At 55.4% G+C, this 56,017-nt stretch carries 58 protein-coding genes and 1 other RNA gene (2 of these 59 running past the window's edge); 28 read left to right on the top strand and 31 right to left on the bottom strand.

Going from position 1 to position 56,017, the window contains the following annotated elements:
* From infB to mtr, 9 genes are all read left to right on the top strand, one after another.
* Window positions 1-2,664, top strand: partial view of a translation initiation factor IF-2 gene (gene infB / locus FNY10_RS22020; RefSeq protein ID WP_100685546.1) — the 3' portion only. Its footprint begins 21 nt before the window's first position; the window shows 2,664 of its 2,685 coding nt (coding positions 22-2,685); the start codon falls outside the window, past its left edge; its stop codon occupies window positions 2,662-2,664.
* 154 nt (window positions 2,665-2,818) lie between these two features.
* The gene (gene rbfA, locus FNY10_RS22015) at window positions 2,819-3,220 is read left to right on the top strand and encodes a 30S ribosome-binding factor RbfA (RefSeq protein ID WP_004106092.1); all 402 of its coding nucleotides are present in this window, start codon (window positions 2,819-2,821) and stop codon (window positions 3,218-3,220) included.
* Window positions 3,220-4,164, top strand: coding sequence for a tRNA pseudouridine(55) synthase TruB (gene truB, locus FNY10_RS22010; protein WP_160704372.1), 945 nt, complete (start codon window positions 3,220-3,222; stop codon window positions 4,162-4,164). The genes rbfA and truB overlap by 1 nt, the downstream gene beginning before the upstream one ends.
* A 147-nt stretch (window positions 4,165-4,311) precedes the next feature.
* The gene (gene rpsO / locus FNY10_RS22005; RefSeq protein WP_004868066.1) at window positions 4,312-4,581 is read left to right on the top strand and encodes a 30S ribosomal protein S15; all 270 of its coding nucleotides are present in this window, start codon (window positions 4,312-4,314) and stop codon (window positions 4,579-4,581) included.
* Between the two features lie 242 nt (window positions 4,582-4,823).
* Window positions 4,824-6,959 (top strand): polyribonucleotide nucleotidyltransferase, encoded by a 2,136-nt coding sequence (gene pnp / locus FNY10_RS22000; protein WP_141963308.1) that lies wholly within the window; start codon window positions 4,824-4,826, stop codon window positions 6,957-6,959.
* 108 nt (window positions 6,960-7,067) lie between these two features.
* Window positions 7,068-7,952: a lipoprotein NlpI gene (nlpI, locus tag FNY10_RS21995; RefSeq protein WP_100685543.1), complete on the top strand. Its 885-nt coding sequence runs from the start codon at window positions 7,068-7,070 to the stop codon at window positions 7,950-7,952.
* A gap of 101 nt (window positions 7,953-8,053) precedes the next feature.
* Window positions 8,054-8,134, top strand: coding sequence for a protein YrbN (gene yrbN / locus FNY10_RS21990; protein ID WP_099001532.1), 81 nt, complete (start codon window positions 8,054-8,056; stop codon window positions 8,132-8,134).
* Complete coding sequence (locus tag FNY10_RS21985) at window positions 8,127-10,088, top strand: DEAD/DEAH family ATP-dependent RNA helicase (RefSeq protein ID WP_131048474.1); 1,962 nt, start codon at window positions 8,127-8,129, stop codon at window positions 10,086-10,088. Before yrbN ends, FNY10_RS21985 begins: the two co-directional genes overlap by 8 nt.
* Window positions 10,089-10,230: 142 nt before the next feature.
* Window positions 10,231-11,475, top strand: a complete 1,245-nt coding sequence (mtr, locus tag FNY10_RS21980) for a tryptophan permease (RefSeq protein WP_141963312.1) — start codon at window positions 10,231-10,233, stop codon at window positions 11,473-11,475.
* Between the two features lie 186 nt (window positions 11,476-11,661).
* Here mtr and FNY10_RS21975 read toward each other — a convergent pair whose 3' ends face one another.
* The 3 genes from FNY10_RS21975 to ubiU all read right to left on the bottom strand — a co-directional run bounded on the left by FNY10_RS21975 (window position 11,662) and on the right by ubiU (window position 14,694).
* Entirely contained in the window at window positions 11,662-12,669 is a 1,008-nt protein-coding gene (locus tag FNY10_RS21975) for a luciferase-like monooxygenase (protein WP_141963314.1), read from the bottom strand.
* 142 nt (window positions 12,670-12,811) lie between these two features.
* Window positions 12,812-13,690, bottom strand: coding sequence for a U32 family peptidase (locus FNY10_RS21970; protein WP_160704374.1), 879 nt, complete (start codon window positions 13,688-13,690; stop codon window positions 12,812-12,814).
* An 8-nt stretch (window positions 13,691-13,698) separates the two neighbouring features.
* Window positions 13,699-14,694 (bottom strand): ubiquinone anaerobic biosynthesis protein UbiU, encoded by a 996-nt coding sequence (gene ubiU, locus FNY10_RS21965; RefSeq protein WP_131048478.1) that lies wholly within the window; start codon window positions 14,692-14,694, stop codon window positions 13,699-13,701.
* A gap of 221 nt (window positions 14,695-14,915) precedes the next feature.
* Here ubiU and ubiT point away from each other — a divergent pair, with 221 nt between their 5' ends.
* Window positions 14,916-15,440: a ubiquinone anaerobic biosynthesis accessory factor UbiT gene (gene ubiT / locus FNY10_RS21960; protein ID WP_160704376.1), complete on the top strand. Its 525-nt coding sequence runs from the start codon at window positions 14,916-14,918 to the stop codon at window positions 15,438-15,440.
* A complete protein-coding gene (locus FNY10_RS21955) occupies window positions 15,434-15,937 on the top strand; it encodes a GNAT family N-acetyltransferase (RefSeq protein ID WP_100685536.1) in 504 nt (167 codons plus the stop codon). Before ubiT ends, FNY10_RS21955 begins: the two co-directional genes overlap by 7 nt.
* Here the strand turns inward: FNY10_RS21955 and FNY10_RS21950 are convergent.
* Window positions 15,924-16,208, bottom strand: a complete 285-nt coding sequence (locus FNY10_RS21950; protein ID WP_004868040.1) for a GIY-YIG nuclease family protein — start codon at window positions 16,206-16,208, stop codon at window positions 15,924-15,926. The two genes, FNY10_RS21955 and FNY10_RS21950, sit on opposite strands and share 14 nt — an antisense overlap.
* A gap of 55 nt (window positions 16,209-16,263) precedes the next feature.
* Between FNY10_RS21950 and FNY10_RS21945 the strand changes: the two genes are divergently transcribed.
* The 3 genes from FNY10_RS21945 to FNY10_RS21935 all read left to right on the top strand — a co-directional run bounded on the left by FNY10_RS21945 (window position 16,264) and on the right by FNY10_RS21935 (window position 18,517).
* Complete coding sequence (locus FNY10_RS21945) at window positions 16,264-16,701, top strand: YhbP family protein (protein ID WP_141963316.1); 438 nt, start codon at window positions 16,264-16,266, stop codon at window positions 16,699-16,701.
* A 91-nt stretch (window positions 16,702-16,792) separates the two neighbouring features.
* Window positions 16,793-17,437, top strand: a complete 645-nt coding sequence (locus tag FNY10_RS21940; RefSeq protein ID WP_141963318.1) for an NAD(P)H-binding protein — start codon at window positions 16,793-16,795, stop codon at window positions 17,435-17,437.
* Between the two features lie 42 nt (window positions 17,438-17,479).
* Window positions 17,480-18,517: a permease gene (locus tag FNY10_RS21935; protein WP_131048481.1), complete on the top strand. Its 1,038-nt coding sequence runs from the start codon at window positions 17,480-17,482 to the stop codon at window positions 18,515-18,517.
* Window positions 18,518-19,051: 534 nt separating this feature from the next.
* Here the strand turns inward: FNY10_RS21935 and dolP are convergent.
* From dolP to FNY10_RS21915, 4 genes are read right to left on the bottom strand one after another with little or no spacing between them, the layout of a single operon-like run.
* Window positions 19,052-19,627: a division/outer membrane stress-associated lipid-binding lipoprotein gene (dolP, locus tag FNY10_RS21930; RefSeq protein ID WP_100685532.1), complete on the bottom strand. Its 576-nt coding sequence runs from the start codon at window positions 19,625-19,627 to the stop codon at window positions 19,052-19,054.
* A 9-nt stretch (window positions 19,628-19,636) separates the two neighbouring features.
* Window positions 19,637-20,227, bottom strand: coding sequence for a DnaA initiator-associating protein DiaA (diaA, locus tag FNY10_RS21925; protein ID WP_004868024.1), 591 nt, complete (start codon window positions 20,225-20,227; stop codon window positions 19,637-19,639).
* Window positions 20,228-20,249: 22 nt separating this feature from the next.
* The gene (locus FNY10_RS21920; RefSeq protein ID WP_100685531.1) at window positions 20,250-20,636 is read right to left on the bottom strand and encodes a YraN family protein; all 387 of its coding nucleotides are present in this window, start codon (window positions 20,634-20,636) and stop codon (window positions 20,250-20,252) included.
* Complete coding sequence (locus FNY10_RS21915; protein WP_141963320.1) at window positions 20,594-22,702, bottom strand: penicillin-binding protein activator; 2,109 nt, start codon at window positions 22,700-22,702, stop codon at window positions 20,594-20,596. The genes FNY10_RS21920 and FNY10_RS21915 overlap by 43 nt, the downstream gene beginning before the upstream one ends.
* A 63-nt stretch (window positions 22,703-22,765) precedes the next feature.
* On the opposite strand from FNY10_RS21915, the gene rsmI reads away from it, so the two are divergent.
* Window positions 22,766-23,626, top strand: a complete 861-nt coding sequence (gene rsmI / locus FNY10_RS21910; RefSeq protein WP_131048483.1) for a 16S rRNA (cytidine(1402)-2'-O)-methyltransferase — start codon at window positions 22,766-22,768, stop codon at window positions 23,624-23,626.
* A 32-nt stretch (window positions 23,627-23,658) separates the two neighbouring features.
* Here rsmI and FNY10_RS21905 read toward each other — a convergent pair whose 3' ends face one another.
* The 9 genes from FNY10_RS21905 to kbaZ form a co-directional block, all read right to left on the bottom strand.
* Window positions 23,659-25,548 carry an enterotoxin gene (locus FNY10_RS21905; protein WP_131048484.1) on the bottom strand — a complete coding sequence of 630 codons (1,890 nt, stop codon included), beginning with the start codon at window positions 25,546-25,548 and terminating at the stop codon, window positions 23,659-23,661.
* A gap of 94 nt (window positions 25,549-25,642) precedes the next feature.
* Window positions 25,643-26,515, bottom strand: coding sequence for a tagatose-bisphosphate aldolase subunit KbaY (kbaY, locus tag FNY10_RS21900; RefSeq protein ID WP_100685527.1), 873 nt, complete (start codon window positions 26,513-26,515; stop codon window positions 25,643-25,645).
* Between the two features lie 12 nt (window positions 26,516-26,527).
* A complete protein-coding gene (locus FNY10_RS21895) occupies window positions 26,528-27,685 on the bottom strand; it encodes an SIS domain-containing protein (RefSeq protein WP_160704378.1) in 1,158 nt (385 codons plus the stop codon).
* A gap of 299 nt (window positions 27,686-27,984) precedes the next feature.
* Window positions 27,985-29,118 (bottom strand): N-acetylglucosamine-6-phosphate deacetylase, encoded by a 1,134-nt coding sequence (gene nagA / locus FNY10_RS21890; RefSeq protein ID WP_160704380.1) that lies wholly within the window; start codon window positions 29,116-29,118, stop codon window positions 27,985-27,987.
* On the bottom strand, window positions 29,115-29,549 hold the full coding sequence (gene agaF, locus FNY10_RS21885) for a PTS galactosamine/N-acetylgalactosamine transporter subunit IIA (RefSeq protein WP_160704382.1): 435 nt from the start codon (window positions 29,547-29,549) through the stop codon (window positions 29,115-29,117). Before agaF ends, nagA begins: the two co-directional genes overlap by 4 nt.
* A gap of 17 nt (window positions 29,550-29,566) precedes the next feature.
* Window positions 29,567-30,445: a PTS N-acetylgalactosamine transporter subunit IID gene (agaE, locus tag FNY10_RS21880; RefSeq protein ID WP_015585675.1), complete on the bottom strand. Its 879-nt coding sequence runs from the start codon at window positions 30,443-30,445 to the stop codon at window positions 29,567-29,569.
* Window positions 30,435-31,214: a PTS N-acetylgalactosamine transporter subunit IIC gene (gene agaW / locus FNY10_RS21875; protein WP_100685523.1), complete on the bottom strand. Its 780-nt coding sequence runs from the start codon at window positions 31,212-31,214 to the stop codon at window positions 30,435-30,437. Before agaW ends, agaE begins: the two co-directional genes overlap by 11 nt.
* 10 nt (window positions 31,215-31,224) lie before the next feature.
* The gene (agaV, locus tag FNY10_RS21870) at window positions 31,225-31,698 is read right to left on the bottom strand and encodes a PTS N-acetylgalactosamine transporter subunit IIB (RefSeq protein WP_160704384.1); all 474 of its coding nucleotides are present in this window, start codon (window positions 31,696-31,698) and stop codon (window positions 31,225-31,227) included.
* A 19-nt stretch (window positions 31,699-31,717) separates the two neighbouring features.
* Window positions 31,718-33,025 (bottom strand): tagatose-bisphosphate aldolase subunit KbaZ, encoded by a 1,308-nt coding sequence (gene kbaZ / locus FNY10_RS21865; RefSeq protein ID WP_160704386.1) that lies wholly within the window; start codon window positions 33,023-33,025, stop codon window positions 31,718-31,720.
* Between the two features lie 238 nt (window positions 33,026-33,263).
* Between kbaZ and FNY10_RS21860 the strand changes: the two genes are divergently transcribed.
* Window positions 33,264-34,085, top strand: coding sequence for a DeoR family transcriptional regulator (locus tag FNY10_RS21860; RefSeq protein ID WP_160704479.1), 822 nt, complete (start codon window positions 33,264-33,266; stop codon window positions 34,083-34,085).
* Window positions 34,086-34,149: 64 nt separating this feature from the next.
* Here the strand turns inward: FNY10_RS21860 and garD are convergent, their stop codons facing one another.
* Entirely contained in the window at window positions 34,150-35,721 is a 1,572-nt protein-coding gene (gene garD, locus FNY10_RS21855) for a galactarate dehydratase (protein WP_141963337.1), read from the bottom strand.
* Window positions 35,722-36,228: 507 nt separating this feature from the next.
* On the opposite strand from garD, the gene garL reads away from it, so the two are divergent.
* From garL to FNY10_RS21810, 9 genes are all read left to right on the top strand, one after another.
* Window positions 36,229-36,999, top strand: a complete 771-nt coding sequence (gene garL, locus FNY10_RS21850; protein ID WP_100685519.1) for a 2-dehydro-3-deoxyglucarate aldolase — start codon at window positions 36,229-36,231, stop codon at window positions 36,997-36,999.
* A 26-nt stretch (window positions 37,000-37,025) separates the two neighbouring features.
* Window positions 37,026-37,916 carry a 2-hydroxy-3-oxopropionate reductase gene (gene garR, locus FNY10_RS21845; RefSeq protein ID WP_160704388.1) on the top strand — a complete coding sequence of 297 codons (891 nt, stop codon included), beginning with the start codon at window positions 37,026-37,028 and terminating at the stop codon, window positions 37,914-37,916.
* 61 nt (window positions 37,917-37,977) lie between these two features.
* Window positions 37,978-39,123: a glycerate 2-kinase gene (gene garK, locus FNY10_RS21840; RefSeq protein WP_131048492.1), complete on the top strand. Its 1,146-nt coding sequence runs from the start codon at window positions 37,978-37,980 to the stop codon at window positions 39,121-39,123.
* A gap of 32 nt (window positions 39,124-39,155) precedes the next feature.
* Window positions 39,156-39,532, top strand: an RNA gene (rnpB, locus tag FNY10_RS21835) — RNase P RNA component class A.
* 391 nt (window positions 39,533-39,923) lie between these two features.
* Window positions 39,924-40,385 (top strand): hypothetical protein, encoded by a 462-nt coding sequence (locus FNY10_RS21830; RefSeq protein WP_227521314.1) that lies wholly within the window; start codon window positions 39,924-39,926, stop codon window positions 40,383-40,385.
* 10 nt (window positions 40,386-40,395) lie between these two features.
* Window positions 40,396-41,934 (top strand): colicin E3/pyocin S6 family cytotoxin, encoded by a 1,539-nt coding sequence (locus FNY10_RS21825; protein ID WP_160704390.1) that lies wholly within the window; start codon window positions 40,396-40,398, stop codon window positions 41,932-41,934.
* Window positions 41,934-42,185: a hypothetical protein gene (locus FNY10_RS21820; protein WP_160704392.1), complete on the top strand. Its 252-nt coding sequence runs from the start codon at window positions 41,934-41,936 to the stop codon at window positions 42,183-42,185. The genes FNY10_RS21825 and FNY10_RS21820 overlap by 1 nt, the downstream gene beginning before the upstream one ends.
* 88 nt (window positions 42,186-42,273) lie before the next feature.
* Window positions 42,274-42,771 carry a hypothetical protein gene (locus tag FNY10_RS21815; RefSeq protein ID WP_227699460.1) on the top strand — a complete coding sequence of 166 codons (498 nt, stop codon included), beginning with the start codon at window positions 42,274-42,276 and terminating at the stop codon, window positions 42,769-42,771.
* Window positions 42,761-43,177: a hypothetical protein gene (locus tag FNY10_RS21810; RefSeq protein WP_160704394.1), complete on the top strand. Its 417-nt coding sequence runs from the start codon at window positions 42,761-42,763 to the stop codon at window positions 43,175-43,177. Before FNY10_RS21815 ends, FNY10_RS21810 begins: the two co-directional genes overlap by 11 nt.
* Window positions 43,178-43,371: 194 nt before the next feature.
* Here FNY10_RS21810 and FNY10_RS26670 read toward each other — a convergent pair whose 3' ends face one another.
* Window positions 43,372-43,545, bottom strand: coding sequence for a hypothetical protein (locus tag FNY10_RS26670; RefSeq protein WP_227699467.1), 174 nt, complete (start codon window positions 43,543-43,545; stop codon window positions 43,372-43,374).
* Between the two features lie 18 nt (window positions 43,546-43,563).
* The gene (locus FNY10_RS21805) at window positions 43,564-44,265 is read right to left on the bottom strand and encodes a pirin family protein (protein ID WP_131048493.1); all 702 of its coding nucleotides are present in this window, start codon (window positions 44,263-44,265) and stop codon (window positions 43,564-43,566) included.
* A 104-nt stretch (window positions 44,266-44,369) separates the two neighbouring features.
* Here FNY10_RS21805 and FNY10_RS21800 point away from each other — a divergent pair, with 104 nt between their 5' ends.
* On the top strand, window positions 44,370-45,266 hold the full coding sequence (locus FNY10_RS21800; protein ID WP_131048494.1) for a LysR family transcriptional regulator: 897 nt from the start codon (window positions 44,370-44,372) through the stop codon (window positions 45,264-45,266).
* A 38-nt stretch (window positions 45,267-45,304) separates the two neighbouring features.
* Here the strand turns inward: FNY10_RS21800 and FNY10_RS21795 are convergent, their stop codons facing one another.
* From FNY10_RS21795 to FNY10_RS21745, 11 genes are all read right to left on the bottom strand, one after another.
* On the bottom strand, window positions 45,305-45,673 hold the full coding sequence (locus FNY10_RS21795) for a DUF805 domain-containing protein (protein ID WP_100685511.1): 369 nt from the start codon (window positions 45,671-45,673) through the stop codon (window positions 45,305-45,307).
* Between the two features lie 127 nt (window positions 45,674-45,800).
* Window positions 45,801-46,787, bottom strand: a complete 987-nt coding sequence (locus tag FNY10_RS21790) for a glutathione S-transferase family protein (RefSeq protein ID WP_160704396.1) — start codon at window positions 46,785-46,787, stop codon at window positions 45,801-45,803.
* Between the two features lie 77 nt (window positions 46,788-46,864).
* Window positions 46,865-47,257 (bottom strand): DoxX family protein, encoded by a 393-nt coding sequence (locus FNY10_RS21785; protein ID WP_004867955.1) that lies wholly within the window; start codon window positions 47,255-47,257, stop codon window positions 46,865-46,867.
* 297 nt (window positions 47,258-47,554) lie between these two features.
* The gene (locus FNY10_RS21780) at window positions 47,555-47,851 is read right to left on the bottom strand and encodes a YqjK-like family protein (protein WP_100685509.1); all 297 of its coding nucleotides are present in this window, start codon (window positions 47,849-47,851) and stop codon (window positions 47,555-47,557) included.
* Window positions 47,848-48,246: a phage holin family protein gene (locus tag FNY10_RS21775; protein WP_131048496.1), complete on the bottom strand. Its 399-nt coding sequence runs from the start codon at window positions 48,244-48,246 to the stop codon at window positions 47,848-47,850. Before FNY10_RS21775 ends, FNY10_RS21780 begins: the two co-directional genes overlap by 4 nt.
* A 2-nt stretch (window positions 48,247-48,248) precedes the next feature.
* Entirely contained in the window at window positions 48,249-48,554 is a 306-nt protein-coding gene (locus FNY10_RS21770; RefSeq protein WP_004867946.1) for a DUF883 family protein, read from the bottom strand.
* Window positions 48,555-48,598: 44 nt separating this feature from the next.
* Window positions 48,599-48,967, bottom strand: a complete 369-nt coding sequence (locus FNY10_RS21765) for a DUF1090 domain-containing protein (protein WP_100685506.1) — start codon at window positions 48,965-48,967, stop codon at window positions 48,599-48,601.
* A 149-nt stretch (window positions 48,968-49,116) separates the two neighbouring features.
* The gene (gene mzrA, locus FNY10_RS21760) at window positions 49,117-49,500 is read right to left on the bottom strand and encodes an EnvZ/OmpR regulon moderator MzrA (RefSeq protein ID WP_160704481.1); all 384 of its coding nucleotides are present in this window, start codon (window positions 49,498-49,500) and stop codon (window positions 49,117-49,119) included.
* Between the two features lie 2 nt (window positions 49,501-49,502).
* Entirely contained in the window at window positions 49,503-50,165 is a 663-nt protein-coding gene (gene yqjA, locus FNY10_RS21755) for a DedA family general envelope maintenance protein YqjA (protein ID WP_100685504.1), read from the bottom strand.
* A gap of 336 nt (window positions 50,166-50,501) precedes the next feature.
* A complete protein-coding gene (exuR, locus tag FNY10_RS21750) occupies window positions 50,502-51,278 on the bottom strand; it encodes a transcriptional regulator ExuR (RefSeq protein ID WP_100685503.1) in 777 nt (258 codons plus the stop codon).
* Window positions 51,279-51,407: 129 nt separating this feature from the next.
* Window positions 51,408-52,709, bottom strand: coding sequence for an MFS transporter (locus FNY10_RS21745; RefSeq protein ID WP_100685502.1), 1,302 nt, complete (start codon window positions 52,707-52,709; stop codon window positions 51,408-51,410).
* Between the two features lie 481 nt (window positions 52,710-53,190).
* On the opposite strand from FNY10_RS21745, the gene uxaC reads away from it, so the two are divergent.
* Window positions 53,191-54,603: a glucuronate isomerase gene (gene uxaC / locus FNY10_RS21740; protein WP_160704398.1), complete on the top strand. Its 1,413-nt coding sequence runs from the start codon at window positions 53,191-53,193 to the stop codon at window positions 54,601-54,603.
* Between the two features lie 18 nt (window positions 54,604-54,621).
* Window positions 54,622-56,017 carry the 5' portion of a UxaA family hydrolase gene (locus FNY10_RS21735; RefSeq protein ID WP_141963349.1) on the top strand. The gene runs 92 nt beyond the window's last position, so only the first 1,396 of its 1,488 coding nucleotides appear in the window; its start codon is at window positions 54,622-54,624; the stop codon falls past the right edge of the window.

Below are 56,017 nucleotides of genomic sequence, written 5' to 3'. Positions count from 1 at the left end.
GCGCTGGCCTCAGAGATTCAGACCTCTGTGGATCGCCTGATACAGCAATTTGCTGATGCAGGGATTCGCAAATCGGCTGATGATTCTGTGACGGCGCAAGAGAAGCAGACCTTGTTGACGCACCTGAACCGCGAACACGGTTCGGCGCCCGACAAGCTGACGCTGCAGCGCAAAACGCGCAGCACGTTAAATATTCCAGGTACCGGTGGTAAAAGTAAATCGGTACAAATCGAAGTCCGCAAGAAGCGCACCTTTGTGAAACGCGACCCGCAAGAGGCAGAACGCCTTGCCGCGGAAGAGCAGGCGCAGCGTGAAGCGGAAGAGCAGGCCCACCGCGAGGCAGAAGAAGCTGCCAAGCGAGAGGCGCAATTAAAAGCTGAACGTGAGGCCGCAGAACAAGCTAAACGTGAAGTCGCTGAGAAAGCGAAACGTGAAGCTGCGGAAAAAGACAAAGTGAGCAATCAACAAACCGACGACATGACAAAAAGCGCCCAGGCTGAAAAGATCCGCCGTGAAAACGAAGCAGCAGAGCTGAAACGTAAAGCGGAAGAAGAAGCACGTCGCAAGCTTGAAGAAGAAGCGCGCCGCGTAGCGGACGAAGCACGCCGTATGGCTGCAGAAAACGAAAAGAACTGGACCGAAACGCCAGACGCTCCAGAAGAAACCAGCGATTATCACGTGACGACGTCTCAGCACGCTCGTCAGGCTGAAGATGATAACGATCGTGAAGTTGAAGGCGGTCGTGGTCGCGGTCGCAACAGCAAAGCTGCGCGTCCGAAGAAAGGCAACAAGCACGCCGAATCAAAAGCCGATCGTGAAGAAGCCCGTGCAGCCGTTCGTGGCGGCAAAGGCGGCAAGCGTAAAGGTTCTTCTCTGCAACAGGGCTTCCAGAAGCCTGTGCAGGCTGTAAACCGTGACGTTATCATCGGTGAAACCATCACCGTTGGCGAGCTGGCTAACAAGATGGCGGTCAAAGGCTCTCAGGTCATCAAAGCGATGATGAAGCTGGGCGCGATGGCGACCATCAACCAGGTCATCGACCAGGAAACCGCACAGCTGGTTGCCGAAGAGATGGGCCACAAAGTTATCCTGCGTCGTGAGAACGAACTGGAAGAAGCGGTAATGAGCGACCGTGATACCGGCGCCGCGGCAGAAGCCCGTGCACCGGTTGTGACCATCATGGGTCACGTTGACCACGGTAAAACGTCTCTGCTGGACTACATTCGTTCAACCAAAGTGGCATCCGGCGAAGCGGGTGGTATTACCCAGCACATCGGTGCCTATCACGTTGAAACTGAAAACGGGATGATCACCTTCCTGGATACCCCGGGCCACGCCGCGTTTACCTCAATGCGTGCTCGTGGTGCGCAGGCAACGGATATCGTTGTTCTGGTTGTCGCTGCCGACGATGGCGTGATGCCACAGACTATCGAAGCTATCCAGCACGCAAAAGCGGCTCAGGTGCCGGTAGTGGTTGCGGTCAACAAGATCGACAAACCTGAAGCGGACATGGATCGCGTTAAAAACGAACTGTCTCAGTACGGCGTAATGCCGGAAGAGTGGGGCGGCGAATCTCAGTTCATCCCTGTTTCTGCGAAAGCGGGTACCGGTATTGATGACCTGCTGAATGCTATCCTGCTGCAGGCTGAAGTTCTGGAGCTGAAAGCGGTACGTAACGGTATGGCCAGCGGCGCGGTTATCGAATCCTTCCTGGATAAAGGTCGTGGTCCGGTGGCAACCGTTCTGGTTCGCGAAGGGACTCTGCACAAGGGCGATATCGTACTGTGCGGCTTCGAATACGGTCGCGTTCGTGCGATGCGTAACGAACTGGGTCAGGAAGTTCTGGAAGCGGGTCCGTCCATTCCGGTGGAAATCCTCGGTCTGTCCGGTGTTCCGGCTGCGGGTGATGAAGTGACCGTCGTTCGTGACGAGAAGAAAGCGCGTGAAGTTGCGCTGTATCGTCAGGGCAAATTCCGTGAAGTTAAACTGGCGCGTCAGCAGAAATCTAAACTCGAGAACATGTTCGCTAACATGACTGAAGGCGAAGTTCACGAAGTGAACGTCGTACTGAAGGCGGACGTTCAGGGTTCTGTGGAAGCGATCTCCGACTCTTTACTGAAACTGTCTACCGACGAAGTCAAAGTGAAGATCATCGGTTCTGGCGTAGGTGGCATCACCGAAACCGACGCGACCCTGGCTGCGGCATCCAACGCCATCCTGGTGGGCTTCAACGTACGTGCCGATGCCTCTGCGCGTAAAGTGATTGAATCTGAAAGCCTGGATCTGCGCTACTACTCCGTCATCTATAACCTGATCGACGAAGTGAAAGCGGCGATGAGCGGTATGCTGTCTCCGGAACTGAAACAGCAGATCATTGGTCTGGCTGAAGTGCGCGATGTCTTTAAATCGCCGAAATTCGGTGCTATCGCGGGCTGTATGGTTACCGAAGGGACGATTAAACGTCATAACCCAATCCGCGTTCTGCGTGACAACGTGGTTATCTACGAAGGCGAGCTGGAGTCCCTGCGCCGCTTCAAAGATGACGTTAACGAAGTCCGTAACGGCATGGAATGTGGTATCGGCGTGAAGAACTACAACGACGTTCGCGTTGGCGATATGATCGAAGTGTTCGAAATCATCGAGATCCAGCGTACCATCGCGTAATCTTCGTTATGCCCGGTGGCACTGCGTTTACCGGGCCTACGTCCGGGTTGTAGGTCTGATAAGCGTAGCGCCATCAGGCTTCAAAGCGCCACCCGGCAATCATTCTAAAAAGGGGCTTATGGCCCCTTTTTTGTCTTTATCTGGAGAATTTATTATGGCGAAAGAATTTGGTCGCCCGCAGCGCGTGGCTCAGGAGATGCAAAAAGAGATTGCTATCATCCTGCAACGCGAAATTAAAGACCCGCGTCTGGGTATGATGACCACCGTTTCCGGCGTTGAAATGTCCCGCGATCTGGCTTATGCCAAAGTCTTCGTGACCTTTCTGAACGACAAAGACGAAGCCGCAGTTAAAGCCGGCATCAAAGCATTGCAGGAAGCATCCGGCTTTATCCGTTCCCTGCTGGGGAAAGCGATGCGGTTGCGTATCGTGCCGGAACTGACCTTCTTCTACGACAACTCACTGGTTGAAGGGATGCGTATGTCTAACCTGGTGACCAGCGTGGTGAAGCATGACGATGAGCGTCGTGTGAACCCGGACGACAGCAAGGAGGACTGATGAGTCGTCCTCGTCGTCGCGGTCGCGATGTGCATGGCGTGCTGTTGCTGGATAAACCTCAGGGCGCGTCCAGCAACGATGTACTGCAGAAAGTCAAACGTATCTATAACGCGAACCGCGCAGGGCATACCGGTGCGCTGGATCCGCTGGCAACCGGCATGCTGCCGATTTGTCTCGGGGAAGCCACCAAGTTTTCCCAGTATCTGCTGGATTCCGATAAGCGCTATCGGGTGATTGCGAAGCTCGGACAGCGTACCGACACCTCTGACGCCGACGGCCTGGTGGTGGAAGAACGTCCGCTGGCCTTCAGCGACGAACAGCTGGCGGCGGCGCTGGACAGTTTCCGTGGCGAAACCCAACAGGTACCGTCGATGTATTCGGCGCTGAAATACCAGGGGAAAAAGCTCTACGAATATGCCCGTCAGGGGATTGATGTCCCGCGTGAAGCCCGGCCGATTAACGTCTATGAGCTGCTGTTTATCCGCCAAGAAGGGGATGAGCTGGAGCTGGAAATTCACTGCTCCAAAGGCACCTATATTCGGACGATTATTGACGATCTGGGTGAGAAACTGGGCTGTGGCGCACACGTTATTTATCTACGCCGTCTGGCCGTCAGCAAATATCCGGTTGAGCGGATGGTGACGCTGGAGCAGCTGCAGGCGCTGGTTGAACAGGCGATGGCGCAGGATATTCCTGCCGCGCAGCTGCTCGATCCGCTGCTGATGGCTATGGACAGCCCGGCGTCGGACTATCCGCTGGTTAATATTCCCGAAACATCGGCTATTTACTTTAAGAATGGCAATCCGGTCCGTACAACGGGAGCCCCGCTACAGGGCCTGGTGCGGGTGACGGAAGGTGAAGACGGGAAGTTTCTCGGTATGGGTGAGATTGACGATGAAGGCCGTGTGGCGCCGCGTCGTCTGGTTGTCGAATACCCGGCTTGAGGGCTGTTCTTGCGATAACAGTCAGCTGCGGGTAGAATATCGCCGCTTAACGTCCGCAAAAGTGTTTTAACATTTTCGGGCGTTGCATCAGGGGTCGCTGAATTAGAGATCGGCACCCTTTCTTTCTTTTAAATCTGGAGTTCTAAAATGTCTCTAAGCGTTGAAGCTAAAGCAAAAATCGTTTCTGAGTTTGGTCGTGGCGAAAACGACAGCGGTTCTACCGAAGTTCAGGTTGCACTGCTGACTGCACAGATTAACCATCTGCAGGGTCACTTCTCCGAGCATAAAAAAGATCACCACAGCCGTCGTGGTCTGCTGCGCATGGTTTCCCAGCGTCGTAAACTGCTCGACTACCTGAAACGTAAAGATGTTGCACGTTACTCTTCGCTGATCGAGCGTCTGGGTCTGCGTCGCTAATTCTGCGAGTTTCAGAAAAAGGGGCCTCAGGGCCCCTTTTTTCGACCAGGCGGCAGCAATTCACTAAAAACTCATGTATTGTTGCTATTAATGATCTTCGTGCAGAGGTTCGCGCGGCTAATGAGAGGCTTGATCCGCAGGGGCGGGTAAAGGTTGTCATTAGTCGCGAGGATGCAGGAGATCGGGTCAACTGACGTTATGTCGTGGATATAGCGTCACCTATTGATATAAAGGATAGAATTTTGCTAAATCCGATCGTTCGTAAATTCCAGTACGGCCAACATACCGTAACACTGGAAACCGGCATGATGGCTCGTCAGGCCACTGCTGCTGTCATGGTTAGCATGGATGACACCGCGGTATTCGTTACCGTTGTGGGTCAGAAAAAAGCGAAACCAGGTCAGGACTTCTTCCCGCTGACTGTTAACTATCAAGAACGTACTTACGCAGCAGGTAAAATTCCTGGTGGTTTCTTCCGTCGCGAAGGCCGTCCAAGCGAAGGCGAAACCCTGATCGCGCGTCTGATTGACCGTCCGGTTCGTCCGCTGTTCCCGGAAGGCTTCGTTAACGAAGTGCAGGTTATCGCTACCGTTGTTTCCGTTAACCCGCAGGTTAACCCGGATATCGTGGCGATGATTGGTGCTTCCGCAGCGCTGTCCCTGTCCGGTATTCCGTTCAACGGTCCTATCGGTTCTGCCCGCGTGGGTTACATCAACGACCAGTACGTTCTGAACCCGACTCAGGACGAGCTGAAAGAAAGTAAGCTGGACCTGGTTGTTGCCGGTACCGAAGCGGCCGTGCTGATGGTTGAATCTGAGGCTGAACTGCTGAGCGAAGACCAGATGCTGGGCGCGGTGGTCTTTGGCCACGAGCAGCAGCAGATTGTCATTCAGAACATCAACGAGCTGGTTAAAGAAGCGGGTAAACCGCGCTGGGACTGGCAGCCGGAAGCCGTCAACGAAGCGCTGAATGCGCGCGTTGCTGCCCTGGCCGAAGCGCGTCTGAGCGATGCTTACCGTATCACTGATAAACAAGAGCGTTACGCTCAGATTGACGTGATCAAAGCAGAAACCATCGCGACCCTGATTGCTGAAGATGAAACCCTGGACGCTAACGAACTGGGTGAAATCCTGCATGCTATCGAGAAAAATGCCGTGCGTAGCCGCGTACTGGCAGGCGAGCCGCGTATCGATGGCCGTGAAAAAGATATGATCCGTGGTCTGGACGTTCGTACCGGCGTACTGCCGCGTACTCACGGTTCCGCACTGTTCACCCGTGGCGAAACTCAGGCGCTGGTGACTGCGACGCTGGGTACCGCACGTGATGCGCAGAACATCGACGAACTGATGGGCGAGCGTACTGACTCCTTCCTGTTCCACTACAACTTCCCTCCGTACTCCGTCGGCGAGACCGGGATGGTAGGTTCACCGAAGCGTCGTGAAATCGGTCACGGTCGTCTGGCTAAGCGCGGCGTACTGGCCGTTATGCCGACCACGGAAGAATTCCCGTACACCGTTCGCGTGGTGTCTGAAATCACCGAATCTAACGGTTCTTCCTCCATGGCTTCCGTGTGCGGTGCTTCTCTGGCGCTGATGGATGCTGGCGTGCCGGTGAAAGCCGCCGTTGCGGGTATCGCGATGGGTCTGGTGAAAGAAGGCGACAACTACGTCGTACTGTCTGACATTCTGGGTGACGAAGACCACCTGGGTGATATGGACTTCAAAGTAGCGGGTTCCCGCGACGGTATCTCTGCGCTGCAGATGGATATCAAAATTGAAGGCATCACCAAAGAGATCATGCAGGTTGCTCTGAACCAGGCGAAAGGTGCACGTCTGCACATCCTGGGCGTAATGGAGCAGGCGATTAACGCGCCGCGCGGCGATATCTCCGAATTCGCACCGCGTATCCACACCATCAAGATCAGCCCGGACAAGATCAAAGACGTGATCGGTAAAGGCGGTTCTGTGATTCGTGCGCTGACCGAAGAGACCGGCACCACCATCGAAATCGAAGATGACGGTACCGTGAAGATCGCAGCGACCGACGGCGACAAAGCGCAGCATGCTATCCGTCGTATCGAAGAGATCACTGCTGAGATCGAAGTTGGCCGTGTTTACACGGGTAAAGTGACCCGTATCGTTGACTTTGGCGCATTTGTTGCCATCGGCGGCGGTAAAGAAGGTCTGGTGCATATTTCTCAGATCGCCGATAAGCGCGTAGAGAAAGTGACCGATTACCTGCAGATGGGCCAGGAAGTGCCGGTTAAGGTTCTGGAAGTTGACCGTCAGGGCCGCGTTCGTCTGAGCATTAAAGAAGCAGCTGAACAGACTCAGCCTGCCGCTGCACCGGAAGCTCCGGTTGCTGAGCAGGGCGAGTAAGGTTGCCGTTTGCCCTCCGCGTTGGCGGAGGGCGTATTACGGGCAGGACGCCTTGTTTGCAGCCGGGGAACTGGACGTTCATCCAATCGTTGTCTTCGGGAGTGGGAAATGAAGCCTTTTTTGCGCTGGTGTTTCGTGGCGACAGCTCTCACGCTGGCAGGATGCAGCAACTCTGCCTGGCGTAAGGACGCAGTCCTCGCGGTGCCATTGCAACCGACTTTGCAGCAAGAAGTGATTCTGGCGCGCATGGAACAAATTCTTGCCAGTCGGGCTTTAACCGATGACGAACGCGCACAGCTTTTATATGAGCGCGGAGTGTTGTATGATAGTCTCGGTCTGAGGGCATTAGCGCGAAATGATTTTTCACAAGCGTTGGCAATCCGACCTGATATGCCCGAAGTATTCAATTACTTAGGCATTTATTTAACGCAGGCAGGCAATTTTGATGCTGCCTATGAAGCGTTTGATTCTGTACTTGAGCTTGATCCAACTTACAACTACGCGCACTTGAATCGCGGCATCGCCCTGTATTACGGCGGTCGCGCTAAGTTAGCGCAAGATGATCTGCTGGCGTTTTATCAAGACGATCCCAATGATCCTTTCCGTAGCCTGTGGCTTTACCTCGCTGAGCGTAAACTCGACGAGAAGCGGGCGCTTGAAGCACTGAAACAGCGCTTCGACAAATCGGATAAAGAACAATGGGGATGGAACATTGTCGAGTTCTACCTTAGCGACATCAACGAAAAAACGTTGATGGACCGTTTGAAGGCAGACGCAACGGATAACACCTCGCTCGCTGAGCATCTCAGTGAAACCAACTTCTATTTAGGTAAGTACTACCTAAGTCTGGGGGACAAGGACAGCGCTACGGCACTGTTCAAACTGGCGGTCGCAAACAACGTTCACAACTACGTTGAGCACCGATACGCATTGTTGGAATTATCGCTCCTGGGCCAGGAGCAAGATGACCTGGCAGAATCGGACCAGCAATAGCTGACGAACACATCAGCCCATTTTTTGTTTGCCATCACCTTCACGGGTGAGGGCGTTGTTGTTCGTTAATACACCTACTTTGAGCCGGTTCACACTTTTCAATGAAAATTACTCTAAATTTTCACGTTGAGTTATGTAGACTGGCCGCCATTAATTTTGAGGCACACGTACTACATGGCTGAATTCGAAACCACTTTTGCAGATCTGGGCCTGAAGGCTCCCATCCTTGAAGCGCTTAACGATCTGGGTTACGAAAAACCATCTCCGATCCAGGCTGAGTGCATTCCGCATCTGCTGGGCGGCCGCGACGTTCTGGGTATGGCCCAGACGGGTAGCGGTAAAACCGCAGCGTTCTCTTTACCGCTGCTGAACAACCTTGATCCTGAGCTGAAAGCACCGCAAATTCTGGTGCTGGCGCCGACCCGCGAACTGGCGGTTCAGGTCGCTGAAGCAATGACGGACTTCTCTAAACATATGCGCGGTGTAAACGTGGTAGCCCTTTACGGCGGCCAGCGTTATGACGTGCAGCTGCGTGCTTTGCGCCAGGGACCACAAATCGTTGTGGGGACCCCAGGTCGTCTGCTGGACCACCTGAAGCGCGGTACTCTTGATCTCTCTAAACTGAGCGGTCTGGTACTGGATGAAGCTGACGAAATGTTGCGTATGGGCTTCATCGAAGACGTAGAAACAATTATGGCGCAGATCCCGGAAGGTCATCAGACCGCTCTGTTCTCCGCCACCATGCCGGAAGCAATCCGTCGCATTACCCGCCGCTTTATGAAAGAGCCGCAGGAAGTGCGCATCCAGTCCAGCGTCACCACGCGCCCGGACATCAGCCAGAGCTACTGGACTGCTTACGGTATGCGTAAAAATGAAGCGCTGGTGCGTTTCCTGGAAGCAGAAGATTTTGATGCGGCGATTATCTTCGTTCGTACCAAAAACGCGACCCTGGAAGTGGCTGAAGCGCTGGAGCGTAGCGGCTACAACAGCGCCGCGCTGAACGGCGACATGAACCAGGCGCTGCGTGAGCAGACTCTGGAACGTCTGAAAGATGGTCGTCTGGATATCCTGATTGCGACCGACGTTGCGGCTCGTGGCCTCGACGTTGAGCGTATCAGCCTGGTTGTTAACTATGATATCCCGATGGACTCCGAGTCTTACGTTCACCGTATCGGCCGTACCGGTCGTGCGGGTCGTGCTGGCCGCGCGCTGCTGTTTGTTGAGAACCGTGAACGCCGCTTGCTGCGTAACATCGAACGCACCATGAAGCTGACGATTCCAGAAGTAGAGCTGCCGAACGCAGAACTGCTGGGCAAACGCCGCCTGGAAAAATTTGCTGCCAAAGTTCAGCAGCAGCTGGAAAGCAGCGATCTGGATCAGTACCGCGCGCTGCTGGCGAAAATCCAGCCGTCTGCTGAAGATGAAGAGCTGGATATCGAAACTCTGGCCGCAGCACTGCTGAAAATGGCTCAGGGCGAACGTCCGCTGATTCTGCCGCCGGATGCGCCGATGCGTCCTAAGCGTGAATTCCGCGACCGTGACGATCGTTTCGAACGTCGTGGCGACCGCAATGACCGTGGCCCGCGTGGCGACCGTCCGGAGCGTAGCGGCGAAGACCGTCCTAAGCGCGAACGTCGCGATGTGGGCGATATGGAACTGTATCGCATTGAAGTGGGCCGCGATGATGGCGTTGAAGTTCGTCATATTGTTGGCGCTATCGCTAACGAAGGCGATATCAGCAGCCGTTACATCGGTAACATCAAGCTGTTCGGTACCCACTCCACGATCGAACTGCCGAAAGGCATGCCGGGCGAAGTTCTGCAGCACTTCACGCGTACTCGCATCCTGAACAAGCCGATGAACATGCAGCTGCTGGGCGATGCTCAGCCGCGTCCGGACCGTGGCGGCGAACGTCGTGGCGGCGGTGAACGTCGTGAAGGTGGTCGTGCATTCGGTGGCGAACGTCGTGAAGGCGGCCGCAACTTCGGTGAGCGTCGCGAAGGCGGCCGTGGTGATGGTCGTCGTTTCAGCGGCGAACGTCGTGACAGTGCTCGTGCCCCGCGTCGTGATGATGCGTCTGCGGCTCCGCGCCGTGATGATTCCGCTGGCCGTCGTCGTTTCGGTGGCGATGCGTAATTAATGCACTCCGCTAGCGTAAAGTAAATAATACAGCCCCGATCGTGATGATTGGGGCTTTTTTTATTTTCTTTGTACTCGTGTACTGGTACAGTGCTGCGCGTTAACAACGAAAAGCATGATTGACTGGAGATTTCGGCAAATGGCGACACTTACCACTACGGCAACCCGACCGTCCTTGTTTGGCGGCGTGGTGATAATCGGCGGAACCATCATTGGCGCAGGCATGTTTTCGCTGCCGGTGGTCATGTCCGGCGCGTGGTTCTTCTGGTCGCTGGCAGCGCTGATCTTTACCTGGTTTTGCATGCTCCATTCCGGACTGATGATTCTGGAAGCCAACCTGAACTACCGCATTGGTTCCAGCTTCGACACCATCACCAAAGACCTGCTCGGCAAAGGCTGGAATCTGGTCAACGGTCTGTCGATCGCTTTTGTGCTCTATATCCTGACCTATGCCTATATCTCGGCCAGCGGCTCCATACTGCACCATACCTTCTCTGAGCTTTCATTGAATGTGCCGGCGTGGGCGGCGGGCTTTGGCTTTGCGCTGCTGGTGGCTTTTATTGTGTGGTTGAGCACCAAAGCGGTGAGCCGAATGACGGCAATCGTGCTGGGAGCAAAGGTCATCACCTTCTTCCTGACCTTTGGCAGCCTGCTGGGACATGTTGAACCGACGACGTTGTTTAATGTTGCCGAAAAAAATGCTTCCTACACGCCGTATCTGCTGATGACGCTGCCGTTTTGCCTGGCCTCCTTTGGCTATCACGGTAACGTACCGAGCCTGATGAAGTATTACGGCAAAGATCCCCGGACCATTATCCGCTGCCTGGTGTACGGCACGCTGCTGGCCCTCGGACTGTATGTCGTCTGGTTACTGGTGACGATGGGCAACATTCCACGCCCTGAGTTTATCGGCATCGCGCAGAAGGGCGGTAACATTGATGTGCTGGTACAGGCATTGAGCGGAGTGCTCAACAGCCGTAGTCTGGACCTGCTGCTGGTGGTGTTCTCGAACTTCGCCGTTGCCAGCTCTTTCCTTGGCGTCACTCTGGGCCTGTTTGACTATCTGGCGGACCTGTTTGGGTTTGATGATTCGGCTCTCGGCCGTTTTAAGACCGCGCTCCTGACCTTTGTGCCACCGATCATTGGCGGCCTGCTGCAGCCCAATGGTTTCCTGTATGCCATCGGCTATGCCGGTTTAGCCGCAACCATCTGGGCGGCGATTGTCCCGGCCCTGTTAGCCCGCGCATCGCGTAAACGCTTCGGTAGTCCACAGTTTCGTGTCTGGGGCGGAACGCCGATGATTGTGCTGATTCTGCTGTTTGGCGTCGGCAACATTATCGTGCATTTTTTATCGAGCTTTAATCTGTTGCCTGTTTATCAGTAAGCAGAATGCCCGGTGGCGCGAGGCTTACCGGGCCTACAGGGAATGAACAGGCCGGATAAGACGCCGCCGCCATCCGGCAAAAAGTGACCCTGTCGACTCGAAGTGAGAATGCCCGGTGGCGCGAGGCTGACCGGGCCTACAGGGAATGAGCAGGTCGGATAAGACGCCGCCGCCATCCGGCAAAAACTACCCCAGCAACTCCTCTTTCACCTGCATCGCTAAATCAAACGAATGCAAGCGCGCCTGATGATCGAAGATCTGCCCGTTGACCATCAGCTCATCGGCCTGGGTTTCCCGCAGAATGGATTCCAGCCCGTGGCGGATTTTGGCTTTATCCCCCACCAGCGACATGCTGAGCGCCTGCTGTACTCCGTACTGTTCAGAGGCTGACCACAGTTGATGCATATTTTCCACCGGCGGTGGCAGCTGACCGGTTTCGCCGCGACGCAGTTTCACGAATGCCTGTTGCATCGAGGTGAACAGGAATTCGGCATCACGGTTGCTATCGGCGGCGATGATATTAATACATACCATGGCGTACGGTTTCGCTAAGCGTTCAGACGGTTTGAACTGGGTGCGGTAGAGATGCAGCGCCTGGAATAACATATCCGGCGCGAAGTGCGAGGCGAAGGCAAAAGGCAGCCCAAGCTGCGCCGCCAGCTGCGCGCTGTACAGACTGGATCCTAACAGCCACACCGGGATCTTCTCGCCGTAGCCGGGAACCGGACGCACGTGCGGATTGGGATCGCGGGCATCAAACCAGCCCACCAGTTCGGTGACATCGCGCGGGAAGTTATCAACATCCCCGCCCATATGGCGGCGGAGCGCCATCATCGTGCGCTGGTCGCTGCCCGGCGCCCGGCCAAGCCCGAGGTCAATACGACCGGGATACAAGGTATTGAGCGTACCGAACTGTTCGGCGATCACCAGCGGTGAATGGTTGGGTAACATCACGCCACCGGATCCCAGGTGCAGCGTCGTGGTATTCGCTGCCAGATAACCGATAAGCACCGAGGTTGCGGCGCTGGCGATGCCAACCATGTTGTGGTGCTCCGCCAGCCAATAGCGGTGATAGCCGCGTTTTTCAGCCAGACGCGCGAGATCCAGAGAGTGTGAGAAGGCCGTTTTGGCGCAAGAACCCTCGGGGATCGGTGCCAGATCGAGCACCGAGAACGGAATAGATTTGTCAGTCATAAAGGCTCACTTTGTTACAGCATCGTCATCAGATTGAAGGTCTTCTTCCAGCCTGGCGCATTCAGCGAGCGTCGGCCAGAAAAGCTGCAGCGTTCATACTGCATGAAAAGACGAAGCATGCTGTTAACAAAGTGAGCTATTTTCAGGACTGCAGTTCCAGCCCGGCCAGCCGTTTCCAGTAACCGTTACAGTCACTGTTGGCGATCAGCGGCAGCGGCGAGGCGCCGTTTTCATTGGCGCGGAAAGCATCAAGCATGGCAAAGGTATCGTTGTCCAGCGGGGACAGGCGCACCATATCGACCAGCCCCTGCATCGACGCCAGTTCGTTGCCGAGGTTATAGACATAGCCGCTCATGGTCTGAATACCATTCAGGACAAACACCTGCTGATTTTCCTGGGACAGCACGCTGCGCCCGTTCGGGTACTTGATGCAGCAGGTCTCGCATTCGTCTTTTGGCCGATCTTCGGAACGTGCGGTAAAGCAGCGCGCAGAATAGGCCAGCGGCAGATGGCCGTAGCTCAGGACTTCCACTTCGAACTGATCGCGCAGACCAAGATCTTCGCACTGGGTGAGCAGATTCACCAGCCAGTCGCGAGACAGTTCAACCGGCATACACCAGCGGGTCATTCCCTGTTTACGCAGCAGACGCAGGGTGACGGCGTTATAGCAGTTGAGCGCATGTCCGGCGACGAACGGCAGTTTGCGCTCTGCGCACATATTGACGACGCCAAGATCGCTGGCTTCGATCAGAAATTCGCCGTTATCGACATAGCGCTTCAGCTCATTGAGTTCGGAAGAGGCCTGCACCAGCGCAAGCGTGGAGAGCACCACCTGCTTACCGCTGCCGGCCAGCGCTTTCGCCATCTCCAGCCAGTCGCCTGTTTTGGTGGCGCGACGTTTGCTGCATACGGCTTCGCCCAGATAGATCGTATCGGCACTGGAGCGCGCGGCCTGCTGGTAAAAATCTTCCAGCGTCTCCTTCGGCCAGTAGTAAAGCACCGGCCCTAATGAATATTTCATGACTTTTCTCACTGCCATTTACGGTGGTAGGCGCCAAGAGTGGTTTGTGTCCCTTCGGACATCGCACCGAGCGTCTCCATCCATGCGGATTGCGGAATAAAGTTTTGCGGATCGGCTTTGCAGCGGTCGATCGCCTGACGCCAGACTTTCGCCACCTGGGTGACATAGGCCGGGCTGCGCTGACGACCTTCAATTTTCACCGACGCAATATTTGCCGCCATCAGTTCCGGCAGGAGCTCCAGCGTATTCAGGCTGGTCGGCTCTTCCAGCGCATGATAGCGCTCGCCATCTACCAGATAGCGGCCCTTGCACAGCGTCGGGTAGCCCGCATTTTCACCATCCTGGTAGCGATCGATCAGCACTTCGTTGAGGCGTGATTCGAGACCCTGCGGCGTTTGCTGCCAGCGAACAAAGCGCGCAGGGGAACAGGCGCCGACGGTATTCGGCGATTCGCCGGTCAGGTAGGAAGAGAGGTAGCAGCGGCCTTCCGCCATGATGCACAGGCTACCGAAGGCGAAGACCTCCAGCGGCACCGGCGTTGTGCGGGCCAGCTGTTTTACCTGATGAATTGACAGCACGCGCGGCAGCACGACGCGGGCGACATCGAAATTGCGCTGATAGAAACGCACCGCCTCTTCATTGGTTGCTGACGCCTGTACCGAAACGTGGCGTTCAATATGTGGATAACGCTCCGCGGCGTATTCCAGCATGGCGATATCGGCAAGGATTAAAGCATCCGCGCCCAGCTGCGCCGCCATGTCTACCGCGCGCTGCCAGCGGGCATAGCCGTCAGGATGCGCAAAGGTATTGATCGCAATATGCAGCTTACGACGGTGCTGATGCACAAAGCTCACGGCTTCCTGCAGTTTCTTTTCGGTGAAATTAAGACCGGCAAAGTGGCGGGCGTTGGTGTCATCTTTCAGCCCGATATAGACGGCGTCGGCACCGTTTTCGATGGCCGCCTTAAGTGCCGGAAGGTTGCCGGCTGGGCAGAGCAGCTCCATAACTTTTCCTGAAAAATGCGGCCCGAAGGGACGCTGATAGGGTTAATGAGCAGGGATTTTAGTTAACCTTCTGGTGACAATTTTTGATTTGAGGCAGTTAAAAGCGTATTGGCGGCGCCAATAATAGGTACCCGTCGTGGTGATTTTGTTGATTTACGCCGCTATGTCGTTTATTTGATATGGCACAATAGCGGAACTATTGCTTTCATGGAGTAAGGCTTGTGTTGGATAAATTGCGTTCCCGGCTGGTCCACTTTGGCCCGTCTTTGATGAGCGTGCCGGTTAAGCTGGCGCCTTTTGCCCTCAAGCGCCAGGTGCTGGAGCAGGTATTAAGCTGGCAGTTTCGTCAGGCTCTGGAGGATGGCGAACTGGATTTTCTCGAAGGCCGCTGGTTAAGTATTAATGTGCGTGATATCGGTCTGCTGTGGTATACCTCGGTGAGCGATGGGCGTCTGGTGGTCAGCGCTACGGCCGAAGCGGATGTGAGCTTCAGCGCCGATGCCAGCGATCTGCTGATGATTGTCGCGCGTAAACAGGATCCGGATACATTGTTCTTCCAGCGTCGGCTGGTCATCGAAGGCGATACTGAGCTGGGGCTGTATGTAAAAAACCTGATGGATGCCATTGAGCTGGAGCAGATGCCAAAAGCGCTGCGCGTGATGCTGCTGCAGCTGGCTGACTTTGTTGAAGCGGGGCTAAACGGCCCGCGGAAACCTGAACAGACATCGGTAGGTGAGGCATGCTGATTCGAGTTGAAATTGGGATTGATGCACCGGGAATCGACGCGTTATTGCGCCGTACGTTTGGCAGCGATGCCGAAGCGCAGCTGGTGCACGATTTACGTGAAGACGGTCTGATCACGCTGGGCGTGGTGGCGACAGATGATGAAGGGCAGGTTATTGGCTACGTCGCCTTCAGCCCGGTCTCCGTTGAAGGCGAAGAGCTGCAGTGGGTCGGACTGGCGCCGCTGGCGGTAGATGAAAACTATCGCGGCCAGGGCATCGGCAGCCAGCTGGTCTACGAAGGGCTGGATTCATTAAATGAGTTTAGCTATGCCGCAGTGGTGACGCTGGGCGATCCGGCCCTCTACGGGCGCCTTGGCTTTGAGCCGGCTGCCCGCTTCGATCTGCGTTGCCGCTGGCCGGATACCGCCGAGGCGTTCCAGGTACGCCCGCTGGCCGATGACGCGCTGGAAGGGGTGCATGGGCTGGTAGAGTACTGCGATCGCTTTAACCGCCTCTGAGGCTCTCCAGCAGAGTCTCAAAAGAACCATCACCGGCAACGAGGCGCTCTTTCTGGCGCTTCGTTAGCTGCTTGATGCGATACTCCAGTCGTAATGCAAGTGAGTGTTCACCAACTTCCTGACTGAACGCCAGCTGCAGCTCGCCTTTTCCCCGCAATGCTTTTGCTCCCTTGCCATCCTGATGCTGACAAAAACGGCGCGCAACATCGGTAGTAATCCCGGTATAAAGGCGATTATCGGCGGTACGTATCAGATAGAGAAACCAGCGCACGGTAGAAAGGTCGGTATGTTAAGGTAGATGCACCATAACATACCGGAGAGTAAAGATGGATACGCTTGCTGCTATCAGCCGCTGGCTTGGCAAACAGCATGTGATTAGCTGGTGCGTTGCCAGTGAGGGAGAGCTGTGGTGCGCCAATGCGTTCTATGTGTATGACGCGCAAAACGTCGCCTTCTATCTCCTGAGTGATGACCATACCCGCCATGGGCAGATGACCGGCCTGCGCGCAAAGGTTGCCGGCACCGTAAATGGCCAGCCGAAAACCGTAGCCCGCATTCGCGGCGTCCAGTTTAAAGGTGAAATTCGCCGTCTTTCCGGCGACGAGGAAGCGGCGATGCGCGCGCGGTACGTCAACCGCTTTCCGATCGCCAGGATGCTGCGGGCGCCGGTCTGGGAAATCCGTCCGGATGAGCTCAAGTTTACCGATAACACGCTGGGGTTCGGCACCAAGTTACACTGGCTCCGTCAATCCGATAGCCAGTGAAGTCGTAACGGGCGTGCAGAGTCTGACATTTCCCGCATACTTTTGTTACCGCGGCATCCGCTGCTGAAGGGTTGATTTTTCAGGGGGCATAATGAGCCAGGTGCTAATAACAGGGGCTACCGGGTTGGTTGGTGGGCACTTACTTCGACTGTTAATTCAGGCGCCGGGCATTGCGGCGATAACTGCCGCAACCCGCCGCCCGCTGGCGGATGCCGAGGGGGTGCTGAATCCACATGCCCCTCAGCTGAGCGATGCGTTGGCGCAGGTTGTTGACCCCGTCGATATCGTGTTTTGCTGTCTGGGGACTACGCTGCGAGACGCGGGCAGTCAAGCCGCCTTCATTCAGGCCGACTACCAACTGGTGGTGGATACGGCGCTCACCGGGCTCCGGCTGGGCGCGAAGCACATGCTGGTGGTCAGCGCGATGGGGGCCAACCCGCATTCGATGTTCTTCTACAACCGCGTTAAAGGCGAAATGGAAGAGGCGCTGCGTGCACAGCCGTGGACGCGTCTGACGATTTTGCGCCCGTCGATGCTGCTGGGCGATCGCGATAAAAAAAGGGCAAACGAAGCGGTGCTGGCGCCATTGTTCCGACTGCTGCCGGGAAACTGGAAATCTATCCCTGCCCATGAGGTGGCGCAAGCGATGCTGAGCGAAGCGCTGACCCCTGGACGGGAAGGCGTGACGATTCTGCCATCGGCAAAACTGCGTGAAATTGCGACCCGCGAAGGGTAGTATTCTGCGCTTCACATCACCACATCCTTCCTGGGGAATACTATGGCTGGTCAGTCTTCATCTCGGGCGGCATCACCGTTTCAATGGTGGAAGCCCGCGCTGTTTTTTCTCGTTGTTATCGTTGGCCTGTGGTTCGTTAAATGGCAGCCTTACTATGGCAAGGCGTTTACGGCCGCAGAAACCCACAGTATCGGCAAATCAATTCTGGCCCAGGCCGACGCTAACCCGCTGAAAGCGGCATGGGACTACGCGGTGGTCTACTTCCTGGCGGTCTGGAAAGCGGCGGTGCTGGGCGTGCTGCTCGGTTCGCTGATTCAGGTGCTGATCCCACGCGACTGGCTGCTGCGTACGCTGGGTCAATCGCGATTTCGCGGTACGCTCTCAGGTGTGCTGTTTTCTCTGCCCGGTATGATGTGTACTTGCTGCGCCGCACCGGTCGCGGCGGGAATGCGTAAGCAGCAGGTATCGATGGGCGGCGCGCTGGCATTCTGGATGGGCAACCCGCTGCTGAATCCGGCAACGCTGGTATTTATGGGCTTTGTGCTGGGCTGGCAGTTTGCCTTGATTCGCCTGGTTGCCGGGCTGGCAACGGTGCTGATCGTGGCGACGCTGGTGCAAAAATGGGTCAAAGAGGCGGCAACGCAACCGTCAGACCTTCCGGCTGTCGGTGATACCGCACAGGGGCCTTTTTTCACCCGCTGGCTGAGCGCGCTCTGGACCCTGTTCTGGAACACTATCCCGGTCTATATTCTGGCGGTCCTGGTGCTGGGAGCGGCGCGCGTCTGGCTGTTCCCGCATGCCGATGGCGTGGTGGGGAATACCCTGTTCTGGGTGATAGCGATGGCGATAGCCGGCTGTCTGTTTGTCATCCCTACCGCGGCGGAGATCCCTATCGTCCAAACCATGATGCTGGCGGGAATGGGGTTTGCCCCGGCGCTGGCGCTGCTTATCACGTTGCCTGCGGTCAGCGTGCCGTCGTTGATTATGTTGCGTAAGGCTTTTCCGGCGAAAGCGCTGTGGCTGACCGGTGGGTTGGTGGCGCTGTGCGGTGCGGTGACTGGCGGACTGGCGCTGATATAACCCTCCCGGGTCGCGGCGTACACGCCTCACCCGGGCTACGGGATTGGTGGCGCTGTGCGGTGCGGTGACTGGCGGTCTGGGGTTGATATCATTCACCCGGGTCGCGGCGTACACGCCTTACCCGGGCTACGGGGCTGGTGGTGCGGTGCGGTGGCTGGCTGGCGGGCTGGGGTTGATATCATTCACCCGGGTCGCGGCGTAAACGCCTTACCCGGGCTACGGGGCTGGTGGTGTGGCGCGGTGGCTGGCTGGCGGGCTGGGGCTGATATCATTCACCCGGGTCGCGGCGTACACGCCTCACCCGGGCTACGGGACCGGTGGCGCTGTGTGGCGTGCTGGCTGGCGGGCTGGGGTTGATATCATTCACCCGGGTCGCGGCGTACACGCCTTACCCGGGCTACGGGGCCGGTGGTGTGGTGGCTGGCGGGCTGGGGTTGATATCGTTCTCCCGGGTCGCGGCGTACACGCCTCACCCGGGCTACGGGACAGCACATCCGTAGCCCGGCTCAGCGTAGCGCAAGCCGGGGGGCGCGTTTATTTGATATAGGTAAAGGCGGTGGTGACGCGCGACACGCCGCTGACCCGGCTGGCAATATCTGCCGCCGCGCGACCTTCACGTTCCGTGACCAGACCCATCAGGAACACTTCGCCATTCTCGGTCGTTACTTTGACGTTTGACGATTTTACCTGATCGGATCCCAACAGCTGAGAGCGCACTTTTGTGGTAATCCAGGTGTCGGAAGAGGCGGTACCTAAGCCAATCGGCTGGCCCTGACGCACTTCGTTAAAGACTTCCGTTGTCCCTTCGACGCCCATCGCAATTTGCTTCGCGCGCGCGGAGAGGTCTGCCACCGGAGACTGACCGGTCAGCAGGACTTTACCCTGATAGGCCGTCACGTTAATCCGGGCCTGCTTCTTAATTTGCTCGTCTTTCGACAGCGCGCTGTTGACGCGCAGTTCCAGCGTACTGTCATCAACCTGAGTACCTACCGTACGCGGGTCCGTGGCGGCTTTGGTGCCGACAGCGGCCGTTCCGACTACCGCTGCGGCAACGCATCCTTGTAGCAGTAGCGCAGAAAGAATGATGGCAAGGGGCGAGAGAGCCTTCATGTGTTCTCCTTAATCGTCCTGGTGTGGAAAAAGCGTGTTATCAATTAAATCGCACAGGCAGTTAACGGTGAGCATATGCATTTCCTGAATTCGCGCGCTGCGATGGGACGGAATACGTATTTCGACATCCTGCTGCCCCAGCAGACCCGCCAGCTCACCGCCATCGTAGCCGGTAAGTGCGACGATGGTCATATCGCGGGTGACCGCAGCCTCAACGGCTTTCACGATGTCCCGACTATTGCCGCGCGTGGAAATAGCCAGCAGAACATCACCTGCGTGGCCTAGCGCGCGAACCTGCTTGGCGTAGATTTCGTCATGCAGGCGATCGTTGGCAATTGCGGTTAAGACCACATTATCGGTATTTAGTGCAATGGCGGGTAAACCAGGACGCTCTGTTTCAAAACGATTAATCATGCTGGCAGCAAAATGCTGTGCATTGGCGGCAGAGGTGCCATTGCCACAACAGAGGATTTTGTTGCCATTGAGTAACGACTGAACCAGGGTCAAGGCCGCACGAGAGATGGCATCCGGGAGAGCTTCCGCTGCTGCAATTTGGGTTTGAATGCTTTCAGTGAAGCAGGCTTTAATTCTATCGAGCACGGGATCCCTTAATTCATTTACGCTATTCGCCAAAGGCGTTTTTCAGCCATTGGATGTCGTTTCCGGTGAAGGCTACCACATCGAAACGGCAATCCACAGTGTCAAAGCTCCCATTCTGTCGGGAGAGCCACAGGCGAGCAGCCTGGAGGAGTCTTTGTTGTTTTTTTTGCGTGACGCTGGAGGCGGCATCTCCGTAGCTTGCGCTGCGCCGATAGCGCACCTCCACAAAAACGGTTACCGCGCCATCGCGCATGATGAGGTCAATTTCGCCACCTCGCTCACGAGCGTTGGCGGCGATAAAACGCAGACCCTGGCTTTCCAGCCACCGGCGAGCCTGGTTTTCCCAGGCATCTCCGGTCTGTTTGGTTAGTTGGCGGCGACAATCTGTCCGCGCTGGTACTTGAGCCATGACAATTTCCTGTTGATCACGCAGTCCTGCGTGGCCGTCAAATCGCCGGTGTTACCGTTCAGCTCGAAGCCCGGCGTCTGGCGCATCTGGGCGAAATGGTTGGCCAGCGACCAGGCATCCGCGCCCATCGCATACAGGCGCGCCAGCGAATAATCGTTACGCACGGCGGTGAGCGCCTGCTGCATCAGCGCCGGGTTGCTGCCGGCCAGCATCGGGATCTCACTATACTGCAAACCTTCCATCTCAAGGCGGAAATCCGGACCGGCAGTGCCCTGGGCGCTACGGGAGCTGGCGTACAGGGTGACATTACTCTGACTGCCGTTGCGCAGGGCGATCATGGGTTTGATATAGGCAATCTGTTCCGGCGTCGCCAGGATCCAGGCGGCATCGACGCCACCGCTACTGCTCACCGGAGCCTCTTCCGGGTTGCCGGTGGCGCTGTCAGCCGCTGACGGCAGCGTAGAAACGGGCGTTCCGCTCAGAGAGATACCGCTGTTGACGCTGGATTTCAGCTCGGAAGTTGAGCCGAAGCGCTGCTGCAGGACGGTACCACCGCCCAGTTTTAACCACTCGTTGGCAAAGGCGCTCACTACGCGATCGCCGAGTGCGCCGCGAGGTGCCAGCAGCAGCGGCGTTTGTTTGCCCTGATCGTGAATATGACGCGCCGCGTCACGGGCTTCATCTTCCGGCGAAAGGGCGAAATAGCAAATATTGGCGCGATTTTCGACTTTCTCCGGCTGGTTCAGCGCCAGCACGTTGAGCGAGGTGTTGCTCTTGATGACATCCTCGACGTTATCTTTGAGTAGCGGGCCGACGACGAGGGTGGCGCCATCCTGCTGTACCTGCGCGAGCAACTGACTCATGGGTTGCGCGGTGGTGTCGTAAATTTTCAGTTCAGCCGCAGGATTGGCCGGGGCCGTGGCAACCGTCTGGGCCTGCGGGGCGGTGACCGCGGGTTGAGCGCTCGTCGTGCCAGTATTGCTGGTGGCTGGCTGATTCGGCGCCACGGCGGCCTGAGCGGCGGTCGGTGCCGTCACCGGAGCCGGTGCCCGATCGGCTGCCGGCGCCTGCACAGGAGTCGGCGTGGTATTGGCCGAGGTCAGGTCGCCTACTTCCGCCTGCGAAGGGCTCACGACGTCGCTACTGGCGACACTGGCGGCCTGCGCAACCTGGGCAGGAACGGCGCTTCCGGCAACGGTCGGCGCGCCATTTTTCGCTGCTTCAAATCCCTGCTGAATGGTACGGCCGAAGACGGCGGCCTGGCCGTTGAGCGGCAGCAGGAGCGCAATCTTATTGGTTGAAGCCGGTTTATAATTTTGCATATTCACCAGCGCCGTTGGCAACATTTTCGCGCCAGGGTTCTGCGGATAGCGGGTTTGCCAGTCTTTCACGCCGGCTTTGAGCAGAGTGGGATCGTTGCGGTTGTCAAACCACATGTGTTGCAGATCCAGCCATCCCTGGAGCACGTTTTCATCGGCATTGATGATCAGCGCGTTAGCCTGATCCTGGGTCATTGAGGTGAGCGCTTTCCAGGTCGCGTCGATATTCTGCTGCTGTTGTTTCGGCTGACTCAGCAGCGCTTGCCGGGCGATCAGGGCGCGCAGCAGGGTAATTGACGGACGGCCCTGGCTGGCATCAATCTGCGCCTGCCAGTATCGCGGCTGCTGATTGTGCTCAAAACTGGCAGGATCGAGCTTAGCCAGCAGCGCCTGAGCGCCCTGGAAATCGTTCTGCGCCAGCTTCACTTCGACGGCCAGCAGGGATTGTTCGCGGGTCTGGGTGCTGTTGAGATTAGACGGCAGCTGGTTGAACAGATCGATGGCCTGCTGTTTTTTGCCTTCCTGCAACAGTGCACGAATGGCGAGTAATTGCCAGTTGGTCTTGCTATCATTCGAACTTTGCTGCATTTGCTGGAGGTAGTAACTGGAATCTGCCTGTGCCGTACCCTGTAAAAACGCCGTGCTTTGATCCGGGGTATGGGTGCCGCAGCCAGCGAAGATCAATGCAGCCAGCAGTACGGGCAGACAACGCGCGGGTTTAGAACGAAGAAATGTTGACGGTACCATATGTATCCAGTGATATTTTTTTGGCTCAATGCTCAATATTAATTCGGCAATACGGACGAGACAATGAAACAACACGAATCAGCAGATAATTCTCAGGGGCAGCTCTATATTGTGCCCACTCCGATCGGAAATCTGTCTGATATCACGCAGCGTGCCCTGGAAGTGCTACAAGCCGTTGATTTAGTTGCTGCGGAAGATACCCGCCACACCGGTTTGCTTCTCCAGCATTTTGCGATTAACGCCCGTTTATTTGCGCTGCACGACCACAATGAACAGCAAAAAGCTGAAACACTTCTGGCGAAATTAAAAGACGGGCAGAACATTGCGCTGGTGTCTGACGCCGGGACACCGCTGATCAACGATCCTGGCTATCACCTGGTACGGGCCTGTCGCGAAGCGAATATCCGCGTGGTGCCGCTTCCGGGCCCCTGTGCCGCCATTGCGGCGTTAAGCGCGGCGGGCTTGCCTTCCGATCGTTTCTGCTACGAAGGGTTCCTGCCGGCAAAATCAAAAGGGCGCCGCGATACGCTGAAGGCACTGGAAGAAGAGCCACGCACGATTATCTTTTACGAATCAACCCACCGCCTGCTGGAAAGCCTGGAAGATATCTGCGCGGTGCTGGGAGAGTCCCGCTACGTGGTGCTGGCGCGTGAGCTGACCAAAACCTGGGAATCCATTCACGGTGCGCCCATTGGCGAGCTGCTGGCGTGGGTGAAAGAGGATGAGAACCGACGTAAAGGCGAGATGGTGCTGATCGTCGAAGGGTTGAAAGCGCAGGAAGAGGCCCTGCCGGCAGTCGCGCTGCGCACGCTGGCCCTGCTGCAGGCGGAACTGCCGCTGAAAAAAGCCGCTGCGCTGGCCGCGGAAATTCACGGCGTGAAAAAAAATGCGCTGTATAAATATGCCCTGGAGCAGCAGGGATAAGAGACAGGCCCGGGAACTCCGGGCCATCGATCTTATTGGATCGGCGTAGCTTCAAAAACCAGCGTTTGCAGCGGCTGTAGCGTAATCACCACGGCGTCCTGATATTGCTCCGGAACCGTTGGGTTACTGCCGTAGCGAGCGGTCAGAGTGAACCGGGTTGTTTCACCCTGAGGAATTTCAAAGTCTTTGGTCAGGTTCAGGTAGTAACTTTGCGCTTTATCCGCAGGGTTACGCAGCCCCAGTATCGCCTTGTCTTTGCTCCAGGATGCCCAGCCATATACCTCAAGCGCCGTCGGATCGCCGCCGACCCAGTGTGTATCCACCAGTACGCGGGCATTCTCACGCGACCATTTTGCCGCCTCTGCCAGAACGTCCCACTTGGCTTTGTTCAACATGGACGGCGTGATGTAAAGCTCTTGTAGCTGGGTTCCCGTGGCGAAATAGCTCCACACCTGATCGGCAAAATCGCTGTCGGTCTGCACTTTTTCCAGTCCGTAATAGGCATTCTCTGCACTGACAATGCCATGATACATCAAGGAATTAAGCGGGAATAACGGCCCCTTACGCACGATCGAGCGCCAGGTTTCCGCGTCGCGATAGGTCATCCACTGCTGTACCGGCGTTCCGGGACCGTACAGATTGATATCATCGCCCTGACGCCAGATTGAATCAGCGTAGAACAGCCACGACGGGCTGGCATCGGTGCCGGTCGTCAGGTTGATAAACAGGTTCGGGTTGGCGCTACGCATGTTGTGCAGCAGGGCGATGGAGGCATCGAAATCGGAAGCAAACGGGCTACCCTGAATATGCGAGTTGGCGTTGCCCATGCCGTCCAGTTTGAAGGAGGTGATGTGTTCGTTCTTAATCAGACGGGCGATCTGTTCATTGAAGTTCTTGAAATAACGAGGCCCGGAGAGCGCAAATTTACCGTCGACCGTTTCAAAACCATACTCTTTGGCATGAGAGACGCGAATATCGCGCGGTTTATTGTAACCGCCCCACGGCGAGAGCCATAAACCAACCGAACTATGCAGGCTGTCCGCTTTCTCCCTGACCTTACTGAAACCCTGGCTGAATGCCGGGCCAAATAACCATCTGCCGGTACGATCGTCCCAGCCATCATCCAGCAGGAAAGCATCGAGAGGTACGCCGCGGCCGGTAATAAATGCCTTATCCCATTCATCCATACGCCCCAGCACGTCCTGCTCGGTGTAGGTGGTAAAGAAGCCGATGTCCATCCAGCTATTGTAGTGGAGGTAGGGTTTATAAGGGCGCGGGCGAACGGCATTGATAAACTGGTTAACGCTGCGGCGCAGCTGGCTGGTTTCTGCCACGGTGCCAAACCAGGTGGTATAGCTCACCGGCGTTTCTGGCTGGACGGGCGTTTTAAGTTCGACGTTGAGATGGGTGGTGCCTTCATAGGCATAAGTACTGACGACAGGCTTATTCGGCAACATGAAAAACGTATCGGCAATAATCGGCGAACTGTTAATTGCGCCATCCACGTAAGGCGCCTGCGCCTGCTTTTTGGTCGGGAAGAAGGTGATTTTCGCGACATTCTGCGCTTTACCCACGGCGGCAAGGGTGTAATCGATACTGGCGTACTTGCCTTTCAGCAAATTCAGCGTCATGGTCACGTTGAAATCAGGGTGAGCGTACTCCACCACCAGCGCATTCTCTTTTTTCTCAACGTGTCTGATTTTAAAGTCGGCCGCATGGATAACGGTCTCGTCCGGCAGCGTCAGAAAGAATGGCTCCTGAGGCGACAGCTGATGGCCGGAATGGGTATCTTTAACCACCACAGCCGAGCTGGCATCATCGAATGAGAAAGCCATACTGTCGTTATTCAGGGCATAGTTCGCCGCAAAGGCGCTTTGTGAAATAAACAGGGCGAGCAACGAAACATTGAGCGCTTTTTTCATGGGGCAGAGGTCCTTTGTTTTCGTTTTATCAGCGTTATCCTGTCGGGAATAACGCTGTGGGACAGAGGCGTATCATGACCGCCTGCGAAAGCGATCAGGCTTCAGCGGGCAGCAGTAGACGGCTGGCTGAGCCGCAGACGGTGATTTTGTGTCTGACCACCTCTTTCATGGCATCCATACCGACGCGCATGTAGTAGCGAGGATCGTTACCCTGCGGATTTTCGGCGAACCATTTTTTGACCGCCGCGGCGAAGGCGATTTTTAGCTCGGTGGCGACGTTGACTTTACACACCCCCAGTTCGATGGTGCGGCGGACGTAATCGTCAGGTACGTCGCTGGCGCCGTGCAGCACCAGCGGTACATCCACGACCTCACGGATTTCCGCCAGACGCTGGAAGTCGATTTTTGGCGTTTTACTATAGAGCCCGTGGGCGGTGCCGATAGCCACCGCGAGGCTGTCAACACCGGTCAGTTCAACAAACCGTTTTGCCTCCTGTGGATCGGTCAGAAAAGCGCTTTCAGCATCAACGCTCATGTCATCTTCCACGCCGCCCAGGCGTCCGAGTTCTGCCTCTACGCTGCAATCACGGGCATGGCAAAAATCCACGACCGATTTCACCAGCCGGACATTCTCAGTAAACGGGAAATGGCTGCCATCGATCATGGCGCTACGGACGCCGGCATTCACTTTACGGGTAATATCTTCCAGCGATTCATGATGATCGAGGTGCAGCGCCAGCGGCATGTCGTAGGTGGTGGAGTAAGCGCTGCATAGTGCATAGATCTCCTCCAGCGCGATGTGCTTAAACGTGCCCGGCGTCCCTGCGAGGATCACCGGCGATCGCATTTCACTGCAGACTTCGAGGATCGCCTGGATCGTCTCGGCGTTATGAATGTTGAATGCCGGGACCGCATAGCCTTTTGCCTGGGCGTCCAGCAGGAGATATTTTGTTGAAATAATACTCATGATGCGCTCCTCTCAAGCATTCCAGGGGTGAATGACGACACCTTGCACCACGCGGTTAACCGTACCGCTGGCGGAAGGGGTATCCGGCGTATTGCCAACGCGGATAGATTGTGCGAGCGCAAATGTCTGGGCGTACATCAGAAAGCAGAACGCCTGCTCAACATCGCTGAAGACGCGGGAAGCCGACGGTAAAAGGATGTGTGGGCCGGATTTGACAGCGGCAGCGCTTTCGGCGGCTATCGCCACCACGCGCATGGCCTGGTTGTCGCGACGCAGTTCGGCCAGTAGATCGAGATCGTACTGACGGGTATAGGGATGGCTGGACACCATCACCACCACCAGCGTTTCACTATCCACCAGCGATTTAGGGCCGTGGCGGAAGCCGACCGGAGAGTCATAAAATGCCGCCAGTTTGCCGGCGGTCAGCTCCAGGACCTTGAGGGCCGATTCACGCGCCGCGCCCTGTAATCCGCCGCTGCCAAGATAGACGATCCGTTTCCACGGCCCATCACCAAATACACCATCGCTAAAATCACCCAGCGACGTGAGGATCGTTTGGCAACGATCCGCCACGTCACGGAAGGTTTTGCTGTTGATCTTCTCCGGCGCGAATACCGCAAGGCAGCTTGCCATCATGGTGGTGATACTGCTGGTCATTGCGAAGCCGCGGTCGTGTGTTTCTGCCGGCATCAATAGCGCAAAGGCGTTATCGCTGTTCACCGCATTTTGGTACAGGTTGCCGGCTTCATTACAGGTAATCGACAGGTGGTAGCATTCCGGTACGAACTGATTGGCCAGCTCAACGGCGGCGACGCTCTCCGGGCTATTGCCGGAGCGGGCGAAGGAGACCAGCAGCAGCGGATGCGCGGCGTTAAAGTAGTCCATGGGGTTGCTGACCAGGTCAGTGGTCGGGATCGCGCTGATATTTTTTCCGCTCTGGCGCGACAGCCAGGGCGCGATGATCTCGCCGATAAAGGCAGAAGTGCCAGCACCAGTCAGGACAATCCGCAGATCGTTTTTGCGCAGCAGCGGGGCGAGGAAGCTGTCGATCGTTGCACGATTATTGTCGATGTTGTTGAGTGAGCGAAGCCAACAGGAGGGCTGTTGACGAATCTCTGCTTCAGTCCAGGTGCCAGTCGAGGCACAGGCGGCGGTATAGGTTTCAGGCATAACTCAGTCCTTAGTCGTGTGAATTCCACATCAGACGCTGGCAAAAATGTCGCTATCTTTCGTTTCGTTTCACTTATTCATGTGATCAGTTAGATAAAATCTATAGGAAAGAAATCGAAAGTTCAATGAAAGCAGTTGGAAATAAAACGAAAACTGTGACCTTTAAGAGAATTTTGTTTTTAACATTATGATAAATAATGTGTTATTTAATTTTATTATCTGTTTGTCGCTATTTCAGAAAGAAAAGGAAAGGCCTTTCGGCTCCAGGTCGAAGGCCAATGTGATGCATAACGAAAGGATTAAAGAGGGAGAGCCTGTCCCTGAACCCAGATCTTTTGCAGATGCAGGTTGTCATCCAGCGCAATAACGTTCGCGCACTTTCCCGTCCGCAGCGATCCCAGCCGATCGTCGATACCCAACAGACGAGCAGGGTGGAGCGATGCCATATGAATGGCCTCTTCTGGCGCGGCCCCTGCTTGTTCAACCATGTTGCGAACGGCGGCATCAAGAGAGAGCGTGCTGCCCGCGAGGCCACCGGTAGCGGTACGTACGATGCCCTTACGCATTTCTACCTCTTCGCCGCACAGCGAATAGTGGCCATCCGGCATGCCGGCTGCCCGCATCGCATCGGTGATCAGGACCAGCCTCTCTTTGGCGCAGCGGCAACACAATTGCATGGCGGCAGGGTGGACATGATGGCCATCGGCGATAAGTTCCAGCCATGCGTGCCGGCTGGTTAACCCGGCACCGACCATCCCAGGCTCCCGATGATGTAATCCGCTCATGCCGTTGTAGCAATGCACCAGCCCATCGGCGCCTGCGGTAAATGCCGCTTGGGTCTGTGCATAGGTAGCGGCGCTATGGCCCAGCATGACGCGGATACCCTGCTGTTTAAGATGGTGAATCGCCCGTATGGCATCCGCTTTTTCCGGCGCCAGGGCCACGACCCGCAGCGTTTTCCGGGAGCGAGCAATCAACGTATCCAGCTCGGCGATATCCAGTTCACGGAACAATTCAGGGGGATGGGCGCCTTTATTCTCTGGCGTGAAATAGGGGCCTTCAAGATAGCTCCCCAGTACCAGGGCGCCGGGGCCGCCGGAAAGCGTGCGCCGGGCGATACGTTCCAGCGCACGGTGGATGGCCTGCAACGGCGCGGTGACGGTGGTGGGGAGCCAGGCTCCCACTCCCTCGCGAATTTTATACATCGCCAGCCTGTCGAGTGCTTCCGCTGCCTCGTCCATCACATCCATGCCCGCGCCGCCGTGAACATGCGTATCGATGTAGGCCGGGCAAAGCAGATCGGCATCGCGAGCGGTGACGCCAACCGGGATGGGCTCGATGGCGGTGATTACGCCCGCGTCCATACGAAGCTGATGATCGGCAAGCCAGCCCTGCTCGGTTAGCAAGCGTCTGGCACGCAGAATGTGCGTCATATTCCTTCCTCAACCGGTTTTTCTTCGCGACAGCGCGCCAGTTCATCGACCAGACTGGTTAACCCGCGATGCCCGCATTCCAGCGCCTGCAGGCGAAACGCCTGGCTGTTCAGCCCTTCTCGTTCCAGCACCATTTCAAGCAGTAGCTGCAAATTCGTGCCGGTAATCACCTCGCGCCCGGGTTTTTGCATTGCCAGCGTCGAGGCTACGCGAAAGGGGGTTCCCCCCAGGAGATCGGTCAGAAAAACGATATCGTTCTGCGCATCCAGTGCGTTGACTGCCTGCTCAAGCTGCGCCGTCAGCAGGGACGTGGTTGAGGTTTCTGGAAAGTCGATAGCAATAAACTGCGATTGTTCACCCAGAATTTGCTTCATCGCCATTTCCATACCGCTGGCAAAGCCGCCATGCCCCGTCAAAATAATGCCTAACATCGAATACCTCTTTGTCTTTACAGGAAGTGGCAGAATTTACCCACAACGCCCAGCACAACGGTGAGCGCGATAAGGCGCAACGGGCTCCAGCCGCGGCGCACCAGCCAAAACATGGTCAGGGTATAAACCAGCGGCAGAAACGCCGGCATCAGTTTATCGATGACATCGGTTTGCAGTTTCACCACCGCATCACCCGCGGTGATCTCCAGCGTGGTGCTGAGGCGGACATAGGTGGCCACCAGCGCGCCAATGACCGTCATGCCAACAATCGACGCCGCGTGTCCGACTTTTTTGGTATTGGCTTTAATCAAAGGGATCGCCGCCACCCCCATACGATACGCGTAGTGCGCAAGACCAAAGCGCAATCCGAGATGGACCACGTTAAACAGCACAATAAACACCACCGCGCCGAGGATAGAGCCTTGTAGCGCGAGGCTGGCCCCAATCCCGCCGCAAATGGGCAGTAGCGTCAGCCAGAACATTGCATCGCCAATCCCGCCGAGCGGGGCACCCACGGCAATTTTGGTGCTCTGAATGCTGTTGACATCCTGCTTGGAACGTTCCATGGCGAGAATGATGCCGATAACAAAAGTCACCAGAAAAGGGTGGGTGTTGAAGAACCCCATATGCCCTTTCATGGCTCGTGCCAGGTCGCGTTGATTGGTATGGATCTTTTTCAACGCCGGCAGCAGACCGTACAGCCAGCCTGAAGCCTGCATACGTTCATAGTTGAACGAGGCCTGTAAAAGCATGGACCGCCAGGCGACGCGGTTAATGTCTTTTTTCGTCAGCTCCGCACCGAGACTCTGGTCTTCGTAGACGTTTTCATTCACGCCGGAAAGCAACGTCTCTTCAGGAGCGGAGACGCCTGGCAGAGTGGTTTGATTAGATGCCATCTTCGAATTCCTCTTTCTGTGCCGCAGAAGCAGTCGGTTCAGGAGATTTACGCAGCAGGTCTATTAACGCCATTGCCAGCGCCGCGGCGGCAATGGCCAGCACCGGTAGCTTCAGCCAGGCTGCGGCGACAAAACCGATGATAAAATAGGGGATATAGACGTTTTTCATCATGATTTTCAGCAGCACGGCGAAGCCGATAGCAGGCATAATGCCGCCAGCCACCCCGAGACCGTCGATCAGGCGCTCAGGCAGGACATCAATGGCCGTTTTCGCATGTTCCGCGCCGAAATAGATCGGCAGAAAAGCACAGAGAAAATAGAAAACCCCCAGCGCCAGCAGCGCCAGATAGTTCACCCGTTCAATACCGCGGGTATCGGCATTCGCTGCCATACGGTCGCAGCGGGACATCACGCCTGACATCACCGAGAACAGGAAGGTGATCCCCATTTGTACTGCGACGGCGAAGGGCACGGCGACACCGACGGCAACGTCAGGTTTCACGCCGGTGGTAATGGCAAAGGTGGTGCCGACGATGGTGCCGATAATCACGTTTGGCGGCTGAGCACCGGCCAGCGGGGCCAGCCCCATCCAGACCAGTTCCAGCGTACCGCCGGTTAAAATACCGGTATGCAGATCGCCGAGAATCAGGCCAACCAGCGGGCCGAGCACCACCGGGCGATGCATGTGTGTTAAGCCATTGAACATATCCAGGCCCGCAATAAAGGCCAGAATGCCCAACGCAGATGCCTGCAACAGACTGATTTCCATTATGAATCCCTCAGAGTAGTTTAAAGAGATCCAAAGCGGGTTCTGTCGGAACGCCCTGAACAAAGCATTCCACCCCGGCGGCCTTCAGGCCGTTAAACGCCGCAATATCGTCAGCGTCTACAGAAACCGTTTTGGCAATGTGTTGTTTGCCATTGGCGTAGTGCATATTGCCTATGTTGATACGTGTGACGGGAACGCCGCCTTCGACCAGGCGTAAGAAATCGGCGGGCGTTTTGCAGACCAGCAGAATCTTTTGTCGATCGGCGGCGCGGTGGATATTGTCGATAACCTTTTGCAGTGACCAGAAGCGTACGGCGATCCCTTCCGCCAGGACCATTTCCATCAGGTTCTGTTGTACCGGGTCTTCAGCAACCTCATCATTGGCCACCAGTACCAGGTTCGCTCCGGCAAATCCGACCCACTGGACACCCACCTGACCGTGGATCAAACGTTCATCAATACGGCTTAAGACAATGTTTGGCATCGCGTTTTCCTCTTCGTTGTTATGCGTTATGGGACGTCATGCCCACACAGGCGGCGTGGTACTGCTGCAGTATGTCCTGAATGTGATCGAGGATGAGTTCTCGCGGCTCCGCCTTGAGATCGCCCTCGCGAACTTTGATGTACTGCAGCGGCATATACTGACTGAGGAGCGGCAGCGGGAGCGGCCAGTCCGCGAGATTACGCACCAGGCGGGCAAACGCCTCATCGATTTGCCTATCCGGCCAGTAGTAGCGCACGCGGTCTGAATAGCTATAGCCTCGCGCCAGACGCCGCGCATGACCATCGCCGTGATAGTGGTTTTGCCAGTATTCCGGGCGATCGAGCATCACGTTTTCCAGCACCTGACGCAGTCCGGAGCAGGCCTTCGCAGGCAGCAGTTCTTCCTCGATTGCCGCCAGTGAGAACAACGCTTCACGCAGGGCGAAGGTGAGCGCCGGGCCAACCTTCAAAATAGCAAAGTGATCTTTAACCAGCTGCCGCAGCGCCTGCGGCGTCTGGTAATCGGTCGAGTGGGCTTCAAAGACCAGCGCGTCATAGTCTTCAACCATGGCGCTAAGCGCTTTGGCTCGCAGGGGTTGATAGTCGATGATATGCGTGTGATCGAATTCGACGCCGGGCTGTACCACTAACCCGACGATACGTGGCCAGATGTGGGTCAGCCCGCGTAGCTCAAAGGCATGCCGATGTGCTTCCAGCGTCGCACGCGCGGCATCAGGCGTCGTGACCTGTAGTTCGGTCAGGGTTTCATGGGCCCCGCCTGGGACGGGGACTTCGGTGCCGATGACGTAGACCAGGTCAGATTCGCCAAAACGTTCGCGACAGGTCTCTTCCGCCACCTGAGCCAGCCGCGCGGCGCGTTCGGCGACGATGTCATCGGTTAGCGGTAACGGATCGCCTTCGCAGGACATACTGCAATCGAGGTGGATCTTTTTAAAACCGGCGGCGACGTAGCTTTTTATTAAATCATCGGCATTCGCCATCGCCTGGGCAGCAGGCAGGGTTTGCCAGCGGTTGGGCCCAAGATGATCGCCGCCGAGGATCAGCTGTGATTGAGGAAAATCGAGCGAATCGGCGAGCTGGTGGACAAAGCCGCGGAAATCAGCCGGCGTCATGCCGGTATAACCGCCAAACTGATCGACCTGATTGGATGTGGCTTCAATCAGTAGCGGGGTCTGCTGCGCCCGGGCGTAACGAATGGCGGCCTCAAGTACCAGTGGATGGGCGGAACAGACGGCATAAATACCGTTGCCCCCACCTTGTTTATGCTGCACCACCATTTTTGTCAGATGTTTCACTTTCCTCTCCATTTCGGATGGTAATGAGATCAATCTTTCGTTTTATTTCATTTAATACTGCTTCATGGTGATGTAAAAATAAAACGAAAGATAATGGTTTTCCGATCTGTTTCACAAAAGAAACATAATGAAAGGTTTCAGCGAGGGGCGTTACGCTTCCCCCTGGCGTTGTGGGGCTTGCTTTCCGCTAAAAGAAAGGTGTTAATAGGGGAATCGAAATGAAACGAAAGATTTGATGAAAGGAATACTTATGAGCGGCAGCGACTCTTCTGCAGATAAGCGCACCAGCGGCACCAGTGAAAGGCGGGAGCAGATTATCCAGCGCTTACGGCAGCAGGGAAGCGTGCAGGTGAACGATCTTTCCCTTTTATACGGCGTCTCGACGGTCACCATTCGCAACGATCTGGCCTTCCTTGAAAAACAGGGGATTGCGGTTCGCGCCTACGGTGGCGCGCTGATCTGCGATGGGACCATGCCGGCTCCCGAACCGTCGGTGGAAGATAAAAGTTCGTTCAATACCGCAGTGAAGCGCAGCATTGCGCGGACGGCGGTAGAACTGATTCAGCCGGGGCATCGCATTATTCTCGACTCCGGGACCACCACCTATGAAATCGCCCGCATGCTGCATCAGCATTCGGACATTATTGCGATGACCAACGGGATGAATGTGGCGAATGCGCTACTGGCTGCCGAAGGGGTAGAACTGTTAATGACCGGCGGACATCTGCGCCGTCAGTCGCAGTCGTTTTATGGCGATCAGGCCGAACAGTCTTTGCTGAATTACCACTTCGATATGCTTTTTCTTGGCGTCGACGCCATCGACCTCGATCGCGGTGTGAGCACCCACAATGAAGATGAAGCCCGCCTGAACCGACGGATGTGTGAAGTGGCGGAACGCATTATCGTCGTCACCGATTCCACCAAATTTAATCGTTCGAGCCTGCATAAGATCATCGATACGCAACGCATTGATATGATTATTGTCGATGAAGGGATTCCGACGGAAAGCCTGGAAGGACTGCGTAAGAGCGGGATTGATGTGCGGCTGGTGAAGCGCCAGGAGGCGGCATAGACCCCCTTCCTGAGGGAAGAGAGTCTGCGGTCAGGCGGCTGGCGTCGCGCCGCCCGACGGGCAATCAGGTCACCGGCGCCGGATTAAAGACCGCCAGTTGATTATGCAGGCCCCACCGATCGGAGAAGGTTTGCTTGCGGCCGCTGGCGACATCAAGAATCAACCCGAACAGCTTCTGGCCAACCTCTTCAATCGTCTCTTCGCCGGTGGCGATAGTCCCGGCGTTGATATCCATTAAGTCATACCAGCGGTTTGCCAGCTCGGTACGGGTTGCCATCTTGATGACCGGCACGGCGGCCAGGCCATATGGCGTGCCGCGCCCGGTTGTAAACACCTGGACCGTAATCCCGGAAGCAACCTGCTGAGTGCCGCAGACAAAGTCGCTGGCCGGCGTCGCTGCGAAGATCAGGCCGCGTTTGGTTGGGCGTTGACCCGGTGAGAGGACCTCGGCAATCGCGCTCTTGCCGGATTTGGCGATCGAGCCCAGTGCTTTTTCCACCACGTTCGCCAGGCCGCCTTTCTTATTGCCGGGGGAAGGGTTGGCGCTGCGATCGGTTTGACCTGAATCGAGATAGTTATCGTACCAGGCCATCTCTTCGAGCAGACGCTTACCCACTTCTTCGTTGATGGCCCGCGGCGTCAGCAGATGGATAGCATCGCGAACTTCAGTCACCTCAGAAAACATGACGGTTGCGCCACAGCGGACCAGCAGGTCGGAGGCATAGCCGACCGCCGGGTTGGCGGTCACCCCGGAAAAGGCATCGCTGCCGCCGCACTGCATGCCCACCACCAGTTCAGAAGCCGGACAGGTTTCACGCTGACGGGCATTCAGTTTTGCCAGATGTTGTTCCGCTACCTGCAAAATATCGTCAACCATTGACTGGAACCCGACATGCTGTTCATCCTGCAGGCGGATGATACTGGCGCTGTCGACGGCGACGGGCTCGACATCCTCGCTGCCCTGAAGCAGGCGTTCCGGCTGGAGCTTTTCACAGCCGAGCCCCACCACCATGACTTCACCGCCGAAATTGGGGTTCAGCGCGAGGTTATGGATTGTGCGAATGGGGATCACGGCGGCCGGGGCGTTGATCGCCACGCCGCAGCCATACAGGTGGTTGAGAGCGACCACGCCGTCGACATTCGGGTATTTCGGCAGCAGGTCTCGTTCAATAATTTTCACCACATAATCGACGACGCCGGCGACGCAGTGCACGCTGGTCGTGATACCGAGCAGGTTTCTGGTTCCGACGCTGCCATCGGTGTTGCGATACCCTTCAAAGGTGTAGCCGGTCAGCGCAGGCAAAGGCTGCGGAATTTTGTTTGCCAACGGCAGCGTGTTCAGCGGCGGCGCCTTCGGCAGTTCGACCAGCGATTCGTCAATCCAGCTACCCTGCGGGATATCACGCACCGCGTAGCCAATGACTTCGCCATAGCGGAGGATTTCACCGTGCACGGGAATATCAACCAATGCCACTTTGTGACCTTGCGGAATATGCTCGATGAGCGTTAGCCCATCAGGGAAACGCGTTCCGGCCTTTAAACCTCGATCGTTAACAATAATCGCTACATTATCCGTCTCGTGTACTTTTATATAAAACGCCGTCGGCGATTCTTGTCTGATTTCAATGTCAGCCATTGTCCAGTATTCTCCAGCAAGGTGCGAATAATAAAATAAAACGGCTATTCAGTTTCTGATGAACGAATTTCCTGGGCCAAGAATGTCAGGTGTTTTGCTTGAGATGTGTGATCCCAGTCACTCATTGTTGCGGGAGCAAATCCGCTGCCGGGGGCAATCCATGGAACTGTGCATCAGCGCCCACTGATTATGGCGTATGCACAATTTTAATGATTATTTATTCAATTTTATGGGGTTTATGCACGGTGTTCTATTGTCGTGGGCTGATTATACTGAGTCATGCTTGCTATGCGCCGGATGAGTAAATATATGCTTCTGATCGCGGTTTATACATTAAGAGATCCGCCAATAATAAATAAATGAAGCGACAGGCTCTGATTCAACGCAGCGCGAATCTTCGGCGGATGTCTGGCCTGATGGCAATGAATTATCCCCCGTTTATTGTCGGCGACATTCAATATATGGAACTGCAGAAATAATTAACGGTTAAGCGACAAGGTATAAGTGATGAATAACGATATCTTTCCCAACAAATTTAAGGCGGCGCTGGCGGCGCATCAGATTCAAATTGGCTGCTGGTCCGCTCTGGCCAGCCCCATCAGCACCGAAGTATTAGGCCTGGCCGGTTTCGACTGGCTGGTGCTGGACGGCGAACATGCGCCGAACGATATCTCTACCTTTATCCCCCAACTGATGGCGCTGAAAGGCAGCGTCAGCGCGCCGGTTGTGCGCGTACCGACCAACGAACCGGTGATCATTAAGCGCCTGCTGGATATTGGTTTCTATAACTTTCTGATCCCGTTCGTGGAAAGCGAAGAAGAAGCGATCAACGCCGTCGCCGCCACGCGCTATCCGCCGGAAGGGATTCGCGGCGTCTCCGTGTCGCACCGCGCCAACATGTTTGGCACGGTGCCGGATTACTTCGCGCAGTCGAACCAAAACATCACCATCCTTGTGCAAATTGAAAGCCAGCAGGGGGTGGACAACGTTGATGCGATTGCCGCTACGGCGGGCGTCGACGGTATTTTTGTCGGCCCAAGCGACCTGGCCGCCGCGCTGGGACATCTGGGCAACGCCTCTCACCCGCAGGTCCAGCAGGCTATCCAGCACATCTTTGCGAGCGCGAAAAAGCACGGCAAGCCGAGCGGCATTCTGGCGCCGGTAGACGCGGATGCGCGCCGCTATCTGGCATGGGGCGCGACCTTTGTCGCCGTCGGCAGCGATCTGGGCGTATTCCGCTCCGCCACGCAGAAACTGGCTGATTCCTTTAAGAAATAATCGTCACCGGAATAAGAGAGAAAGACATGACAATGAAAGTTGGTTTTATTGGCCTTGGCATCATGGGTAAACCCATGAGTAAAAACCTCCTCAAAGCGGGTTACTCATTGGTGGTTGCCGATCGTAATCCGCAAGCCATCGCAGAAGTGATTGCCGCAGGCGCTGAAACCGCCGCTTCGGCGAAAGCGATAGCTGAACAGTGTGAGGTGATCATTACCATGCTGCCGAACTCCCCGCATGTGAAAGAGGTGGCGCTGGGCGACGGCGGCATTATCGAAGGGGCGAAGCCGGGCACCGTGCTGATTGATATGAGCTCTATCGCGCCGCTGGCGAGTCGCGAAATCAGCGATGCACTAAAGGCGAAAGGCGTAAATATGCTGGATGCGCCGGTCAGCGGCGGCGAGCCGAAAGCCATCGACGCTACTCTGTCCGTCATGGTTGGCGGCGATAAAGCGATTTTTGAGCAATATTATGATCTGCTGAAAGCGATGGCGGGCTCTGTCGTGCATACCGGCGATATCGGCGCCGGTAATGTGACCAAGCTGGCCAACCAGGTGATCGTGGCGCTGAATATTGCGGCCATGTCTGAAGCCTTGACCCTGGCGACCAAAGCTGGCGTGAACCCGGATCTGGTGTATCAGGCAATCCGCGGCGGTCTGGCTGGCAGCACCGTGCTGGATGCCAAAGCGCCCATGGTGATGGATCGCAACTTTAAACCGGGTTTCCGTATCGATTTGCATATTAAAGATCTGGCGAATGCGCTGGACACCTCCCACGGGGTGGGCGCGCAGCTGCCGCTGACCGCGGCGGTGATGGAGATGATGCAGGCGCTGCGCGCGGACGGTCTGGGTACCGCCGACCACAGCGCGCTTGCGTGTTACTACGAAAAACTGGCGAAAGTGGAAGTCACTCGCTAACAAGAAGGGCGCAGGACGCCCTGTCATTCTTGCCTTGCGCGGCACTGTCAGGCTAATCACTATGAAAATCGTAATCGCCCCAGACTCGTATAAAGAAAGTCTCTCGGCCACTGAGGTTGCACAGGCTATAGAAAAAGGTTTTCGGGAGATTTTCCCCGATGCGCTCTACGTGAGTGTTCCGCTCGCCGATGGCGGAGAAGGGACCGTTGAGGCGATGATCGCCGCGACCCAGGGAACCAAAATGAGCGCGTGTGTGACGGGGCCGCTGGGTGTACCGGTTGATGCCTGCTGGGGGCTTTCCGGGGATGGTCAAACCGCATTTATTGAAATGGCGGCGGCCAGCGGGCTGGGGCTGGTGCCTCCCGCGCAGCGTAATCCGCTGTTGACGACCTCGCGCGGCACCGGTGAGCTGATTTTGCAGGCGCTGGAGCATGGGGCCAGAAATATCATTATTGGCATTGGCGGCAGCGCGACCAACGACGGGGGGGCAGGGATGGTGCAGGCGCTGGGCGCGCGGCTTCGCGACGCGAACGGCGTGGATATTGGCGACGGCGGTGGCAGTCTTGCCTGCCTGAATTCGATTGACCTGTCGGCGCTGGATGTGCGTTTGCAGGGATGTTCAATTCGCGTGGCCTGCGATGTCTCTAACCCACTGACTGGCGAGACGGGCGCTTCGTGGATTTTCGGCCCGCAAAAAGGAGCGACGCAAGCGATGATACTCGAGCTGGATCGTAATCTTGAGCACTATGCCGATGTCATTAAGCGAACCCTGCGCGTCGATGTCAAAGAGGTCGCCGGAGCCGGTGCCGCAGGCGGCATGGGCGCGGCGCTGATGGCATTTCTGAATGCTGAATTACGTAGTGGTATTGAGATTGTGACCCAGGCGCTGAATCTGGAAGAGCATATTCTTGACTGTTCGCTGGTGGTGACCGGTGAAGGACGGCTCGACAGTCAAAGCATTAGCGGTAAGGTGCCGGTCGGCGTCGCGAGCGTGGCGAAAAAATACCATAAGCCGGTGATTGGTATTGCCGGTAGCCTGGCCCGCGATGTCGGCGTGGTACATCAGTATGGCATCGACGCGGTATTCAGCGTGCTGACCACTATTACGAGCCTGGAGGAGGCCTTTCGCGGCGCGTCGGACAATATTTATCGCGCTTCACGGAATGTTGCCGCGACTTTGCAGGTCGGGATTGTGATGGAAGGATGACAACCGGCGGTAAACCTTTTATACTTCGCGCCGAAGCTGACCAGACAGTCGCCGCTTCGTCGTCGTCCTCTTCGGGGGAGACGGGCGGAGGGGAGGAAAGTCCGGGCTCCATAGGGCAGGGTGCCAGGTAACGCCTGGGGGGGAAACCCACGACCAGTGCAACAGAGAGCAAACCGCCGATGGCCCGCGCAAGCGGGATCAGGTAAGGGTGAAAGGGTGCGGTAAGAGCGCACCGCGCGACTGGTAACAGTTCGCGGCACGGTAAACTCCACCCGGAGCAAGGCCAAATAGGGGTTCACAAGGTACGGCCCGTACTGAACCCGGGTAGGCTGCTTGAGCCAGTGAGCGATTGCTGGCCTAGATGAATGACTGTCCACGACAGAACCCGGCTTATCGGTCAGCTTCCTCATTCACCGAAAACCCCCGTCAGTAATGGCGGGGGTTTTTGCTTATTGCATAGAAATAAAAAAAGATGACTGACTGTCCACGACGCTATCCCTAAAACAAAGCGGCTTAGCGGTTAGCTTCAACTCGTTCAATGAGCAATACCCTTTTTCACTAGTCATCATCGTACCCACCCAAGATACTTTCACCTCCGCCGCTCTGAAGCGGGACAATCACATCATCCATGAAGTCCTTTCTTTGATATTTCACAGACCGGATGAAAATCTACGAAATATTCATGCAACGAATATTTTGAAATTGCGTTTTATTTTTATTGAAAATAATTTCCTTGGTGTGGGCGTTATTTGTACAATAGATTACGTATGAGGGAAAATTCACAACAAGCAGAGGGACTTATGCAGCAATACACTAATGAACTTACCGCCGAAATACTGGCAGCCTTTGACCAGTCACCATTCACAGCTGAGCAGCTCGCGGAAATGAACGAAGAAGCCCGTAGCCTGATCGCTGAAAGAAATGACTACAACCTCGCTCATCCAGTTACAGCCGCTTATCTGGTCGCTACAGAAGGCAGCTTAACACGCGATGGAGGAACGGTTTTCAGTGAATACAACGGGCAGCAGATCGAAATTGAGGGCGGTGTACGGCTAAATGTTTCTCTTGTGGGTGATGAGGTTCGTTATCCGGATGGAGCCTCCGCGAAGATTAGCACCGGGGCAGGAAATACTTCTGGTGACTCCGTCGCTCTTGTTGGTAGTTCACTCGATAACGGCGACGAAATAATCAGTAGCCCTCAGGGAAGTGTCAGAAGGTCAGTCCGGGCCGGAGAATCCTTACCAGAAAACTTTCTGAAATAAGGCGGTCACTATGGCATCGGTAAACAGAGGCTGTACGGTTCACGGTAAAAATGTTGGGCTACACGGGGATAAAACCTCAACAGGCGCACAATGTATTGCCGCTCGCCCCGGTATGTCGGTCATGGGCAAGTTAAAACTCTACATTGGTGATAAGACCACACCTTGCCCGAAATGCGGGGAAGTAGGGGTAATTATTACCGGCGATCACCGACAAACGAATGGCGAAGCTGTCGCCGTAGATGGTTCGGTCATTCACTGCGATTGCCCGATGGGCTCAAACTTCCTTATCGCCCCCGGAACGGTGCAGGTCAATGATCCTTTCGGTGTTTTAGAACCACCAGTAAATAAAGCCGCCGCCGCCGCTGCGGCAGCGCTGAGTGCATTACCTGTCTTTGCAAAATCCTGTCTACGGGGGGAAGGTTGCACCGACGCAGGGACCGATCAGGAATCCGTTGATAATTTCGGTCATGCTGGCTATTACTGTGCAACTCCTCAAGCGGAACAACCAGAAGAAGAACCCGTTCAGCATGCACAGGCAGCAAAGAAACACAAACCAGCTGAACCAACACCACCACCAGAAGACAACCGCCCGTGGTATAAGCGCCTTTTCAGTTCCCCGGATACAACTAAAGCCGCTGTGACAGCAGGAACGGCAACAGCAAGAGCCGCGACAACTGCCGGGATTACGACAGGTGCGACGACTGAGGCCGGGTATGCGACATTGCAAAAAATCGGCGGGAACCTTACTGCCGCTGGTCGTTGGATTACGCCTAACCCCTCAACAGTTTTTCTATTCGGTATGTTCTACTCGCCAAAACTCAACAGCGACGAGCAGGACTATATCGACAGGATGCGCCTTGAACAGGCAGCACAGAAAAAAGAAGATGTTCCAACCCGCGTGCGTTTTCGCTGGGAGGCTGACCAGTACGGCACCATGAGACCGAAAGGATTCCACGTCAGCGCCAGAGGCGGGCGGGATAAAGTTCCGGTGCGTATGCTTCAGAAGAACACCACTACGGGGAATTACGAATTCTGGGAAGATGGTGCAACTAAACCGATTATTGTCTGGACACCAGATGATCCTGGATATGCTTCACCTTCCAACACTGGCAAGCAGGATAACGTCTACATTCCGCCGAACGTGCTGGTTTACCCGGAAAGTGAAATCGACAGCCCGTGGTCAACGGAAACACCCGCACCGGGAGAACGCTCCTTCCGGGATTATATTCTTGTACATCCAGCCGGGATCTTTGACCCAGTTTATATCTATCTAAACGCGGCTCACAAATACCATACACCTCCAAAAGAAAATCCGCCGTTGCCGGCATTCCCTGATGCAAAAAAAGCACAGGCTAAAACCCCTGTGAAAGGTGGTGGGAAATTGCGAAATAGATGGAAAGATTCTGAGGGGAAAATTTATGAATGGGATTCACAGCATGGCACAGTCGAGGTGTATGATCGTTCTGGTCGCAATCACTTAGGCGAGTTCAATCATATTACTGGAGAGCAAACAAAACCTGCTAATCCAACCAGAAAGGTGGAGAAATAATGATAGTTTACACAATTGATGCTTACAGCAAGGTAGATGAAAATTTACTTTTTGAAATCGATATACCAGAAAAAAATGCCAATAAATTAGCCGAAATTATGGGATTAAACGCTGAGGATAAAGCTGATTTCATGCATGGTATTGGTGTTTACAATATCAACAAAGAACAAGCCATTCTTTTGGAGGTATTGCTAGGTAGGACATTTTACTCCAGTGATCTTACCCTGCAACTTTCGGCTGGAGAAATTTGACACTTGGCTCAAAAAGCAAACCAGTCTAGCTGACCCAACCAGAAATGTAGAAAAGTGATGATAATCAATTCTGTGGAAGTACCGCTTCATGTTCAATGAATACACTGACCTGAAAAGTGCTCTTGGCCTCTCCAGCCGTTCAATCACTCATCGGTGGAATGAAACAGGCGTTAGCGATATCGAAGGTTACGCGACACACATCGAGAAGCTGGCGAAATACGTCAAATGGATGGAAACAGCCGGGAAGATCGGCATTGGCCTTTCAGCATTGGATACTGCCGCAAAGATCACTGAAGCCTGCACTGTGGGGCGAGATTGTGCGAAAACGTCATTTACCTCCATTGGTGAGTTTTCCGGTAGCCTAATCGGTGGTGCGATAGCTGGAAAAATTGCGGGTACAGCCGCAGCAAATACCGTCTGTACGATAGTGCTTGGCGCTGCAACCATAGAAGCCGCAGGTGCCGGAGCATTACTTTGTACGCTCGGCGTAAATGGCGCTATTGCATATGGGAGCGATAAAGCCACATCAGCGTTCGGTGGCTTCGTTGGTGAATCGCTATATGAGGTTACAAGCAATGACCATTAATGTTCTATTTAGCGCCAAGACAACAGTAATTATTGGAGCACTTGCTTTCGGCTTCGGTATAGCCAGTATCATAGCCTCAATTCTGAACAGGGATAGATTTAAAGAGATCTGCATCCTGTATAAAGAAAAATACGGTAGTTTGCCCGATGCTGTATTGCTGTTCGAGAACGTCAACACGCTTTATGTCAAAGTGGCATACAGCACAAAAGTGAGTTTTATATACGTGCCGCTGTTGTGGAATAAAAGCTCAATCCTGACCAAAAACGATGACAAGGACTTTATTCGTGGCCTACCAAAACGGCTTATTGGCCCGTTCTACGTGGAGATATACCTGGCGGTTGTCAGTCTGCTGTTTTTTATCATTGGTGTGTTACAAATGTTAGCAATTAGGCATGGCTGGGTGTGAAAGGAGCTTCACTCGGTGGGTTTGCTCTGTAACACAAACTGCGATACAGTCTGCGACACAAGACAACCCCTGCGCCGTAGATACCTGACGTATGGTTGAACGAAGCCGGCTTATCAGTCAGCTTCAACTCATTCAAAAACGCCCTGCGCAGGATAAGCTAAGCAGGGCTTTTTGCTATTTCCGAAGGTGACCGTTCAGGCGGCGCTTTCTTCATCCTGAATCCGCATCTCGGCTTCTGAGACAATGGCTTCCAGTTCGCTGAGCATCTGTTCATAACCAAAACTGACGACCTGCGTTGGCTCCGTTAACAGCGGCTCGGGCGACGATACGACTTTCTTTGCTTTCTTCTTATGCTTACTCACTGACAGACTCCATGACTCCCGTTATTACACCGGTAAATCTATCAGTAAAGCGCGCAACGGCGTGTCGGCAACGAGGGTAATGTTAGCTTCGTCACGAATAAACGCTCCGTCACCGCAGGTCAGGGCCTGTTTTTCTTCTTCATTGGCGACCGCATGCACCGTTCCATGGATCGATTGCAGGTAGGCGCGCGGTCCGTGGAGCCGGACATCAACCTGTTCGCCTTTGGCGAGATCGAGATGGTGGATCCACACCTGCTGACGCAGCTGTAAACTGTTTTGCGCGCCGTCAGGCGACGCGAGCAGCTGTTGCCCGCTACCGGCGATAGCCATTTTCTGCACCAGCGGATTTTCTCGCTGCGGGCAGGCATCCAGCCACAGCTGCATCCGCGTCAGCGAACCGTCTTTACTCAGATTGTGCTCGCTGTAACTCACCCCAGGCTGAGTGGATATCAGCAGCGCTTCACCGGCCTTTGCCTGCACATGGTTGCCGTCACTGTCACGATATTCCGCTTCCCCTTCCAGAATCAGGTTCAGGATATCGACTTTCGGGTAGGTACGCGGTTGAAACGACGCGCCGGGTGCCAGAACTTCCTGGTTGAGGACGCGTAAAGACGCGTAACCTAACAGTTTAGGGTCAAAGTAGTGTCCAAAGGAAAAGGTGTAGCGGGCCTGCAGCCAGCCGAAATCTGCTTGTCCGCATTGTTTGGCTGTTCGGGTAGTAATCATTTTCTTGACCTCTCTTTACACTAAATCAATGGTAAAGGTATGGACGCTGTATTGTTAGCCAGATATTCTGCCCGGTATATTCAAATTTCCTGAATGAGAGTGCTATGGCCAGAGAGAGAGCATTAACGCTGGAAGCGTTACGCGTAATGGACGCTATCGACAGGCGCGGGAGCTTTGCTGCTGCGGCTGATGAACTCGGACGAGTGCCCTCTGCCCTCAGCTACACCATGCAAAAGCTGGAAGAGGAGCTGGATGTGGTGCTGTTTGACCGCTCAGGACATCGGACAAAATTCACCAACGTTGGGCGGATGTTACTGGAACGCGGGCGCGTGTTGCTGGAAGCGGCCGATAAACTCACTACCGATGCCGAAGCGCTTTCGCGCGGCTGGGAAACGCATCTGACCATCGTGACCGAAGCCCTGGTACCGACCCTGGACTTTTTCCCGCTGATTGAGAAGCTGGCAACCAAATCAAATACCCAGCTGTCGGTGCTTACCGAAGTGCTGGCCGGCGCGTGGGAGCGGCTGGAACAGGGGCGCGCGGATATTGTGGTCGCCCCGGACATGCATTTTCGTTCCTCATCGGAGATTAACTCTCGCAAACTCTATTCGGTGCTGAACGTCTATGTCGCTGCGCCGGATCACCCCATTCACCAGGAGCCGGAGCCGCTTTCCGAGGTGACGCGGGTAAAATATCGCGGCGTGGCGGTGGCCGATACCGCCCGCGAGCGTCCGGTTCTGACGGTACAGCTCCTCGACAAACAGCCGCGCTTGACGGTCAGTACCATTGAAGATAAACGTCAGGCTCTGCTGGCAGGGCTGGGGGTGGCGACGATGCCCTATCCGCTGGTCGAGAAAGACATCGCCGAAGGGCGCTTACGGGTTGTCAGCCCGGAATATACCAATGAAATCGACATCATTATGGCGTGGCGCCGCGACAGCATGGGCGAAGCGAAGTCATGGTGTCTGCGCGAGATCCCTAAGCTGTTTGCCGGGAAATAAATCCGCTATGCGCTCCTTCCGCGGGAGGAGCGCATCTTTCACGATGACAGGGGTTTGGGATCCGGCCCGAAACGGTTGTTGCCGGGCGTACCGTTCTGGCAATTGAAGAGCAGGATGATAAGCCAGCCAATAACCGGAATCAGCAGCAGCAACAGCCACCACGCCGAGCGATCCGTATCGTGTAAACGGCGAAACTGCACCGCCCACCATGGTAAAAAGACCAGCACGCCATAAATCGTCGTCAGGATGCCTTCACCTCCTGCGCGTTGCCATCCCAGCATTTTATCGATGATGCTCAGTACGCCGGTCAGGATGATGTTGACCAGAATAAACATCCAGTACTCTTTGCGGCGTGCGCGGCCGCCAAATCCAATATAGTTTCTCAGTACTTTTAAATACCAGTCCATTTTTACGCCTCGGTTAACGGTCAATCACTTGTTTTTAAAGCGATCGCAATAAGAATAGACGTGAATAGCAGACGGGTAAATATTCAGCATCTGAAAATATCGGGCGCCGGGAATGGCGCCCGGCAGGTTAGCGGAACAGACGATCCCGGCCGTGCGGCTCGCTGAGATCCTGATGAGGTCCGACGGAGATAATCCCGGTTGGGTTTATCGTTTTATGGCTGCGATAGTAGTGGTTGCGGATGTGGGGAAAACTCACTGTTTCCGCAATGCCCGGTATCTGGTAGATATCGCGCAGGAAACCATACAGATTGGGGTAATCGCTGATACGGCGTTTGTCGCACTTAAAGTGGGTCACGTAGACCGGGTCGAAACGCACGAGGGTTGTCCACAGACGAATATCGGCCTCGGTCAACTGGCTACCCGTCAGATAGCGATGCTGGCCCAGAATTTGTTCCAGGCGCTCCAGCGAGGTGAACACGGCATCGACCGCTTCATCATAGGCCTGCTGGCTGGTGGCGAACCCGGCTTTATAGACGCCGTTATTGACGTTGTCGTAGATCCAACCGTTAAGCGCATCGATCTCTTCGCGCAGCGCGGGCGGGTAGTAATCGCCGGCGGTGGCGCCGAGGCCGTCAAAGGCGGTGTTGAACATGCGGATGATTTCAGCCGACTCATTACTGACGATCGTATGCTGCTTTTTATCCCACAGCACCGGCACCGTGACGCGTCCGGTGTAGTGCGGATCGGCGTGCAGGTAGAGCTGATAGAGGAATTCATGTTGATACAGCGTATCGCCGGTCGCCTCGGGAAAATCGTCGTCGAAAGTCCAGCCGTTTTCCAGCATCAGGGGGTGTACTACCGAGACGGAAAGGAAAGGATCCAGACCTTTGAGCTTGCGCAGAATTAACGTGCGGTGCGCCCACGGGCAGGCGAGGGATACGTACAGATGATAGCGATCTTTTTCTGCAGCAAAGCCGCCGTCGCCGGAAGGGCCCGGTGCGCCATCGGCAGTCAGCCAGTTACGGAAGGCTGAAACGGAACGCTTGAAACGCCCTCCGGTGGATTTGGTGTCGTACCAGGTATCGTGCCAGACGCCGTCGATTAATTGTCCCATTTTTTCCTCCTTCAGGCTTCAGATAGCAAAAGCGAGGAGATATCTCCTCGCTTTGTTCTTCACTCAGTATAGTGCGCTTACCACTTTTTATTCAGCACGCGGTCGATGCTGAATGCGCCTGGACCGGTAATGGCCAGCAGCAGGAAACCGCCTGCGATGGTCAGGTTTTTCATGAACATCAGTGAGTTCACGCCTTCAGCAAAGTTGCTGTGAAACAGGAACGCGGTCAGCAGGGTGAAGCCTGCGGTGAACAGCGCGGTGGTACGCGTCAGGAAACCGAACAGAATCGCCAGACCGCCGCCGAACTCCAGCAGAATGGTTAACGGCAGTAATGCGCCCGGTACGCCCATGGCTTCCATATATTGTTGAGTACCCGCATAACCGGTGATTTTTCCCCAACCTGCGGTGATAAACAGGATTGGCATCAGAATGCGTGCTACCAGTACACCAACATCTTCTAATTTTTTCATTTCTTACTCCAGAAAACCCAAAGGGCGGCGATTTTGTTTTTTGGTGCAATCCTGCGTAGTTACGCGGGTTTGCTGTCGATGGAGAGAATAGTAGCGAGGCTCGAAAAGAATTGTTAGCAAGGAAAACTGTAGATCTTCATCAAAGATTCTGAGTGATTGCGAGCGGCAGACAGCGGTAACCTGGGCAATGAGCAGGGATGACCGCCGTCGCCGGCGGTCGCCGTGGCGATGAAGAGCCGCGTCATGCACGGAGGCATTTACGCCGCGGAACAAAGAAAGTAGGGGACGGGAAGAGGTTTAGAGGGATGATGTCTGGCGCAGCAGGCGTTTTGCCATGCGCCAGGTGCTCCAGAGACCGAAGCCGCGTTTAGTCCAGCGTAGTAAAAAGCGCGGATGACGAACGGACCAGACGGCCATCAGACCACTGCCGACCACCGCCCAGGAGCGCAGGTGCTGGAAGGTTTGCCAGCCGCGGTCTAACGGGGCGGTCGCGTCAAGCCAGTCGCGGCGGCTGGCGATTAAATCCAGCCGCTGCTGTTGGATCTCGCGCAACAGCAGCGCTTTGCGCTGCTCGCGTTGCTGTTTACTGCTCATCGGCGTTCTTCCTCCAGCAGCGCGCGGTCTTCCGCCAGCTCTTTGCGCGTCAAGCGCAGGAAAGTCGAACGGCGGGCTTTACGCAGCGTCCAGATGCCGCCAGTTAATGCGCTGAGAAGCAGCACGGCGGTGGTCGCAATCATCACATACAGCCGATACTGGGGATCGATGGCCCAGATTATCAGAACCAGCAGGCTCATCAGGCCAAAGGCGGCAAACAGCAGCGTCAGCCCCAGCATCAAAAACAGCTGGAAGAGGTTCGCCTTCTCTTCTTCCAGCTCCACGACCACCAGGCGCAGGCGCGTTTCCACCATTTCAACCAGCAGCGTCATGATCCGCTGGCCAATACCGAAAACGCTCTTGCCCGGTCCCTGCGTGTATTGAGAATCCGCCATAATTAACGACGCGTCAGCAGGACACCCAGCACCAGCCCGACGGCTGCGCCAATACCTACACCGGTCCACGGATTTTCGCGGACGTACTCGTCGGCGCGGGCGGCGGTTTCACGCGTTTGTCGGACGATGGCATCGCTGGTTTCACCCAAACGGACGCGGCTTTCCTTCAGCGCGCTTTCTGCCTTGCTACGCAGTTTGCCAATCTCTTCTTTTGACTTATCCGTGGAGGAGTTCAGCACTTCTTCCAGGGTATCAGCCAGAGTCTTCAGTTCTGCACGCAGATCGTCTGCAACGTTGTCTTTAGGCATCTTTCTCTCCTGTAGAGTGGGTCCATAACGTAAAAAGTAACTCACTAGTAATCACGCGACTCGAGCGTTTTCAGCTCTTGCTGCGCTTCATCAAGTTTGTGCTGGCGCTTGCTGATTTTATCCGCATCACCTTTTTTCCGGGCTTCCTTCAGGTCGCGCTGACGTTCAGCAATCTCTTCACGCTGTCTGGCGATTTTTTGCTGATGAGCGGCTCTGAGCTGGCTGTCGCTGCAGTTTGCTTTGACCTGGCTGAGTGCCTTATTCAGGCCATCGATACGGCTCTGATTGTGGTGTTTTTCAGCGTAGCTAATCTCACGCTTAATATCCTGCTCTTTTTCCTGACAGGGAGTGTTGGCAAAGGCGCTGGCGCTAAGCGAACCCAGGACCAGCAGCAGAGCTATGCGGTATTTCATGAATGCTACCTTCCATTGTGTGAGGGCATACCGGGAGATATGCCCGATCCAGTCGATAAACGTCAGCCCGGCGGCTCCCGCAGTCTTAAGCATAGTAAGTAAAACGAGAAACCACCAAACTGCGTGAAAATATTCAGAATTTTGGCTGGTTATCCAAATCTGTGTGGCGCATCGCGCAGACGGGAGAGCCATGCTGTCGGCGTATTCTCGTCCTCCAGCAAAGCAATAATATAACCATGTGGCAGGGCGCGGCCCAACACTTCTTTTGCGGCGATGCCCTGGGCGTTGGAATCAAATTTAATCAACAGGCCGTCTTCTTGCGGAGTGATACTTTTAAAACGAATCCCGTTGGCGTCAAGATGATGCCAGACGGAAAAACCGTCAGGTATGCTAACGCTCCGGGAGACAGGGTGGATAGTCAGGGTTGATTCCTGTTGCTGCGCCGCCAGCCATAGCCAGATCAGCGCGCACAAAAAAACAGAACCGCCCAGCAGCCAGCTAATCCGGCATCGGGAGAGGCTTTTTATGGCCATCATCAGCTCCGGCTTCTGTATTTTTTCTTCCACAGGACCACTAACGAGCCGATTAAGCCAAATACCAGCAGCACGACCGGCAGCAGCATCAGGCAGGACATCAGCTGATCCTCATATTTGAGGAACACCGGGGTTTTACCCAGCAGGTAACCCAGGGAAGTCAGAATCAGAACCCACAGCAGACCGCTCATCCAGTTAAAGAACTGGAAGCGGGCATTGCTCAGACCTGAAAGTCCGGCAATAGTCGGCAGCAGCGTACGAACGAAAGCGATAAAACGGCCCATCAACAGGGCGGAGAGCCCGTGTTTATGAAACAGGTGATGCGCGCGCTGGTGGTAGTGGGAGGGCAAATGTGAAAGCCAGTTTTGCACAATCCGCGTATTGCCGAGCCAGCGGCCCTGAATATAGCTGAGCCAACACCCCAGGCTGGCTGCCGTCGTCAGCAGAAGCAGGGTTTCCGGAAAACCCATTGCGCCTTTAGCTATCAGAACGCCGACCAGCACCAGCAGGCTGTCGCCGGGTAAAAAGGCGGCGGGAAGCAGGCCGTTTTCAAGGAATAAAATCATAAATAAGGCAAAATAAAGCATGCCAATCATGGAGGGATTCGCGAGGGTCTCGTAGTCCTGGCTCCATAAAGCATTCAACAATTGGGTTAATAGTTCCATTCACGATTCCTGGTACAGCGGTTAACGTTATGCCTGAACGCAGTGTGTATAGCGATATAGATTCTTATTCGATTAGGGTCGCTGTCGGTGCGTTCTGAACGGTTCCCTGTTAAAAGTGAAATCAGCGCAAGCTCGCTTCAGAACGTCAAAATGCATCTAATTGTAACAAATGCACTGAGTTTACGTCAGAAAAATTGCAGTCAGATGCGGGTTGATTTTGCTGATTGCGGCGGCGGGTGGCGAGTGTCTTTACACAGGCTGACACTATAGATGTTTGCTTACCCTGGCGGGGTTGCGGGCAGGCGCTGGCCGCCTGCCTGAAATGAAGATAACCGCTTATTTTGCGCCGTTGGCGGCGGTATCGAGGTGAACGACCGGATTTTCTGCAAACAAATAGCGGTCGGCATTGAATTCAAAATCGTCGCTGGTTTCGTTGAACAACATCAGCTTAGTGTTCTCCAGGTGCTGCCACATGGCCAGTTTCGCCGCGTGCGGATCTTTGCGAATCAGCGCCTTCAGAATTTGGTCATGATCGTCGCACCAGTTATCCACCGTGCGCAGGTCGATATGGTCATGGAGCTTTTTCCAGTACGGGTTATGCACGCGCTGGGTCCACATTTTTTCAACAATAGCGGCTAATGCCGTATTTTGCGTCGCCAGGGCCACCTGGACGTGAAACTGGAGATCCCATTCCGAATCGCGGAAACATTTCTCTTTACGCGCCTTCTCCTGAATCTCCATCAGCTTCATGATGTCCTGCTTGGTCACCTGGGTGGCGGCGAATTCGGCAATATTGCTTTCAATCAGCTGACGCGCCTGCAGCAGCTCAAAGGGACCGTAGCTGGCGAACTCCAGGGTTTCATCAACCGCCTGCTGATGCTTCGGATGGTTGGAGATGACGTGGATGCCGGAGCCCTTGCGCACCTCCACATAGCCTTCCACTTCCAGCATGATAATGGCTTCGCGAACCACGGTGCGGCTGACGCTCTTTTCATCGGCGATAAAACGCTCTGCAGGCAGCTTATCGCCCACAAGGTAGACACCTTGTTCAATGCGCGCCTTCAGCTCGGCAGCAAGCTGCTGATACAAACGACGCGGTTCTGTGATTTCCATATTCACTCCCGGAAGATGGCGACAATATTGGATTTGTTATACCACTTTTACCCGCATCTCACCACATTAAGGCATGAAAAAGCCGCCTTCGAAGAGGCGGCCTGGTCAACCTTTCTCACTATATCAGGGCTAGTTTTGCGTCGCCGGCTTAGTCGTTTTGAGCGGTGGGGCGTCGTCATCGGCCGACTTGTTCTTCAGAACGGTCCAGATGACAAGGGCGCCCAGCAGATCGAAGACCGCCAGTACGGCGAACAGCGGGCTGAAACCGATGGTATCCGCCAGAGCGCCAACCACCAGGGCGAACATGGTGCTCGCCATCCAGGCCGCCATACCGGTCAGGCCGTTTGCCGTAGCCACTTCGTTACGGCCAAATACGTCAGAAGAGAGCGTAATCAGCGCTCCGGACAGCGCCTGGTGTGCAAAGCCGCCGACGCACAGCAGGGCGATAGCCACGAACGGGCTGGTAAACAGGCCGATCATCCCCGGGCCAATCATCAGCAGTGCGCCCATGGTCACGACCATTTTACGCGACACAATCAGGTTAACCCCAAACCAGCGCTGGAACAGCGGCGGCAGATAGCCACCAACAATGCAGCCCAGATCGGCAAACAGCATTGGCATCCACGCGAACATGGCGATTTCTTTCAGGTTAAAGCCATAGACTTTAAACATGAACAGCGGGATCCAGGCGTTGAAGGTCCCCCAGGCTGGCTCGGCCAGGAAGCGCGGCAGGGCGATGCCCCAGAACTGGCGGTTGCGCAGGATCTGCCACGGCGACATTTTCTTGCTGTTGTTGGTCTGGTGCTGTGATTCCTGACCGCCGATGATGTAGTCGCGCTCTTCGGTGGTTAATTTTTTCTGGTCGCGGGGGTGTTTATAGAAGACCAGCCACGCCATTGCCCAGATAAAGCTTAAGACACCGGAGATAATAAACGCCATCTGCCAGCTGTGCATTACAATCGCCCAGACCACCAGCGGCGGGGCGATCATCGCGCCGATTGAAGAGCCGACGTTGAAGTAACCCACGGCAATAGAACGTTCTCTTGCCGGGAACCATTCGGAGCTGGCCTTCAGGCCTGCCGGGATCATCGCCGCTTCCGCTGCGCCGACCGCGCCACGAGCCAGCGCTAATCCGCCCCAACTGCCCGCCAGCGCCGTTGAACCACAGAAAACGGCCCACGCGATAGCGAAGAAGGCATAGCCGATCTTCGTGCCCAGTACATCAAGGACGTAGCCCGCCACCGGCTGCATGACGGTATAAGCAGCTGAATAGGCTGCGATGATATAGGAATACTGTTGGGTGGAGATGTGTAACTCTTCCATCAGAGTTGGCGCAGCCGCAGCCACAGTGTTACGTGTCAGGTAACCCAGCACGGTGCCCATTGTCACCAGTGCGATCATGTACCAACGTAACCCTTTAATTTTACGCATGTAAAACCTCATCGTTTGTTATATCTCCGCAGCGCGTGCGGCCATCTTCAAACCCTGTAGCAGGGTTGAGAAGGAGAAACGGAGGGCCCAGCAGGGAAAACCCATATGGCCCGAACCTTGCCATTAATTGTTTTGCTCAATTCGGTATCCATACCGGTCAATGCGATGTAATGAATCATCGCCAGTACATTCCTGTGGTTTATATGTTGCGACGGCAGAAAGATAACTTGTCATACAACTTTAAAGGTTGAGTACTGTCACAAAAGTGGGAAAGTTCATGGGGGTATTATTTCTTGCGAGCAAAGCCAGTACTGGCGCGGCTTGCGCAAGGGTTTACGCCAGAAAGGAGACTTTTTTTGTCAGCGTTTATTGATCTAACTCACGAAAAAGATTTCGGCCTGTGGAAATTGGTGTGATAACTTTGTCAGCATGATCGTCAATCATCTGAAGGGCTCCTCAATGGGGCGAAGAGGAAATGAAAATGACACCATTTATGACCGAAGATTTTCTGCTTGATACCGAGTTTGCCCGCCGTTTGTACCACGACTACGCCAAAGACCAGCCGATTTTCGACTATCACTGCCACCTGCCGCCGCAGCAGATTGCCGAAAATTATCGCTTTCAAAATCTGTATGACATCTGGCTGAAAGGCGACCACTACAAATGGCGCGCGATGCGCACCAATGGCGTGGCCGAGCGCCTGTGTACCGGCGATGCCTCGGACCGCGAGAAGTTTGACGCATGGGCGGCAACCGTACCGCATACGATCGGCAACCCGCTTTATCACTGGACACATCTGGAGCTGCGCCGCCCGTTTGGTATTACCGGTAAGCTGCTCTCCCCGTCCACCGCGGATGAAATCTGGAATCAGTGTAACGATCTGCTGGCCCAGCAGAGCTTCTCCGCCCGCGGCATCATGACGCAAATGAACGTGAAAATGGTCGGCACCACCGATGATCCGATTGATTCGCTGGAACATCATGCGGCGGTGGCGAAAGAGACGACCTTCACCACCAAAGTGCTACCAAGCTGGCGTCCGGATAAAGCGTTCAACATTGAGCAGGCGACGTTTAACGACTATATGGCGAAGCTGGGTGAAGTCTCGGATACCGATATCCGTCGCTTTGCCGATCTGCAGGCTGCGCTGATGAAACGTCTGGATCACTTCGCCGCGCACGGCTGTAAAGTCTCCGATCATGCGCTGGATGTGGTGCTGTTTGCCGAAGCCAGCGAAGCCGAACTCGATAGCATCCTTGCTCGCCGCCTGGCCGGTTCAGCGTTGAATGAGCATGACGTTGCGCAGTTTAAAACGGCCGTGCTGGTCTTCCTCGGCGCAGAATACGCCCGTCGTGGCTGGGTGCAGCAGTATCACATTGGCGCGCTGCGCAACAATAACCAGCGTCAGTTCAAACTGTTAGGGCCGGATGTTGGCTTTGATTCCATCAACGATCGTCCAATGGCGGAAGCGCTGTCCCGTCTGCTGAGCAAGCAGAATGAAGAAAACCTGCTGCCGAAAACCATTCTTTACTGCCTGAATCCGCGCGATAACGAAGTGCTGGGTACGATGATCGGCAACTTCCAGGGAGAAGGGATGCCGGGCAAGATGCAGTTCGGCTCCGGCTGGTGGTTCAACGATCAGAAAGACGGCATGGAGCGTCAGCTGACCCAGCTGGCTCAGCTTGGTCTGCTCAGCCGTTTCGTCGGCATGCTGACCGACAGCCGCAGCTTCTTGTCCTACACCCGTCATGAGTATTTCCGCCGCATTCTGTGCCAGATGATCGGCCGCTGGGTTGCCGCGGGCGAAGCGCCGGCGGATATTCAGCTGCTCGGCGAGATGGTGAAAAATATCTGCTTTAACAATGCGCGTGATTACTTCGCGATTGAATTGAATTAAGACCAGAGGCCGGTTGTTATGCAATACATTAAAATCCATTCGCAGGATAACGTTGCTGTCGCGTTAGCAGATATGGCGGCGGGTACCCAGGTCACCATTGATGATGATGCAGTTACCTTAAGCCAGGACGTGGTACGTGGTCATAAGTTCGCGCTACGCGCGATTGCGAAGGGTGAAAACGTCATCAAGTATGGTCTGCCCATTGGTCATGCGCTGGCGGATATTGCGCCTGGGGAGCATATTCATGCCCATAATACGCGAACCAACCTGAGCGACCTTGACGAGTATCGCTATCAACCGGATCTTGCCGGGCCGTCGGCGCAGCCGGCCGACCGCGACGTGCAGCTCTATCGTCGTGCTAACGGTGAGGTCGGGGTGCGCAATGAACTCTGGATCCTGCCGACCGTCGGCTGTGTCAACGGTATCGCCCGTCAGATTCAGAACCGGTTTCTGAAAGAGACCAACGAAGCGGAAGGCACCGATGGCGTCTTCCTCTTCAATCACACTTACGGCTGCTCGCAGCTGGGGGATGATCACATCAATACCCGTACCATGTTGCAAAACATGGTGCGTCACCCGAACGCCGGGGCCGTGCTGGTGATTGGCCTCGGTTGCGAGAACAACCAGGTCGACGCGTTCCGCGAAACCCTTGGCGAGTTCGATCCGCAGCGCGTTCACTTTATGATCTGCCAGAAGCAGGACGACGAAGTGGAAGCGGGAGTGGAGCATCTGCATCAGCTTTATGAGGTGATGCGTCACGACAGACGTGAGCCAGGCAAACTGAGTGAGCTGAAGTTTGGCCTCGAGTGCGGCGGTTCAGATGGCCTGTCGGGGATTACCGCGAACCCGATGCTGGGACGCTTCTCGGATTACCTGATAGCCAACGGTGGCACCACTGTGCTGACGGAAGTTCCGGAAATGTTCGGCGCCGAGCAGCTGCTGATGAGCCACTGCCGCGATGAAAAGACCTTCGACAAGCTGGTGACGATGGTCAATGACTTTAAGCAGTACTTCATTGCGCATAACCAGCCGATTTACGAGAACCCGTCGCCGGGGAATAAGGCGGGCGGGATCACCACGCTGGAGGATAAGTCGCTGGGCTGTACGCAGAAAGCGGGCTCCAGCGAGGTGGTGGATGTCCTGCGCTATGGCGAACGTTTAAAAGTGCATGGCCTCAACCTGCTGAGCGCGCCGGGCAACGATGCGGTGGCCACCAGCGCGCTGGCCGGCGCGGGCTGTCATATGGTGCTGTTCAGCACCGGTCGCGGCACGCCTTACGGCGGTTTCGTGCCGACGGTGAAAATCTCGACCAACAGCGAGCTGGCGGCGAAAAAGAAACACTGGATCGATTTCGACGCCGGCCAACTGATTCACGGTAAAGCGATGCCTCAACTGCTGGAAGAGTTCGTGGATA

Origin of the sequence: Klebsiella sp. Lac1 (assembly GCF_009825425.1) — a bacterium.
GTDB classification, from domain to species: Bacteria; Pseudomonadota; Gammaproteobacteria; order Enterobacterales; family Enterobacteriaceae; genus Klebsiella; species Klebsiella electrica.
Note: the sequence above shows the minus strand (reverse complement) of the source record. Positions and strands in the feature narration are given on the sequence as shown.

Excerpts from the sequence above, each read along its gene's own strand:
- ubiU (WP_131048478.1), bottom strand. The coding sequence starts at position 14,694 with ATGGAGCTGCTCTGCCCAGCCGGCAACCTTCCGGCACTTAAGGCGGCC.
- rsmI (WP_131048483.1), top strand. The coding sequence starts at position 22,766 with ATGAAACAACACGAATCAGCAGATAATTCTCAGGGGCAGCTCTATATT.
- FNY10_RS21970 (WP_160704374.1), bottom strand. The coding sequence starts at position 13,690 with ATGAAATATTCATTAGGGCCGGTGCTTTACTACTGGCCGAAGGAGACG.
- garD (WP_141963337.1), bottom strand. The coding sequence starts at position 35,721 with ATGGCTGACATTGAAATCAGACAAGAATCGCCGACGGCGTTTTATATA.
- FNY10_RS21790 (WP_160704396.1), bottom strand. The coding sequence starts at position 46,787 with ATGGGACAATTAATCGACGGCGTCTGGCACGATACCTGGTACGACACC.
- nlpI (WP_100685543.1), top strand. The coding sequence starts at position 7,068 with ATGAAGCCTTTTTTGCGCTGGTGTTTCGTGGCGACAGCTCTCACGCTG.
- FNY10_RS21780 (WP_100685509.1), bottom strand. The coding sequence starts at position 47,851 with ATGAGCAGTAAACAGCAACGCGAGCAGCGCAAAGCGCTGCTGTTGCGC.
- garR (WP_160704388.1), top strand. The coding sequence starts at position 37,026 with ATGACAATGAAAGTTGGTTTTATTGGCCTTGGCATCATGGGTAAACCC.
- agaE (WP_015585675.1), bottom strand. The coding sequence starts at position 30,445 with ATGGCATCTAATCAAACCACTCTGCCAGGCGTCTCCGCTCCTGAAGAG.
- FNY10_RS21975 (WP_141963314.1), bottom strand. The coding sequence starts at position 12,669 with ATGACTGACAAATCTATTCCGTTCTCGGTGCTCGATCTGGCACCGATC.
- garK (WP_131048492.1), top strand. The coding sequence starts at position 37,978 with ATGAAAATCGTAATCGCCCCAGACTCGTATAAAGAAAGTCTCTCGGCC.
- uxaC (WP_160704398.1), top strand. The coding sequence starts at position 53,191 with ATGACACCATTTATGACCGAAGATTTTCTGCTTGATACCGAGTTTGCC.
- rpsO (WP_004868066.1), top strand. The coding sequence starts at position 4,312 with ATGTCTCTAAGCGTTGAAGCTAAAGCAAAAATCGTTTCTGAGTTTGGT.
- agaW (WP_100685523.1), bottom strand. The coding sequence starts at position 31,214 with ATGGAAATCAGTCTGTTGCAGGCATCTGCGTTGGGCATTCTGGCCTTT.
- FNY10_RS21805 (WP_131048493.1), bottom strand. The coding sequence starts at position 44,265 with ATGATTACTACCCGAACAGCCAAACAATGCGGACAAGCAGATTTCGGC.
- nagA (WP_160704380.1), bottom strand. The coding sequence starts at position 29,118 with ATGACGCACATTCTGCGTGCCAGACGCTTGCTAACCGAGCAGGGCTGG.
- yrbN (WP_099001532.1), top strand. The coding sequence starts at position 8,054 with ATGAAAATTACTCTAAATTTTCACGTTGAGTTATGTAGACTGGCCGCC.
- dolP (WP_100685532.1), bottom strand. The coding sequence starts at position 19,627 with ATGAAGGCTCTCTCGCCCCTTGCCATCATTCTTTCTGCGCTACTGCTA.
- mtr (WP_141963312.1), top strand. The coding sequence starts at position 10,231 with ATGGCGACACTTACCACTACGGCAACCCGACCGTCCTTGTTTGGCGGC.
- kbaZ (WP_160704386.1), bottom strand. The coding sequence starts at position 33,025 with ATGGAGAGGAAAGTGAAACATCTGACAAAAATGGTGGTGCAGCATAAA.
- FNY10_RS21830 (WP_227521314.1), top strand. The coding sequence starts at position 39,924 with ATGCAGCAATACACTAATGAACTTACCGCCGAAATACTGGCAGCCTTT.
- FNY10_RS21800 (WP_131048494.1), top strand. The coding sequence starts at position 44,370 with ATGGCCAGAGAGAGAGCATTAACGCTGGAAGCGTTACGCGTAATGGAC.
- agaF (WP_160704382.1), bottom strand. The coding sequence starts at position 29,549 with ATGTTAGGCATTATTTTGACGGGGCATGGCGGCTTTGCCAGCGGTATG.
- FNY10_RS21795 (WP_100685511.1), bottom strand. The coding sequence starts at position 45,673 with ATGGACTGGTATTTAAAAGTACTGAGAAACTATATTGGATTTGGCGGC.
- FNY10_RS21940 (WP_141963318.1), top strand. The coding sequence starts at position 16,793 with ATGAGCCAGGTGCTAATAACAGGGGCTACCGGGTTGGTTGGTGGGCAC.
- agaV (WP_160704384.1), bottom strand. The coding sequence starts at position 31,698 with ATGCCAAACATTGTCTTAAGCCGTATTGATGAACGTTTGATCCACGGT.
- FNY10_RS21815 (WP_227699460.1), top strand. The coding sequence starts at position 42,274 with ATGTTCAATGAATACACTGACCTGAAAAGTGCTCTTGGCCTCTCCAGC.
- kbaY (WP_100685527.1), bottom strand. The coding sequence starts at position 26,515 with ATGAGTATTATTTCAACAAAATATCTCCTGCTGGACGCCCAGGCAAAA.
- FNY10_RS21785 (WP_004867955.1), bottom strand. The coding sequence starts at position 47,257 with ATGAAAAAATTAGAAGATGTTGGTGTACTGGTAGCACGCATTCTGATG.
- rbfA (WP_004106092.1), top strand. The coding sequence starts at position 2,819 with ATGGCGAAAGAATTTGGTCGCCCGCAGCGCGTGGCTCAGGAGATGCAA.
- FNY10_RS21985 (WP_131048474.1), top strand. The coding sequence starts at position 8,127 with ATGGCTGAATTCGAAACCACTTTTGCAGATCTGGGCCTGAAGGCTCCC.
- garL (WP_100685519.1), top strand. The coding sequence starts at position 36,229 with ATGAATAACGATATCTTTCCCAACAAATTTAAGGCGGCGCTGGCGGCG.
- FNY10_RS21775 (WP_131048496.1), bottom strand. The coding sequence starts at position 48,246 with ATGGCGGATTCTCAATACACGCAGGGACCGGGCAAGAGCGTTTTCGGT.
- FNY10_RS21915 (WP_141963320.1), bottom strand. The coding sequence starts at position 22,702 with ATGGTACCGTCAACATTTCTTCGTTCTAAACCCGCGCGTTGTCTGCCC.
- FNY10_RS21745 (WP_100685502.1), bottom strand. The coding sequence starts at position 52,709 with ATGCGTAAAATTAAAGGGTTACGTTGGTACATGATCGCACTGGTGACA.
- FNY10_RS21935 (WP_131048481.1), top strand. The coding sequence starts at position 17,480 with ATGGCTGGTCAGTCTTCATCTCGGGCGGCATCACCGTTTCAATGGTGG.
- truB (WP_160704372.1), top strand. The coding sequence starts at position 3,220 with ATGAGTCGTCCTCGTCGTCGCGGTCGCGATGTGCATGGCGTGCTGTTG.
- mzrA (WP_160704481.1), bottom strand. The coding sequence starts at position 49,500 with ATGGCCATAAAAAGCCTCTCCCGATGCCGGATTAGCTGGCTGCTGGGC.
- yqjA (WP_100685504.1), bottom strand. The coding sequence starts at position 50,165 with ATGGAACTATTAACCCAATTGTTGAATGCTTTATGGAGCCAGGACTAC.
- FNY10_RS21945 (WP_141963316.1), top strand. The coding sequence starts at position 16,264 with ATGGATACGCTTGCTGCTATCAGCCGCTGGCTTGGCAAACAGCATGTG.
- FNY10_RS21955 (WP_100685536.1), top strand. The coding sequence starts at position 15,434 with ATGCTGATTCGAGTTGAAATTGGGATTGATGCACCGGGAATCGACGCG.
- exuR (WP_100685503.1), bottom strand. The coding sequence starts at position 51,278 with ATGGAAATCACAGAACCGCGTCGTTTGTATCAGCAGCTTGCTGCCGAG.
- FNY10_RS21820 (WP_160704392.1), top strand. The coding sequence starts at position 41,934 with ATGATAGTTTACACAATTGATGCTTACAGCAAGGTAGATGAAAATTTA.
- FNY10_RS21765 (WP_100685506.1), bottom strand. The coding sequence starts at position 48,967 with ATGAAATACCGCATAGCTCTGCTGCTGGTCCTGGGTTCGCTTAGCGCC.
- FNY10_RS21770 (WP_004867946.1), bottom strand. The coding sequence starts at position 48,554 with ATGCCTAAAGACAACGTTGCAGACGATCTGCGTGCAGAACTGAAGACT.
- FNY10_RS21895 (WP_160704378.1), bottom strand. The coding sequence starts at position 27,685 with ATGCCTGAAACCTATACCGCCGCCTGTGCCTCGACTGGCACCTGGACT.
- FNY10_RS21920 (WP_100685531.1), bottom strand. The coding sequence starts at position 20,636 with ATGGCTCAAGTACCAGCGCGGACAGATTGTCGCCGCCAACTAACCAAA.
- FNY10_RS21825 (WP_160704390.1), top strand. The coding sequence starts at position 40,396 with ATGGCATCGGTAAACAGAGGCTGTACGGTTCACGGTAAAAATGTTGGG.
- FNY10_RS21810 (WP_160704394.1), top strand. The coding sequence starts at position 42,761 with ATGACCATTAATGTTCTATTTAGCGCCAAGACAACAGTAATTATTGGA.
- FNY10_RS21860 (WP_160704479.1), top strand. The coding sequence starts at position 33,264 with ATGAGCGGCAGCGACTCTTCTGCAGATAAGCGCACCAGCGGCACCAGT.
- FNY10_RS21905 (WP_131048484.1), bottom strand. The coding sequence starts at position 25,548 with ATGAAAAAAGCGCTCAATGTTTCGTTGCTCGCCCTGTTTATTTCACAA.